The organism is Providencia sp. PROV189 (genome assembly GCF_028480065.1).
Lineage (GTDB): Bacteria > Pseudomonadota > Gammaproteobacteria > Enterobacterales > Enterobacteriaceae > Providencia > Providencia stuartii.
Window position 1 is genome coordinate 1 of the sequence record NZ_JAMPOG010000036.1, and the last position, 57,671, is coordinate 57,671.

52 protein-coding genes and 1 other RNA gene (1 of these 53 running past the window's edge) are annotated in these 57,671 nt (G+C 40.5%); 36 read left to right on the plus strand and 17 right to left on the minus strand.

The annotated features are described in order from the left end of the window. Positions 1–92: 92 nt before the first annotated feature. The 4 genes from PR833_RS17150 to PR833_RS17165 all read left to right on the plus strand — a co-directional run bounded on the left by PR833_RS17150 (position 93) and on the right by PR833_RS17165 (position 2,892). A complete protein-coding gene (locus PR833_RS17150) occupies positions 93–731 on the plus strand; it encodes a fimbrial protein (protein ID WP_053110424.1) in 639 nt (212 codons plus the stop codon). Positions 732–788: 57 nt separating this feature from the next. Beyond that, positions 789–1,418, plus strand: coding sequence for a fimbrial protein (locus tag PR833_RS17155; RefSeq protein ID WP_053110425.1), 630 nt, complete (start codon positions 789–791; stop codon positions 1,416–1,418). A 60-nt stretch (positions 1,419–1,478) separates the two neighbouring features. After that, a complete protein-coding gene (locus PR833_RS17160; protein ID WP_004921789.1) occupies positions 1,479–2,114 on the plus strand; it encodes a hypothetical protein in 636 nt (211 codons plus the stop codon). Between the two features lie 70 nt (positions 2,115–2,184). Continuing rightward, on the plus strand, positions 2,185–2,892 hold the full coding sequence (locus tag PR833_RS17165) for a type 1 fimbrial protein (RefSeq protein WP_040133342.1): 708 nt from the start codon (positions 2,185–2,187) through the stop codon (positions 2,890–2,892). A gap of 306 nt (positions 2,893–3,198) precedes the next feature. On the opposite strand, the gene PR833_RS17170 is transcribed toward PR833_RS17165, so the two are convergent. Beyond that, entirely contained in the window at positions 3,199–3,576 is a 378-nt protein-coding gene (locus PR833_RS17170; RefSeq protein ID WP_014656393.1) for a VOC family protein, read from the minus strand. Between the two features lie 208 nt (positions 3,577–3,784). On the opposite strand from PR833_RS17170, the gene PR833_RS17175 reads away from it, so the two are divergent. From PR833_RS17175 to PR833_RS17190, 4 genes are all read left to right on the plus strand, one after another. Continuing rightward, positions 3,785–4,156: a YacL family protein gene (locus PR833_RS17175; RefSeq protein ID WP_014656392.1), complete on the plus strand. Its 372-nt coding sequence runs from the start codon at positions 3,785–3,787 to the stop codon at positions 4,154–4,156. A 150-nt stretch (positions 4,157–4,306) separates the two neighbouring features. Next, positions 4,307–5,182: a small-conductance mechanosensitive channel MscS gene (gene mscS, locus PR833_RS17180; RefSeq protein ID WP_004921773.1), complete on the plus strand. Its 876-nt coding sequence runs from the start codon at positions 4,307–4,309 to the stop codon at positions 5,180–5,182. A 204-nt stretch (positions 5,183–5,386) separates the two neighbouring features. Further along, the gene (gene argO / locus PR833_RS17185) at positions 5,387–6,004 is read left to right on the plus strand and encodes an arginine exporter ArgO (protein ID WP_004921770.1); all 618 of its coding nucleotides are present in this window, start codon (positions 5,387–5,389) and stop codon (positions 6,002–6,004) included. Positions 6,005–6,122: 118 nt separating this feature from the next. Further along, positions 6,123–6,857, plus strand: a complete 735-nt coding sequence (locus PR833_RS17190) for an oxidative stress defense protein (RefSeq protein ID WP_004921765.1) — start codon at positions 6,123–6,125, stop codon at positions 6,855–6,857. On the opposite strand, the gene PR833_RS17195 is transcribed toward PR833_RS17190, so the two are convergent. Then, the gene (locus tag PR833_RS17195) at positions 6,854–7,756 is read right to left on the minus strand and encodes a LysR family transcriptional regulator ArgP (protein WP_004921761.1); all 903 of its coding nucleotides are present in this window, start codon (positions 7,754–7,756) and stop codon (positions 6,854–6,856) included. The two genes, PR833_RS17190 and PR833_RS17195, sit on opposite strands and share 4 nt — an antisense overlap. 191 nt (positions 7,757–7,947) lie before the next feature. Between PR833_RS17195 and rpiA the strand changes: the two genes are divergently transcribed. From rpiA to serA, 3 genes are all read left to right on the plus strand, one after another. Beyond that, on the plus strand, positions 7,948–8,604 hold the full coding sequence (rpiA, locus tag PR833_RS17200; protein WP_004921758.1) for a ribose-5-phosphate isomerase RpiA: 657 nt from the start codon (positions 7,948–7,950) through the stop codon (positions 8,602–8,604). Between the two features lie 170 nt (positions 8,605–8,774). Continuing rightward, entirely contained in the window at positions 8,775–9,296 is a 522-nt protein-coding gene (locus tag PR833_RS17205; protein ID WP_004921753.1) for a YcxB family protein, read from the plus strand. Positions 9,297–9,625: 329 nt separating this feature from the next. After that, on the plus strand, positions 9,626–10,876 hold the full coding sequence (gene serA, locus PR833_RS17210) for a phosphoglycerate dehydrogenase (protein WP_004921747.1): 1,251 nt from the start codon (positions 9,626–9,628) through the stop codon (positions 10,874–10,876). A 41-nt stretch (positions 10,877–10,917) separates the two neighbouring features. Here the strand turns inward: serA and PR833_RS17215 are convergent, their stop codons facing one another. The 3 genes from PR833_RS17215 to zapA all read right to left on the minus strand — a co-directional run bounded on the left by PR833_RS17215 (position 10,918) and on the right by zapA (position 12,266). Beyond that, positions 10,918–11,508 carry a 5-formyltetrahydrofolate cyclo-ligase gene (locus PR833_RS17215; protein WP_036941161.1) on the minus strand — a complete coding sequence of 197 codons (591 nt, stop codon included), beginning with the start codon at positions 11,506–11,508 and terminating at the stop codon, positions 10,918–10,920. Between the two features lie 134 nt (positions 11,509–11,642). Further along, positions 11,643–11,824, minus strand: a non-coding RNA gene (ssrS, locus tag PR833_RS17220) — 6S RNA. Positions 11,825–11,936: 112 nt separating this feature from the next. After that, positions 11,937–12,266, minus strand: coding sequence for a cell division protein ZapA (gene zapA, locus PR833_RS17225; RefSeq protein ID WP_004921740.1), 330 nt, complete (start codon positions 12,264–12,266; stop codon positions 11,937–11,939). Positions 12,267–12,441: 175 nt separating this feature from the next. Here zapA and PR833_RS17230 point away from each other — a divergent pair, with 175 nt between their 5' ends. From PR833_RS17230 to ubiI, 4 genes are all read left to right on the plus strand, one after another. Further along, positions 12,442–13,020, plus strand: a complete 579-nt coding sequence (locus tag PR833_RS17230) for a YecA/YgfB family protein (protein WP_004921737.1) — start codon at positions 12,442–12,444, stop codon at positions 13,018–13,020. A 280-nt stretch (positions 13,021–13,300) separates the two neighbouring features. Next, positions 13,301–14,617: a Xaa-Pro aminopeptidase gene (pepP, locus tag PR833_RS17235; RefSeq protein ID WP_004921736.1), complete on the plus strand. Its 1,317-nt coding sequence runs from the start codon at positions 13,301–13,303 to the stop codon at positions 14,615–14,617. A gap of 29 nt (positions 14,618–14,646) precedes the next feature. Further along, positions 14,647–15,825 carry a 2-octaprenyl-6-methoxyphenyl hydroxylase gene (gene ubiH / locus PR833_RS17240; protein ID WP_272526371.1) on the plus strand — a complete coding sequence of 393 codons (1,179 nt, stop codon included), beginning with the start codon at positions 14,647–14,649 and terminating at the stop codon, positions 15,823–15,825. Positions 15,826–15,850: 25 nt separating this feature from the next. Beyond that, positions 15,851–17,080, plus strand: a complete 1,230-nt coding sequence (ubiI, locus tag PR833_RS17245; RefSeq protein ID WP_036941151.1) for an FAD-dependent 2-octaprenylphenol hydroxylase — start codon at positions 15,851–15,853, stop codon at positions 17,078–17,080. A gap of 2 nt (positions 17,081–17,082) precedes the next feature. Here the strand turns inward: ubiI and PR833_RS17250 are convergent, their stop codons facing one another. Next, positions 17,083–17,208: a hypothetical protein gene (locus tag PR833_RS17250; protein WP_268243936.1), complete on the minus strand. Its 126-nt coding sequence runs from the start codon at positions 17,206–17,208 to the stop codon at positions 17,083–17,085. Positions 17,209–17,580: 372 nt separating this feature from the next. On the opposite strand from PR833_RS17250, the gene gcvT reads away from it, so the two are divergent. From gcvT to gcvP, 3 genes are all read left to right on the plus strand, one after another. Further along, positions 17,581–18,675 carry a glycine cleavage system aminomethyltransferase GcvT gene (gene gcvT / locus PR833_RS17255; RefSeq protein WP_272526372.1) on the plus strand — a complete coding sequence of 365 codons (1,095 nt, stop codon included), beginning with the start codon at positions 17,581–17,583 and terminating at the stop codon, positions 18,673–18,675. A gap of 53 nt (positions 18,676–18,728) precedes the next feature. Further along, positions 18,729–19,121, plus strand: a complete 393-nt coding sequence (gcvH, locus tag PR833_RS17260) for a glycine cleavage system protein GcvH (RefSeq protein WP_014656389.1) — start codon at positions 18,729–18,731, stop codon at positions 19,119–19,121. Positions 19,122–19,217: 96 nt separating this feature from the next. Beyond that, positions 19,218–22,094, plus strand: a complete 2,877-nt coding sequence (gene gcvP / locus PR833_RS17265; protein WP_272526373.1) for an aminomethyl-transferring glycine dehydrogenase — start codon at positions 19,218–19,220, stop codon at positions 22,092–22,094. Positions 22,095–22,312: 218 nt separating this feature from the next. Here gcvP and PR833_RS17270 read toward each other — a convergent pair whose 3' ends face one another. Then, positions 22,313–22,933: an HD domain-containing protein gene (locus PR833_RS17270; RefSeq protein ID WP_004921714.1), complete on the minus strand. Its 621-nt coding sequence runs from the start codon at positions 22,931–22,933 to the stop codon at positions 22,313–22,315. A gap of 11 nt (positions 22,934–22,944) precedes the next feature. Continuing rightward, entirely contained in the window at positions 22,945–23,934 is a 990-nt protein-coding gene (gene ygfZ, locus PR833_RS17275) for a tRNA-modifying protein YgfZ (RefSeq protein WP_004921711.1), read from the minus strand. Positions 23,935–24,186: 252 nt separating this feature from the next. Here ygfZ and sdhE point away from each other — a divergent pair, with 252 nt between their 5' ends. Continuing rightward, on the plus strand, positions 24,187–24,453 hold the full coding sequence (sdhE, locus tag PR833_RS17280; RefSeq protein ID WP_004921708.1) for an FAD assembly factor SdhE: 267 nt from the start codon (positions 24,187–24,189) through the stop codon (positions 24,451–24,453). Then, positions 24,434–24,844, plus strand: coding sequence for a protein YgfX (locus PR833_RS17285; protein WP_036941148.1), 411 nt, complete (start codon positions 24,434–24,436; stop codon positions 24,842–24,844). Before sdhE ends, PR833_RS17285 begins: the two co-directional genes overlap by 20 nt. 45 nt (positions 24,845–24,889) lie before the next feature. Here PR833_RS17285 and fldB read toward each other — a convergent pair whose 3' ends face one another. After that, on the minus strand, positions 24,890–25,408 hold the full coding sequence (gene fldB / locus PR833_RS17290) for a flavodoxin FldB (RefSeq protein WP_014656387.1): 519 nt from the start codon (positions 25,406–25,408) through the stop codon (positions 24,890–24,892). Positions 25,409–25,570: 162 nt separating this feature from the next. On the opposite strand from fldB, the gene xerD reads away from it, so the two are divergent. From xerD to PR833_RS17325, 7 genes are all read left to right on the plus strand, one after another. Next, the gene (gene xerD, locus PR833_RS17295; protein WP_004921697.1) at positions 25,571–26,494 is read left to right on the plus strand and encodes a site-specific tyrosine recombinase XerD; all 924 of its coding nucleotides are present in this window, start codon (positions 25,571–25,573) and stop codon (positions 26,492–26,494) included. A 19-nt stretch (positions 26,495–26,513) separates the two neighbouring features. Continuing rightward, positions 26,514–27,218, plus strand: a complete 705-nt coding sequence (gene dsbC / locus PR833_RS17300; protein WP_004921696.1) for a bifunctional protein-disulfide isomerase/oxidoreductase DsbC — start codon at positions 26,514–26,516, stop codon at positions 27,216–27,218. Between the two features lie 5 nt (positions 27,219–27,223). Continuing rightward, complete coding sequence (gene recJ, locus PR833_RS17305; RefSeq protein WP_004921693.1) at positions 27,224–28,957, plus strand: single-stranded-DNA-specific exonuclease RecJ; 1,734 nt, start codon at positions 27,224–27,226, stop codon at positions 28,955–28,957. 138 nt (positions 28,958–29,095) lie between these two features. Further along, a protein-coding gene (gene prfB / locus PR833_RS17310; protein WP_101495230.1) for a peptide chain release factor 2 occupies positions 29,096–30,197 on the plus strand; the annotation gives its coding sequence in 2 pieces (ribosomal slippage) (positions 29,096–29,173 and positions 29,175–30,197; 1,101 coding nt in all). A 7-nt stretch (positions 30,198–30,204) separates the two neighbouring features. Then, positions 30,205–31,725 carry a lysine--tRNA ligase gene (gene lysS / locus PR833_RS17315; RefSeq protein ID WP_004921686.1) on the plus strand — a complete coding sequence of 507 codons (1,521 nt, stop codon included), beginning with the start codon at positions 30,205–30,207 and terminating at the stop codon, positions 31,723–31,725. Positions 31,726–32,353: 628 nt separating this feature from the next. Beyond that, positions 32,354–32,881 (plus strand): hypothetical protein, encoded by a 528-nt coding sequence (locus PR833_RS17320; protein ID WP_272526374.1) that lies wholly within the window; start codon positions 32,354–32,356, stop codon positions 32,879–32,881. A 26-nt stretch (positions 32,882–32,907) separates the two neighbouring features. Next, the gene (locus tag PR833_RS17325; protein ID WP_272526375.1) at positions 32,908–37,011 is read left to right on the plus strand and encodes a hypothetical protein; all 4,104 of its coding nucleotides are present in this window, start codon (positions 32,908–32,910) and stop codon (positions 37,009–37,011) included. A 276-nt stretch (positions 37,012–37,287) separates the two neighbouring features. Here PR833_RS17325 and PR833_RS17330 read toward each other — a convergent pair whose 3' ends face one another. From PR833_RS17330 to PR833_RS17340, 3 genes are all read right to left on the minus strand, one after another. Then, a complete protein-coding gene (locus tag PR833_RS17330; protein ID WP_004921678.1) occupies positions 37,288–38,112 on the minus strand; it encodes a helix-turn-helix transcriptional regulator in 825 nt (274 codons plus the stop codon). Positions 38,113–39,043: 931 nt separating this feature from the next. After that, positions 39,044–39,403 (minus strand): nitrous oxide-stimulated promoter family protein, encoded by a 360-nt coding sequence (locus PR833_RS17335; protein WP_004921676.1) that lies wholly within the window; start codon positions 39,401–39,403, stop codon positions 39,044–39,046. A gap of 233 nt (positions 39,404–39,636) precedes the next feature. Beyond that, the gene (locus tag PR833_RS17340; RefSeq protein WP_004921673.1) at positions 39,637–39,855 is read right to left on the minus strand and encodes a DUF465 domain-containing protein; all 219 of its coding nucleotides are present in this window, start codon (positions 39,853–39,855) and stop codon (positions 39,637–39,639) included. A gap of 271 nt (positions 39,856–40,126) precedes the next feature. Here PR833_RS17340 and eco point away from each other — a divergent pair, with 271 nt between their 5' ends. Continuing rightward, the gene (eco, locus tag PR833_RS17345) at positions 40,127–40,603 is read left to right on the plus strand and encodes a serine protease inhibitor ecotin (RefSeq protein ID WP_004921671.1); all 477 of its coding nucleotides are present in this window, start codon (positions 40,127–40,129) and stop codon (positions 40,601–40,603) included. A 48-nt stretch (positions 40,604–40,651) separates the two neighbouring features. Here the strand turns inward: eco and PR833_RS17350 are convergent, their stop codons facing one another. After that, on the minus strand, positions 40,652–41,089 hold the full coding sequence (locus tag PR833_RS17350) for a universal stress protein (protein WP_014656379.1): 438 nt from the start codon (positions 41,087–41,089) through the stop codon (positions 40,652–40,654). Positions 41,090–41,385: 296 nt separating this feature from the next. Here PR833_RS17350 and PR833_RS17355 point away from each other — a divergent pair, with 296 nt between their 5' ends. From PR833_RS17355 to PR833_RS17390, 8 genes are all read left to right on the plus strand, one after another. Then, positions 41,386–42,315, plus strand: a complete 930-nt coding sequence (locus tag PR833_RS17355; protein ID WP_014656378.1) for a cation diffusion facilitator family transporter — start codon at positions 41,386–41,388, stop codon at positions 42,313–42,315. Positions 42,316–42,617: 302 nt separating this feature from the next. Next, positions 42,618–43,643 carry a UDP-glucose 4-epimerase GalE gene (galE, locus tag PR833_RS17360; protein WP_272526376.1) on the plus strand — a complete coding sequence of 342 codons (1,026 nt, stop codon included), beginning with the start codon at positions 42,618–42,620 and terminating at the stop codon, positions 43,641–43,643. A gap of 24 nt (positions 43,644–43,667) precedes the next feature. Then, on the plus strand, positions 43,668–44,720 hold the full coding sequence (locus PR833_RS17365) for a UDP-glucose--hexose-1-phosphate uridylyltransferase (RefSeq protein WP_004921656.1): 1,053 nt from the start codon (positions 43,668–43,670) through the stop codon (positions 44,718–44,720). 78 nt (positions 44,721–44,798) lie between these two features. Continuing rightward, positions 44,799–45,959, plus strand: coding sequence for a galactokinase (galK, locus tag PR833_RS17370; RefSeq protein ID WP_392504923.1), 1,161 nt, complete (start codon positions 44,799–44,801; stop codon positions 45,957–45,959). A gap of 19 nt (positions 45,960–45,978) precedes the next feature. Then, positions 45,979–47,019: a galactose-1-epimerase gene (gene galM / locus PR833_RS17375; RefSeq protein WP_040133337.1), complete on the plus strand. Its 1,041-nt coding sequence runs from the start codon at positions 45,979–45,981 to the stop codon at positions 47,017–47,019. Between the two features lie 132 nt (positions 47,020–47,151). Beyond that, the gene (locus PR833_RS17380) at positions 47,152–48,159 is read left to right on the plus strand and encodes a substrate-binding domain-containing protein (RefSeq protein WP_004921645.1); all 1,008 of its coding nucleotides are present in this window, start codon (positions 47,152–47,154) and stop codon (positions 48,157–48,159) included. 253 nt (positions 48,160–48,412) lie between these two features. Further along, positions 48,413–50,044, plus strand: a complete 1,632-nt coding sequence (locus PR833_RS17385) for a sodium/sugar symporter (protein ID WP_040133336.1) — start codon at positions 48,413–48,415, stop codon at positions 50,042–50,044. 230 nt (positions 50,045–50,274) lie between these two features. Then, on the plus strand, positions 50,275–51,234 hold the full coding sequence (locus PR833_RS17390; protein ID WP_272526377.1) for a hypothetical protein: 960 nt from the start codon (positions 50,275–50,277) through the stop codon (positions 51,232–51,234). Positions 51,235–51,739: 505 nt separating this feature from the next. Here the strand turns inward: PR833_RS17390 and PR833_RS17395 are convergent. The 4 genes from PR833_RS17395 to prpC form a co-directional block, all read right to left on the minus strand. Next, complete coding sequence (locus tag PR833_RS17395; protein WP_272526378.1) at positions 51,740–52,690, minus strand: AEC family transporter; 951 nt, start codon at positions 52,688–52,690, stop codon at positions 51,740–51,742. Between the two features lie 64 nt (positions 52,691–52,754). After that, positions 52,755–54,386 (minus strand): benzoylformate decarboxylase, encoded by a 1,632-nt coding sequence (gene mdlC / locus PR833_RS17400; protein ID WP_014656373.1) that lies wholly within the window; start codon positions 54,384–54,386, stop codon positions 52,755–52,757. Positions 54,387–55,307: 921 nt separating this feature from the next. Continuing rightward, positions 55,308–56,756 carry a bifunctional 2-methylcitrate dehydratase/aconitate hydratase gene (locus PR833_RS17405; protein WP_004921626.1) on the minus strand — a complete coding sequence of 483 codons (1,449 nt, stop codon included), beginning with the start codon at positions 56,754–56,756 and terminating at the stop codon, positions 55,308–55,310. A 14-nt stretch (positions 56,757–56,770) separates the two neighbouring features. After that, positions 56,771–57,671: the 3' portion of a bifunctional 2-methylcitrate synthase/citrate synthase gene (gene prpC, locus PR833_RS17410; protein WP_272526379.1), read on the minus strand. Its footprint extends 263 nt past the window's final position; the window shows 901 of its 1,164 coding nt (coding positions 264–1,164); its start codon lies beyond the right edge, outside the window; it ends in the stop codon at positions 56,771–56,773.

Here is a 57,671-nt window from a genome sequence, read left to right on the forward strand (position 1 = left end):
TCACGCGGTATTATCATTTGGTTTTGGTATCTAACGTGATTTTAAGATAGGCCATCTATTTGGCCTATCCTAATTTTCGAGGTTGTTAATTCATGATGAAAAACACAATAACATGTTTGGGCTTATTGCCGTTATTGGTAGCAGGTTTAAGTTATGCAGATACAAATGCTAATTTGAAAGTATCTGGTGATATTAAGCCACCAACATGTTCTATCAATAATCAGAATGAAGTAGATATTGTATATAATTACACGATATCGCCAGAAATGCTTAACCGTTCAGAAAAAACACCTTTAGATAAACAAAAGAAAAGAATCGAAATAGTGTGTGATGCTACAACTTACTTAAGCTTTGAAGCCAAAGATAACCGTATTGATAGCGTTTCTTCAGAACAAGGTCATATTTTATTTGGATTAGGTACATATGGTACTGATAATAAAGAAAATATTGGTGCTTATACCATTACAATGTTAAATGCGACTGTTAAAGCGAATAGTGAAGAAGCCGACAAAAACGTTTTAATATCGACAGGAAATACCGTTAAGTCAGAAATTTCGGTAGAGCAATCGAAAAAAATAGCTTGGGCTGAAACATCGACAAAATTAGCACCAGGAAAAATTTTTGCTGCTGATTTTGAGGTTTATGCGGTATTAAATATAATCAGAACAGATGATATTGAGGATATATCTCTAGATGGTAGTGCGACATTATCATTTGGTTTTGGTATTTAATTTTATTTTAAATAGGTTAGGTAATTGACCTATTTAACTTATTGAGATTGTTAATTCATGATGAAAAACACAATAACATGTTTGGGCTTATTGCCGTTATTGGTAGCAGGTTTAAGTTATGCAGATACAAATGCTAATTTGAAAGTATCTGGTGATATTAAGCCACCAACATGCTTTATCAATAATCAGAATGAAGTAGATATTGTATATAATTACACGATATCGCCAGAAATGCTTAATCGTTCAGGAAGAACATCTTTAGATAAACAAAAGAAAAGAATCGAAATCGTATGTGATGCAACGACTTACTTAAGTTTTGTGGCTCATGATAATCGCATTAGTCCTAGCGACGCAGCATTATTATTTGGATTAGGTACATATGGTGCTGATAATAATGAAATTGGTGTTTATAGCATTACAATGTCAAATGCGACTGTTAAAGCGAATAGTGAAGAAGATGCTAAACGTGTTTTAGTGTTACCAGAAGGAAGCAAAGCTGTAGCAGAAACCTCGATAGCGAAAATGAAAAAAACAGCTTGGGCTGAAACATCGAAAAAATTAGCACCAGGAAAAATTTTTGCTGCTGATTTTGAGGTTTATGCGGTATTAAATATAATCAGAACAAATAATATTGAGGATATATCTCTAGATGGCAGTGCGACATTATCATTTGGTTTTGGTATTTAATTTTATTTTAAATAGGTTAGATAATTGACCTATTTAACCTATTGAGATTGTTAATTTACGATGAAAAGCACAATAACATGTTTGGGCTTATTGCCGTTATTGGTAGCAGGTTTAAGTTATGCAGATATCAGTGCTAATTTGAAAGTATCTGGCGATATTAAACCACCAACATGCTCTATCAATAATCAGAATGAAGTGGATATTGAATATCGATTTGATATCGCTCCAGAAATGTTTCCTAGTTCAGATATCTTATATTTAGATGGTGAAACGAAAAGAATTGAAATAGTGTGTGATGCTGCCACTTATTTAAATTTTATAGCCAAAGATAATCGTAGTGATAGTGTCATAAATCCAGGCGATATCTTCTTTGGTTTAGGTAAATATGGTGCTGATAATAGCCAAAATATTGGTGTTTACACTATTACAATGTCAAATGCGACTGTTAAAGGAAATAGTGATGAAGGCGCTAAAAAAGTCTCTGTGTTGGCTGCGGGAGGGAGCGCTGTGCCAGAACTTTTAATAAGCCAATCGAAAAAAACAGCTTGGGCTGAAACATCGACAAAGTTAGTATCAGGACAAATTTTCGCGGCTGATTTTGAAGTTAAGCCAATGTTTTATGGTGAGGTAAAAGAGAGTGCTGGTGATGTATCCCTAGATGGCAGTGCGACATTATCATTTGGTTTTGGTATTTAATTTTATTTTATTTTATTCTAATCGGGTTAGGTTGTTGACCTATTTAAATTATTAGGGGCGTTAATTTAATATGAAAAATACAGTAAAATGTTTAGGTGTATTACCATTATTAGCCGCTGGTTTAAGCTATGCAGATACAAATGCTAATTTAAAAATATCTGGTGATATTAAGCCACCAACCTGTATGGTTAATGGAGAAGAGCAAACCAATATCATATATGACATGGGAAAACTCTCTGTTGATGTTATACCTATGTCGAATAGATATATTTTCCCGGAAAACTCAAAAATAAAAAATACGGTTACAGTGACATGTGACGCAGAGACTTATTTACTATTCATGGCGACGGATCTTTATGAAAGCTTAAATTTACCTTCGACGCCAGTAAGTCCTGATATTGCACATAAATATTTTCATATTAATGGGGGTAAACCGGCCGCACTTGGTGGTGTCTCATTTTTAGTAAAAGATGCTAAGGTCGATAATAATTCTGGATATGTTCGCCGTTTATATAACTCAATACATTCAACAGCGGGTCTTGGGCAATATGTGTTAACTAAGGGGGAATATTATGGATGGTCTAAGGCAAATGGTGAATCAATAAGTAAGAATGAATTTATGAGGTCATTAATACCAGGGAAAGTATTTTCAGCAAATTTTGAACAAGAGAGTATGTTTATTAACTCACGAAATGATTTGGCTAAAGCAAATATTGAGCTTAATGATGAAGTTAATTATAATGCAGAAGCTATAATTACTTTTAATTTTAGTATTTAATAATAAAAAATGGGATTTGTATTTTATGCGGGGAATCTAATGTTAACTTATGCCTGTATAAATTTTTGATTATCTAAATGATTTTGTACAGATAAAATATAATCAAAATATTGTGAAATCATTTTTCCAAGCAGTATAATTTATCAAAATTCACAGTTACATATCCATTGTTATTAAGTAATATAAATAAAAATCAGGCACTCGATATCTCATGGCATAGTGTATTGGGGACAGCTTAATTTTTGATTAGGTAGCCAGTCTGTACGACTTGTGCTACCTTTGTACGAATTTAGCAGTAGTATATGGCTATATATAATTTGCTATCTCAATAAGATTTAAATCAGGATCTCGAATATAAATAGATAATATCTCTCCCATTGCGCCTGTACGTTTGACAGGGCCTTCTATAATCTCGACACCTTGCTGTTGAATAAACGTCATAATTTGGTTTATTGGTGTATTACTGATAAAACATAAATCGAGTGAGCCAGGTACGGGTAAATGAGCTTTTGGCTCAAATTCTTTACCATATTGGTGGATATTTATTTTTTGCTGCCCAAATTGCAACGCATAGCGCTGCTCACCGAAGGTTATCAACTTCATTTTGAGTACATGGGTGTAGAAATCAATGCACGCGTTTTGATCGGTTGTGGTTAACACCAGATGGTCTAAATGGTTAATCATCAGACACTCCTATCCTTCTTCTTTATGTCGTGTTATGCGATGACGCTTACTTTGTTCTGCTATTAGCCGTTTGTCGTTTTTGCAGAACAAAAGTTCATCAATGCTCCCCATATCATAGTGAGCTTTCTTTTTATCTCATGTTTTAGCGAACAATAATACTGAACTAGAGGTATAATTATAACGAATGACGTCTGGTGTGAGGTGGATTATGGAATACCAATTTTTTCAGGATATAACTGGAGAGATATCGGCAAAATTTTCGATGGATCATGAAGCGGTTGGTTATTGGCTTAATGAGGAAATTAAAGGCGATTTTAGTCTGTTAGATGAAATAGAAGCCGGATACGAATCGATTAAAGGTAGCGAGAAGCAATGGGAATTAATCGGTCATGAATACACATTGGTATTAGACGATGAAGAAGTGATGATCCGAGCGAATCAACTTGCTTTCGAGACGGAGGGTTTAGAAGAGGGAATGAGTTACTATGATAATGAAAGTGTCGCATTTTGCGGCATTGATGATTTTATGAGTATGCTTAACGATTACAGACAATTCGTTTTAGAAAATAAAGTAAAATAAATTTTTGTTTTAAAATGTTGTCAGATTTTAGATATTGTAGTTATTATTTAATTGCAATATCACATGGTTAGTTTGAATAAGAACTAAATTGTTGGGAGCATGTGATAATTTCATTTACCGAGTAATTCCATTTAAAAATTAGAGGACTGTATGAATACTGATGATGTTACCGGAGCGTTGAATGACGCAACGAATTGGTTTGCGGCAAATCAGGATCTGTTAGTTCAGTATGCGGTGAATATCGTTTCTGCTATCGTCATTCTTATTGTCGGTATGATGATTGCTAAGTGGGTTGGACGTGGCTTACATCGTGTGATGACAGCACGCGGCATCGACCCTACCGTGAGTGAATTTTTATCCGCGATTGTCCGTTATACTGTTGTTGCGTTTACGTTTATTGCTGTACTTGGCAAAATTGGTGTTCAAACAGCATCTGTGATTGCTGTATTGGGTGCTGCGGGCTTAGCTGTTGGTTTAGCATTACAAAACTCATTAGGCAACTTTGCCGCTGGTGTATTATTAGTCGTGTTTAGACCTCTGCGAGCTGGTGAGTATGTCCAAATTGGGGCTGTAGAAGGAACGGTTCAAAACGTTCAAATTTTCTCTACCACACTTAGAACAGCAGATGATCGCATTATCGTCATTCCGAATGGTAAAATTATTGCAGATAACATTATCAATATCACTCGTGAACCTGATCGCCGAACTGATATTATTGTTGGAGTGGCGTATGATTCAGATATTGATTTAGTCAAAAAAGTATTAGGTGACATTGTTGCTGCTGATGAGCGTATTTTACACGATAAAGGTGTGACTATCCGTTTACACGAAATGGCGCCATCTTCATTAAATTATTTAGTCCGTTTTTGGGCTAAAAATGGTGACACATGGCCTGTATATTGGGATTTAATGGAAAATTTCAAACGTGCACTCGATAAGCACGATATTGGTATACCATTCCCTCAAATGGATGTCCATTTACATCAACAGGCTGCTGTTGCAGTGAAAAAAGATATGACAGAATAAGCGTATTTATTGAATGATAAAACTGGGTCAGTTTATTGTACTGTACCCAGTTTTTTTATTTGCTGATTTTCCTTTCCTATCGTTTAGATAGCGAATGTCACAATAAGTTATTCTAATCTTCTATAAGAAATAATAATTTTCCCTAATAATTTTTTCTAATTAGAATCTCATTGAATAAAATGAATAATTATTAGGAATTTATGCATGTTTACGATTTATATTCAGGGTGCTTTACTTGGTGCTGCAATGATACTTCCATTAGGCCCGCAAAATGCATTTATTTTGCAGCAGGGAAGTCGAAAGCAATATCATGTGATGAGTGCATTTTTATGCTCCTTAAGTGATACCGTATTAATTATTGCTGGTGTTTTTGGAGGAAGTGCATTACTAAGCCAGTCTGAAATTCTGTTGCAATTGATTACATGGGCTGGGGTAGCGTTTCTAGCTTGGTATGGTTACGGCGCATGTCGTAGCGCTTTTAGTCGCGATGAAGTTAGGGTGCAAGCAGAGAATAAGGTTGCCAATCGTTGGCGAGTGATCGTGACTCTATTTGCGGTAACGTGGCTAAACCCTCATGTGTATTTAGATACTTTTGTGGTATTAGGCAGTGTGGGAGGGCAGTTAGAAAGCTCATTACGGCCGTGGTTTACGGCAGGGGCACTGACCGCATCTTTTGCTTGGTTTTTTGCTTTAGCGATATTAGCGGCTTGGTTTTCCCCCATACTAAATAAGCCACGTTCACAACGCGTAATTAATCTCTTTGTTGGAATGGTGATGTGGTTTATTGCCTTTCAATTAGCGAAGCAAGGGTTAGGGTATTGATAATTTCTTATTAATCCGAAACGAATTTCACATAGGATGTGTTAATGTTTAAGTAAGGTTGTGGGATAAATAAGTTATGTCACCACAACTTTCTTATTATTGATTATTAGGAGGTCCTGTGAAGTTAAAGTCTCTTGTTCTTGCTGCCATGATGGCTGGTGTTGCGGTTCCTGCTATTGCACAAGCTAATCCGCTTCCTGAAGGGCCACATATTACAACGTCAGGTAATGCAATAATTAAAGCATCACCGGATATGGCGACATTAAATATCAATGTTGAAGTGACTGAAAAAGATGCAGCAGCGGCTAAAACAGGCGTTGATAAACGTGTTGCTGAATATTTTGAGTTCTTGAAACAAAATGGTATCGAAAAGAAAGATATCAATGCTGCTAATGTGCGTACTCAACCAAAATATGAGTATGATAAAGAATCTCAGAAATCATCCATTGTAGGTTATACAGCAATTCGTTCTGTTGAAGTTAAAGTCACTAAATTAGATCAACTCAATACCTTGCTTGATGGTGCATTAAAAGCAGGGCTTAATGAAATTAATTCAGTTCAGTTCGGTGTGAATAACCCTCAACAATATCGCGATGAGGCTCGAGAAAAAGCGATTAAAAATGCGATTGAACAAGCGAATGCCTTGGCAAAAGGGTTTAATGTTCAGTTAGGGCCTGTGTACAGTGTAAATTATCGTGCACCAGATGCGACCCCATACCCTGCGCCAGTCATGAATTACAGAGCGAAAATGGCACTCTCTGCTGCCCCTGAGCGCGATGTCAACGAAACTTATGAGCAGCAGAGTATTGATTTTAACGACCAAGTTGATGTGGTTTTTGAATTAAAACGTTAAGTTTCATCTTCTTGTTTTAACATCTGGCGCCCTGTTTTGAGTAGGGCGTCAGTGACTTTCTTCATCGTACGGCTTTCCGGGGCAAAACGGTGCCAATATAGCATCCGACGTTGGCATAGCCCTGGCGTCAAATCAATTAATTCACCTGTACTAAGCTCATTAGCAATTTGTAAATGTGGGATCATACAGCAAGTTGACCCCTGTTTTGCCAGTTGTACAAATGCCTCTGATGAATTAACGATGTGACATGGCACACTACCGGGCGATAGACCAAAATTCTGTTGTACAAAAGCTTGGTGCATATCATCAAGGTGGTCAAAGGCTACTGCTGGCGCTTTAAGAAGCGATGAACGTGTGACGCCTTCAGGGAAATATTTTGCTGCAAAATCGGGTGATGCAACAAAAATATAATCCAATGCTCCGAGTTTATCGACTAAACACCCCGGCAATGCTTGAGGTTGAATACTGATTGCGCCAACCACTTCGCCACGTCTTAACCGTTCTTGTGTTCGTGTTTCATCTTCCACTTGGATATTCAAACGAATTGGGCTATTGCCTAAAACAGGATTAAGTGCAGGTAATAACCAAGTTGCTAGACTGTCGGCGTTGACTGCAAGTGAAAGTAGTAATGGCGTTGACCCCCCGTTTTCATCACCGAGCCATTGTTCTTCGAGTAATTCTACTTGATGAAGAAGTGCTAATAGCTTCTGCCCTTGCTCTGTGGGGTGTGGCGGTACTGTCCGAACGAGTAGCGGCTGACCAAATAGGTTCTCTAATTGTTTGATCCGCTGTGAGACGGCAGATTGTGTAATACATAATTTTTGAGCTGCCCGCTCAAATCCTCTTTCACGAATGACAGCATCCAGTGCTTGCAACGCGCGGTAATCAGGGCGCTTCATTGGGGGTATTCTCCTTGTTGTTATTCTACGACTCACTATGCCATATTTTGCCTCAGAACACCTGCAATATTGATGACAATGTGTGAATCACAGAATATTACGAACAAAGCTGAACTTGTTAGGTGTCCGTTATATAATATTATTAGCAGATAAAAACCTCATTCACTCTTAAAAATAGTAGAAGGCATCGCATGACTCAGGATGAATTAAAAAAAGCAGTAGGTTGGGCAGCATTAGATTACGTGAAACCGGGCACGATTGTTGGTGTCGGCACTGGCTCTACCGCCTCTCATTTTATTGATGCTTTGGCAACAATGAAGGGACAGATAGAGGGGGCAGTTTCAAGTTCAGAAGCATCGACAGCGAAACTTAAATCACTGGGCATTCCTGTGTTAGATTGTAATGATGTTGATTCGCTGGATGTTTATGTTGATGGTGCAGATGAAATTGATCACCATAAAAACATGATCAAAGGTGGCGGGGCAGCCTTAACACGTGAAAAAATTGTGGCAGCGATTGCCAAAACATTTGTTTGCATCGTAGATGAGTCTAAACAAGTGGATGTATTGGGTAAATTCCCTCTCCCTGTTGAAGTGATCCCAATGGCACGCAGCTATGTCGCGCGTGAACTTGTTAAATTAGGTGGTGTACCAGAGTACCGCCAAAATGTCGTTACTGATAACGGTAATGTGATTCTTGATGTGCATAATTTAAGCATTGTGGATCCTGTTGCTCTCGAAAACAAAATTAACGCCATTGCAGGCGTTGTTACGGTTGGTTTGTTTGCAAATCGTGGCGCTGACATTGTTTTAATGGGGACTTCTGAAGGCGTAAAAACGATTAAATAGTTTGTTCTGAATATCGATTTAATACTGCTGTTTGTTAGAAATCGGTTATTATTTGAATATCCCCCTTAGCCAGTTAGATTGACTTAGCTATGCTGATAACAGCATAGCTAGGAACGACTGACTTTAGCCTTTCTCAAATGATCATTTCATGATACTAGGGATGTATTGACATGGTAGATCACATCAAAGTCAAACTCGAACGCAACGAATATGTCCGTTTCAATAATTACTGTTATAAAAATGACTATTTTTCCGAGAATAGTGCATGGGATAAATCGTTGATTGTGATGGCGGTTGTTTTTTTCATCGCATTTATTGTGGCCTTTCAGCTTTTAAATATCACCCTTTTTCAGTTAACCATTGCGTTTATTATCGCCTCATTTTTATTTTTGTTTATTGCCGTTCGATTATTGAAAACGTTTAATCGAGCAATTCCTGATGAAGGCGGCTACCTGTTTTGTGAAAAGGAATATCGTTTTGATGAGATTGGGCTTCATGAGGTAAGTAAATATGGCAACGCATTGATTAAATGGGAGTCATTTAAATTTGTACGGACGGATGGTGATTTATTGTATCTTTTTATAGACCGTGTTTTCGCCATTATCATTCCAGCGCGCTGTTTTGCGTCGACAGAAGAGAGCCAACAATTTGTGCGAATGGTAAAAGAAAAAGCGATTAATTTAGTTAAGTAAATTTTTGCTGTAAAAACAATTGGTCTATTGGTTTGGAAGATAGATGCCTGTCTAAGTCATCTATTTTACTAATATCATCTAGCAATAAAAAAAATAGCAATTTTTATTTCCCCCTTATTTTGGTGATATATCTCACACTAATGCTTATTGCACAGGCAAAATCCTTATTTTGTGTTACCGCCCCTGATTTTCTGCCACATAACTTCTTTTTCTTCGCACTTAACCAGATAAATGAGGCAAACGATTGTATTGATACTGCGCTGTTTTTTGCTATGTTGGTACACGGAAAGTTCATCTGTTATGAATCTTAAGCTGATAGGGTAGGGTAAATGGTTAAGGTATCTTTGGAAAAAGACAAAATTAAATTTTTACTATTGGAAGGAGTTCACCAAAGCGCGGTTGATAATTTAAAAGCAGCAGGCTATACCAACATTGAATATCACAAAAGTGCGTTGTCGGACGAAGAGTTAAAAGAAGCAATTAAAGATGCGCGTTTTGTCGGTATTCGCTCCCGTACTCATCTGACTGAAGAGATCTTTGCGGCAGCAGAAAAATTAGTGGCTGTCGGCTGTTTCTGTATTGGTACAAACCAAGTGGATTTAGATGCTGCGGCGAAACGCGGTATCCCTGTTTTTAATGCGCCTTTCTCAAATACCCGTTCCGTTGCTGAGATGGTTTTAGGTCAATTGTTACTGCTGTTACGTCGTATTCCGGAAGCGAATATGAAAGCGCATCGCGGCATCTGGGAAAAACAGGCGAAAGGTTGCTTTGAAGCTCGCGGTAAACGCTTAGGGATTGTTGGTTACGGTCATATCGGTACTCAGCTAGGTATTTTGGCTGAAGGGATTGGTATGGATGTTTATTTTTATGATATTGAAAATAAATTACCGCTGGGTAATGCGACACAAGTTCGCTCAATGGCTGAATTATTAAACATGAGCGACGTTGTGAGCTTGCATGTGCCAGAAACAGCAAGCACCAAAAATATGTTTGCAAAAGAGCAGTTTGAACTGATGAAACCGGGGGCCATTTTCATCAATGCGTCACGCGGTACAGTTGTTGATATCCCTGCTTTGGCTGATGCACTGGAAAGCAAACATCTGTCAGGTGCGGCAGTTGACGTATTCCCGACAGAGCCTGCGGCGAACAATGACCCTAATGACCCATTCATTAGTGAGCTAATCAAGTTCGACAACGTGATTTTGACGCCTCATATTGGTGGCTCAACAGAAGAAGCACAAGAAAATATCGGGTTAGAGGTTGCAAGTAAATTAGCGAAATATTCAGATAATGGTTCGACGCTTTCCGCGGTTAACTTCCCTGAAGTTTCTCTGCCAGTACATACTGAAGATACTAACCGTCTATTGCATATTCATGAAAACCGCCCTGGAATGATGAATAGCATTAACCAAGTGTTTACTGAAAATAATATCAACGTTGTTGGCCAGTATTTACGTACTGCTGGAAATGTTGGTTACGTTGTAATTGATATTATCACGCAACAGCCCGATCACGCTGATGATATTCTGGTTAAATTGAAACAATTGCCGGGCACTATCCGCGCTCGACTACTGTATTAATCATTAAACCAAGCGTATCGAATGGATATTATGGCACTGGGTTACCAGTGCCATATTTTTTGTGGGGTAATAATTTCAGGAAGAGGAATATCCCAATGTGCCACGGGGAGAGCAGTGACCCGTTGGCAATCATGGGCAAGCCCTATTGGGTAAAATCCTTTCTGCTGCCAATTAGCTAAAGTCCTATCATAAAAACCGCCTCCCATACCCAAACGTTGACCCTGTTCATCAAAGGCAACCAGTGGGATCATCATGACATCTAACTGATTTATGGGTCGCACTTGGGTTACGTCTAATGGGGGTTCATCGATGTTAAATCGATTTTTAACTAACTGAGTTGTCGGCGCATAGTTTAAAAACAGCAGATGATGAGGGCTAAAGGGATGTAATACGGGCAGGTAAACTTTTTTCCCTTGCTGCCATAGTGCATCAATTAATGGTTGAGTGTGGATCTCGCCATCAAAAGAAAGAAACAACGCAATGTGTTGTGCTTGAGCAATCTTAGGGTGAGATAAGGTATGTTGTACGATTTTTTTTGCAGCCAGTTGTTGTTGCTCTGGACTCAGCTGCTGGCGTAACTGACGAACCGATTGGCGAATTTGCTGACGCATGACTGATAAGTTATCTTCCATAAGATCCGCAACCTTAGAGGCTATTATTAACTCTATTATTATTAGTGGTTTGATAAATATGCAAGTAATGGTTGGAAGTATAGCCTAATGAGCGTGAGATAATAGTATTAGAAGCAAGCTTATGGGAAAAATTGAGGGTCTCCAAGATGCCGTTGTAGGCTGTAACCCTTGAACCCTTGGTTCAAGGTGAACGTAGTTTAGCAACCTTTAGGCTTCCTGAGCGAATCAGGCGTGCTCACCAGCGCAATAACCACATTCTGTTTTTTTGAAATATCGGCTCAGGGGACTGACCCACTCACGAGCATCTCAGAGAAATTTGGTTTGAGTGCGTAACGTCACTCTATGTACTTCATTGTATGAAATTGGATTTAAAAAGCAACCCTATTTTCGTTTATTTTTTTATACTAGTGTATGATTATTAAGCAAATTTAGCCGATAGGCATAACCTGCCTCTCAGTGATTTTTACCTGATCGTGTAATGCTTGCTCGATTGTTTGTTGCAGCATTTTTATCTTCTCTTCCATATTATATGCATAATCGCGTGTTTTTGTCTTTTCTTGTGTTAATTCGTGACACACGTTCAATGCAACGATAAAAATAAGCTGTTCTGTATTAGTAACACCACTTCTATCTTTGAGATCTTGAAGGCGTTGCTCAAGTTCTTGGGCGGATGCCAGTAGGGCTTCTTTTTGTTCGACAGGGCAGTTGACTCTCATTGAGCGCCCGAATATTTGAATGTCAACAGGTTGTGCGGACATGATACCTCCATACGAATAGGACTCGCCGCAAATACAATGTTCGGCGTAAAATAATAGATGGTTTATTCACTAATTTTAGCTGCTTTATTAAAAATACAGATCAAAAGCTTACTGGTATAGCGACCATCCTTGATGGTAGCATATCATGAATCATTAGCTAACATGACGAATTCAGATGTCTATACAAAAATCTTTACCAAATTATGAAACGTTGGACAACCTTCTCCAACAGCATTCTATCGCACTAACTGCCGCAGAAATTCACGGTTTAATTACAGGACTGATTTGTGGAGGAAGTCGCGATAGTGGCTGGCAGACATTAGTCCACGATCTGGCTAATGATGGTTTAGCGTTCCCTCAAGCTATTGCTCAACCACTACGTGAATTATATGACACGACTTTCCAAGTGTTGGACGACAGTGAATTTGCGTTCTCAATGCTATTTCCCGATGAAAATGCGTCCGTCTTTGATCACGCAGATGCACTGGCAGGATGGGTAAACCACTTCTTATTAGGTATTGGCGTGGCTCAACCTAAACTTGCAGATAAAAAAGAAGTCAGTGAAGTGATTAACGACTTACGTAATATTGGCATGCTTGGTTATGATGAAGATGAAGACCAAGAAGAGCTTGAGCAGGCGTTAGAAGAAGTCGTCGAATATGTCAGAGTCGCTGTTCAGCTTTGTTATATTACTTTCACCGAAGGGAAAAAAGAGCAGTCGACAACTGGCAATAATAAACCCATTCTTCATTAAAACAGTTTGTGCCTGTTCACCATCTTTGCTTATTTGAGCTAAATAGCCATTTGTAAAGTGAAACAGGTACAGATTAACTGCTTGCCGTTGTACTCTACCTAATTCGAGTTGCATCTAGGCGGCAAGCAAAGATATCCCCTCGAAAGAGTAAAGAATTGATGTTACTTGGGTGATTGAGCCTGTGCAAATAACAAGGTAATTTGAAGTGTGGTAAGTATATTCGCTTAATAAATAAGCGTAACCCTCTACTCAACAATCTAGATAATAAGGCAGAAACGGTATGAATAAACAGGAATTTATTTCTCGTCGTAACGCATTATTGGCTCAGATGAAGCCAGCAAGCGCCGCTATTATTTTTTCAGCGCCTGTGGCTCAACGCAATGCAGATTGCGAATACCCGTATCGTCAGCACAGCGACTTTCTTTACCTGACAGGGTTTAGTGAGCCTGAAGCCGTTTTACTGCTAATCAAAAGTGATGAAAAACATAGCCATACGGTGCTTTTTAACCGTGTTCGTGATTTAACGGCTGAAATCTGGTTTGGTCGCCGATTAGGGCAAGAAGCAGCGCCTGAAAAACTGGGCGTTAGTAAAGCATTACCATTTGATGAAATTGAAGAACAACTCTATCAACTCCTTAATGGACTTGATGTGATTTATCACGCGCAAGGCGAATTCGAATATGCAGACAAACTAGTTTTCGGTGCGCTAGATATACTTCGTAAAGGTAGTCGCCGCAATTTGCGCGCACCAAATACTATGATTGATTGGCGTCCTTTAGTGCATGAGATGCGTTTATTTAAATCGGAAGCTGAAATTGCGGTGATGCGCAAAGCAGGTGAGATCTCTGCATTAGCGCATATCAGAGCAATGAAGACCTGTAAACCAGGCATGTATGAATATCAGCTTTGTGGGGAGTTGGAGCACGAATTCACTCGCCATGGGGCACGCTACCCCTCGTATAACTCGATCGTTGGCAGCGGCGAAAATGCCTGCATTCTGCATTACACTGAAAATGAAAGTGAAATGAAAGATGGTGAGTTGGTGTTAATTGATGCGGGGGCTGAATTTGATGGCTACGCTGGTGATATCACACGTACTTTCCCCGTCAATGGTAAGTTTACGCAGCCGCAACGCGCTATTTACGATATCGTACTGAAAGCATTGAATACGGCTTTAGAATTATATCGTCCGGGCACCAGCATTCATGAAGTGACGCAAAAAATCATTCGAATCAAAGTTGAAGGACTTGTGGAACTGGGTATTTTGCATGGCGATGTCGATCAATTGATCGAAAACAAAGCACATTTCCCATTCTTTATGCATGGTTTAAGCCATTGGCTGGGGTTAGATGTTCATGATGTCGGATGCTATGGGGTGGAGCGTGATAGGATCTTAGAGCCGGGTATGGTTCTGACTGTAGAGCCGGGGCTGTATATTGCGCCTGATGCAGATGTGCCACCAGAGTATCGCGGGATCGGTATCCGCATAGAAGATGACATTGTGATTACCGAAAATGGTAATGAAAACTTGACCGATTTAGTGGTGAAGGACCCTGATGAAATCGAGGCATTAATGGCTGAAGCTAAAAATGCTTAAAATAAGTAGTAAAAGGTAATTAATACAACATGAACGTGATTATTGTTGGTGGTGGAATGGCAGGGGCAACATTGGCTCTGGCTATTTCATCATTAAGCCAAGGAAAATTGTCAGTATCACTGATAGAAGCTTCCTTACCGGAAGGCACACATCCAGGGTTTGATGCTCGAGCGATAGCGCTTGCCCATGGAACATGTCAGCGATTGTCTAAAATTGGTATTTGGGAAGCACTGGCGGATTGTGTCACACCAATAACTCATGTTCATGTTTCCGATAGAGGGCATGCCGGGTTTGTCAATATCAACGCGCAGGATTATCACATCCTTGAGCTTGGTAATGTGATTGAACTCCATGATGCAGGGGAGCGCTTATTTGCCTTATTGCGTAAAGCTCCCGGCGTTACTCTGTATTGCCCTGCGAAAGTTGAAAATATCCAGCGGCACAGTGAATGTGTGTCAGTCACGTTAGATAACGGCGAAACTCTTTCAGGCTCCTTATTGGTGGCCGCAGATGGTAGCCATTCTGCCGTGGGCCATGCCTGTCATATGCAGTGGCAGCAGGACGATTATGGGCAAGTTGCAATAATTGCCAATGTAAAAACGGCGATAAACCCACACGGGCAAGCATTCGAGCGTTTTACTGAGTTTGGCCCTTTAGCCTTGTTGCCGATGTCGCAAGGGCGCAGCTCATTAGTTTGGTGCCATCATCAAGAGCAAGCCGAAACGATTAAAATGTGGGATGATGAAACATTCATTCAGCAACTTCAGCAAGCTTTTGGCTGGCGGCTTGGTAAAATCACTCAAGTGGGAACACGGTTTTGTTACCCGTTATCCCTTCGAAAAGCGTTAAATCCAATTAGCCATCGAACTGTGTTAGTGGGAAATGCAGCGCAAACGCTACACCCTATTGCAGGGCAAGGTTTTAATCTTGGGATCCGTGATGTCATGCAGTTAGCGGAATTGGTGGTTGCCGCACATCAACAAGGTCAGGATATTGGCGCTTATGCACTGTTAAATACGTATCAGCAAGCACGTGCTATTGATAGAGAACGAACGGTCACCATGACAGATGGTTTGGTTCGTATTTTTGCAAATCGCTGTTTGCCGTTAGTGGTTGGACGTAATTTAGGTTTAATGGCAATGGAAATGTTACCGTCAGTACGTGATGTATTAGCTCGTCAAACACTTGGCTGGGTGGCGGAACAATAACCACAGAACTAAGAGGAATAAAAATATGCAATCGTTTGATGTGGTTATCGCCGGTGGTGGTATGGTTGGCCTAGCACTTGCCTGTGGTTTAGAAGGCACAGGGCTACGTGTTGCCGTAATTGAAAGTCATCCAGCGAAAAAGCCTTTTTCGGACAGTGACCCTTATGCACTGCGAGTGTCTGCGATTAATGCAGCGAGCGAAAAATTACTAAGCTATTTAGATGTTTGGTCAACAATAAAATCAATGAGGGCTTCAGCCTACAACGGCATGGAAGTTTGGGATAATGACAGCTTTGGTCGTATCCAGTTTTCTGCAAAAGAGCAGAACCTCTCCCATTTAGGGCATATTGTTGAAAATAACGTGATTCGTGATGCGTTATGGCAAAAAGCATCCACCTTGCGAGAGGTGACTATACTGGCACCGGCGACTATTCAAAAAGTCGTTTGGGGGGAAAATGATGTTTTTATTACCCTCACTGATGATTCGATGTTAACCGCAAGGCTTATTGTCGGGGCGGATGGTGCCAATTCTTGGTTACGTGGTCATGCCGATATCCCCCTGACATTTTGGGATTATGAGCACACGGCCTTAGTTGCGACGATCCGCACAGAGCAGCCCCATGAGGCGGTAGCACGCCAATCCTTTGATGGTAAAGGGATATTGGCATTTCTGCCGTTGAGTGACCCTCATCTATGTTCAATTGTATGGTCTCAACCTGCCACAGAAGCAGCAAGACGTCAGCAAATGGATAAAGCAGATTTTGAAAAAGAGTTAGCGGTCGCATTTGATACGCGTTTAGGGCTATGTCAACTGGAGAGTGAACGACTGACTATCCCTTTAACGGGGCGTTACGCACGACAGTTTGCGGCGCAACGTTTAGCACTTCTTGGCGATGCCGCTCACACTATTCACCCATTGGCAGGGCAGGGAGTTAACTTAGGCTTTATGGATGTTGCCATGCTGTTAGGGGAAATTAAACGTCTACATCGTGAAGGTAAAGATTTCGGGCAATATTTCTACTTGCGTACTTTCGAGCGCCATCGTAAACACAGTGCGGCTTTGATGCTTGCTGGTATGCAAGGGTTCCGTGAATTATTTGATGGCAACAATCCGGCTAAGAAATTATTCCGTGATATAGGATTGGTGCTGGCAGATAGCTTACCCGGCGTGAAACCTCAACTACTTAATCATGCTATGGGCCTGTTTGATATGCCTGAATGGCTAGAAAAAGTTCAGTTAGCCCCCTCTAAATAATATTACCTATCAATTGGCAGTGGTAAACGCTGCCAATCCCTCTCTTTTTTGTTCGTGGAACACTCATTTTTTTCAATGATGGCAAGGCGATTATTGACGTAATTGCCATCGTTATTTTTTGTATTCATGATTGAGAAATTCTAATTATAGCCAAATTTCGCATTAGTTTTACTAATTTTGCTGTGGGGTGCTAACATTGGTTTTTCACTAACATCTCTAGAGATACGATGATTAACTCTACGCTTTTAGGTTAAATATAGTGGGATTGAGTGATCATTCTCAATTTTTTAACAAAATTAGCTGGATTATGTCGCTTGTAATCAGTAATACAGAGTGTTGGTAGCCCTATTTTTTTTAATGGTTTCTTACTAAAAACAGTGGTAGTTTTTAATAAGATGTTATCGTTTGCGTAGCGTTATTGGCTGTGGCGTGATAAATCATTTTCCTGCACAGCAACAGTGGCGCTCACCCTATCATATTCAAATGTAAAGAGGGTATTCATGGCAAAGCAAACCCCGCTATATGATGAACATATAGCCTGCGGTGCGAAAATGGTGGATTTTCATGGTTGGATGATGCCATTGCACTACGGGTCACAAATCAATGAACATAATTTAGTGAGAATCGATGCTGGGATGTTTGATGTCTCCCACATGACTATTGTTGATCTACATGGTGAAGGTTGCCGCGATTTCCTTCGCTATCTTCTCGCAAATGATATTGCCAAGCTGACCGACAAAGGGAAGGCACTTTATACGGGGATGTTAAATGCTTCTGGCGGAGTCATTGACGATTTAATTGTTTATTACCTTAATGATGATTTCTACCGCTTGGTTGTCAACTCCGCGACCCGTGATAAGGATATCGCATGGATTGAACAGCATATGAAATCGTATCCTGTCTCTATTGAAGTGCGTGATGATCTTGCCCTATTAGCGGTTCAAGGCCCTACAGCGCAACAAAAAGTCCATTCGCTATTGACGCCATCACAATGTGCCCTGTTGGCAGATATGAAGCCATTCTATGGGGTGCAAGCCGATGAACTCTTTATTGCAACTACGGGCTATACTGGCGAAAAAGGCTATGAAATAGCATTGCCGAAAGCGCAAGTGGTCGAGTTTTGGCATCAATTGCTGAAAGCCGGTGTTCATCCCGCAGGGTTAGGTGCGCGTGATACTTTGCGCCTTGAGGCTGGCATGAATTTATATGGGCAAGACATGGATGAGACTATCTCACCACTGGCTGCCAATATGGGATGGACGATCGCTTGGAAGCCTGAAGACCGCCAATTCATCGGTCGTGAAGCATTAGAGAAATTAAAAGAGCAAGGCACCGAAAAATTAGTCGGTATTGTTATGCGTGAAAAAGGCATATTACGAGCAGGCCAAACGGTACGTTTCACCGACGATTTAGGTAAATTACAAGAAGGGGTTATTACCAGCGGCTCTTTCTCGCCAACACTCGGTTTCAGTATTGCCTTGGCACGTGTGCCAAAAGAAATACAAGATAAAGCCATTGTTGAAATACGTAACCGAGAAATGCCTGTTGAGGTGGTAAAACCTGGGTTTGTGCGGGAAGGAAAAGCCCTCGTTTAAGAGTGGCTAATCCCCCATAATGAAAAAATTCGTAAATAAGAGTGAGGTTGATGATGAGTAATGTTCCTGCAGAGCTGAAATATACCCGTGAGCATGAGTGGGTCCGTCATGAAGGTGATGGCGTTTACACCGTAGGTATTACCGAGCATGCCCAAGAGTTATTAGGTGATATGGTGTTTGTCGATCTCCCCGAAGTGGGCAGCTCTGTTGATATTGGAAGTGAATGTGCGGTTGTCGAATCTGTTAAAGCTGCATCCGATATTTATGTTCCACTAAGTGGTGAAATCATTGAAGTTAACGAAGCGCTAGTTGATGCGCCTGAACTGGTCAATGAGCAACCTTATCAAGAAGGTTGGATTTTCCGTATTAAAATTACCGACGAATCAGAACTGGCTGATTTGTTAGATGCTGACGCTTACTCAGCATTGCTCGAAGAAGACGAATAATACCGTAAAACGCCCCGTAATGCTGTCATTACGGGGCGTTTTGCTTTGAAGCCTACCCTTTAGCAGCAGATTAGATATAGGAATGGGAACACAGCTATGACGATGCCTCTGAGTCAATTAGAAAACCGTTCGGAATTTATTCAACGCCATATTGGTCCATCAGAACAACAAGTAAAAACGATGTTGGACACTGTGGGTGCCACCTCTCTTGATGCACTGACAGACAATATTGTCCCTAAAGCCATTTTATTGGCAGAGCCACCAAGAGTCGGTGGTGGGGCGACAGAACAAGAAGCGTTAGCAGAATTGAAAGCAATAGCGAGTTTAAATAAGCGCTACAAGAGTTATATTGGGATGGGGTACGCCCCGGCTATTTTACCGTCCGTTATTTTACGTAACTTACTCGAAAACCCAGGTTGGTATACGGCTTATACGCCTTATCAGCCAGAAGTGTCTCAAGGACGCTTGGAATCGTTATTAAACTTTCAGCAATTAACGATTGATTTAACAGGGCTTGAATTAGCTTCCGCTTCCCTTTTAGATGAAGCGACAGCAGCGGCGGAAGCCATGGCGATGGCGAAACGTATTAGTAAATTAAAAAATGCTGAACGTTTTTTTGTTGCTGACGATATTCATCCACAAACATTAGATGTTGTTCGCACCCGTGCAGGCACATTTGGCTTTGAAGTGATAGTCGATAAAGCTGAGAAAGTCCTTGAACACGAAGGTGTGTTTGGGGCGTTATTGCAGCAAGTAGGCTCGACTGGTGAAGTCCATGACTACAGTGAACTGTATGCGCAACTCAAAGAGCGTAAAATTATAAGTTGTGTGGCCGCTGAAATGATGGCTCTGGTGATGTTAACCGCACCGGGTAAACAAGGCGCTGATATTGTCTTTGGCTCAGCACAGCGCTTTGGTGTGCCTATGGGGTATGGTGGTCCACATGCCGCATTTTTTGCTTGCCGAGATGAATACAAGCGCGCAATGCCTGGCCGTATTATTGGTGTATCTCGCGATGCGTCCGGTAATACTGCACTGCGTATGGCGATGCAAACCCGAGAACAACATATTCGCCGCGAAAAAGCAAACTCAAATATCTGTACGTCACAGGTGTTGCTAGCAAATATTGCCGCAATGTATGCCGTTTACCATGGCCCAAAAGGGTTAAAATTGATTGCTGAGCGTATTCATCGCTTGACATCTATTTTCGCTAAGGCGCTACAAAATGCGGGTATCACACTACGTCATAAGAGCTGGTTTGACACACTCTCAATTGAGGTAGCAGATAAAGCTGCCGTTCTGGCGCGGGCGGAAAGTGCGAAGGTCAACTTACGTACTGATATTCATGGTGCAGTTGGTATCACATTCAGTGAAACAACAACACGCCAAGACTTGAATGAGCTATTCACTATCATCACAGGAAATGAGCAAAAATTGGATTTCGAACAACTTGATAAACAAGTTTCGGCCCAAGAGAGTGCTATTTGCCCTTCAATGCAACGTGATGATGCCATTTTGTCGCATCCGAATTTCAACCGTTATCATAGTGAAACGGAAATGATGCGCTATATGCACAGCCTAGAGCGTAAAGATCTCGCATTGAACCAAGCGATGATCCCGCTTGGCTCTTGTACGATGAAACTAAATGCTGCGGCTGAAATGTTGCCGATCACATGGCCTGAATTTGGCGAAATGCATCCATTCTGCCCACCGGAGCAAGCTCAGGGCTATCATCAAATGATTGAGCAGCTATCACATTGGTTAGTTCAGTTAACAGGGTATGATGCAGTCTGTATGCAGCCTAACTCAGGTGCCCAAGGTGAATATGCAGGGTTATTGGCAATTCGCCGCTACCATGAAAGCCGCCATGAAGGACACCGTAATATTTGCCTTATCCCTGCATCGGCACACGGCACCAACCCTGCATCAGCACATATGGCTGGTATGGAAGTGGTGGTGGTACGCTGTGATGATGAAGGGAATATCGATCTGGTGGATTTACGTCAGCAGGCAGAAAAACATAGCGATAATCTTTCGTGTGTGATGGTGACTTACCCGTCAACTCATGGCGTGTATGAAGAGAGCATCAAAGAGGTTTGTGAGATCATTCATCAGTTTGGTGGGCAAGTGTACCTCGATGGTGCCAATATGAACGCACAAGTAGGCCTAACAACGCCAGGTTATATTGGTGCCGATGTTTCTCACCTCAATTTACACAAAACCTTCTGTATCCCACACGGTGGTGGCGGCCCAGGTATGGGGCCAATTGGCGTGAAAAAACATTTAGCGCCATTTGTTCCGGGGCATTCAGTTGTTGAACAAGAGATGATCACTGAGCAAGGCGCAGTTTCGGCAGCACCTTTTGGTAGTGCGTCCATTCTGCCAATCAGTTGGATGTACATTCGTATGATGGGATCTTATGGTCTGAGAAAAGCAAGTCAGGTAGCGATTTTAAACGCGAACTACATTGCTAAACGTCTACAAGGCCGCTATGACATTCTGTATACAGGTCGTGATGGCTACGTTGCTCACGAATGTATTGTTGACTTGCGCCCAATTAAGAAAGATACAGGGATCAGCGAATTAGATATCGCAAAACGCCTCATCGATTATGGTTTCCATGCACCAACCATGTCATTCCCTGTTGCGGGTACATTGATGATTGAACCAACAGAATCAGAAAGTCTGGTGGAAATTGATCGGTTTGTTGATGCGATGTTAGCCATCCGCAATGAAATTGACAAAGTGGCTAATGGGGAATGGACACTGGAAGATAACCCACTGGTTAATGCTCCACATGTTCAAACAGAGCTAGTGGCGCAGTGGGAGCATGCCTATAGCCGCGAGTTAGCTGTATTCCCAACAGCGGCCACAAAAGCAAACAAATATTGGCCTGCCGTGAAGCGCTTGGATGATGTTTATGGTGATCGCCATTTACATTGTTCCTGTGTGCCGATTGAAGAGTATATGTGATTAGCGTGTTGTAAATAATAGGTAGCCCTCAATAGTTGTATTATCAATTATTGGGGGTTTTTAGTTATAGTGGGGAAAGGATAAAACGCATCTTTTTCATCAATCGATAGCCGTTGGTATTTTCCGCGTGATAACACGATTGAGTTAAATACCCGATATTATTACCGGGTATTTGATTCACTGATTCACACCAAGAGCAAACTCTATTGGTGAATAAATTACAACAACCAACCTTTTTGCTGGGCGAGTTTCAATTGTGGTAAGAGTTGCTCCCAAAATTCAGGAAACACTTCTTCTATAAACTCATTTCGAGCGATCACTTGCTCTAGGCGAATATTATTCTCGACCCAACTTTGCCCTTGATTATGTAAATTTAAGAGCATAGGAATGGTTCTATCGATAACATTGGCAAATTTCGCATCCAATGTTTCTGCCGCATCATACTCTTTCCATAAAGCCAAAAATTGCTCATTTTGTGGGGAAGGGAGTAAGCCAAAAATACGAACAGCAGCTTTGACCTCTTCTTCGCGAATAGCATCACGTGCCGCAACATCGTAAACCAAAACATCACCTGCATCGATTTCGACGATATCATGTACTAAGGCCAACTTAATGGCGTGATCAACATTCACTCCTTTGACATAAGGCGCGAAACTCATTGCAGCCATAGCAAATTGCCAACTATGCTCCGCTGTATTTTCCTGCCTCTCATTGTTGAGTAATTTATTTTTGCGATAAACACTTTTTAGTTTATCCAACTCCATTAAAAATTGGATAACTTCGGTAAAGCCGCCAAAATCTAAAACGTCAACGGACTTATTACCTTTTGCAGATGACATAAAAACCTCAATTATTTTTCTTCTTCCAACGAGTAAGGGAGTGGCTGAATAGTTAGGTGGCTTTGCTCATCCCCTGTAACACGAAATACACTATCCGCTTCCATATCATTATTCATAATGATTTGAATATTCACTTCACCATTTGCTAATTTCACCGCAGCAAGAACAGTACCGGTACGGCGCCATTTATCACCTAATTGCCATTCTACACCTTCACCGACTGCCGGAACGGATGTTGCTGTGCCTTTCAGCCAATACATCGCCCGCTTATTGGCGCCACGGAATTTTGCCCGTGCGACCATTTCTTGTCCGGTATAGCAACCTTTTTTAAAGCTAATACCATAAGGTAAGGCTTGCAGGTTGGTGGCTTGAGGCAAATGTTGCGCGCTGCTGGCTTGTTCGATGACGGCGTATCCCGCTTCTATTTCTAGTGATAACCATTGCTCATCATTAACCACTTCCGCATTAAGCGAGTCGGTAATTTTTTGTGCGGTTGCTTGATCTGTGACGATAAGAAAACGTTCGTTAGGCAATGCGTAATGTAAAATTGTTGAGACGCCATCAACGGTGACTTGGTTTTCTGCATCAGGTAGCGTAGTGAATATAGTGGCTAATGCTTCGCGAGCGCCTTTCCCCGCGACACCGAGTAATTTTAGCTCTTGCTTATGTTCAAAGGTGACTTTCGAGAACACCGCGTATTTTTTTAGCTCGGCTAATTGGCTATCAAGTACGCTGGCTCTTTCAATATAAGAGAAACCATCAAGGTGGTGGAATAGACGCAAGTCACTCCACATTTTCCCTTTAGGATCACAGTGAGCGGTTAAGGTGTGTTGTGCTGGTGTCATTGCGCTAACATCAGCCGTAACTTGCCCTTGAAGGTACTTTTCAGCATCAAGGCCATGCAAATGAATTAATCCCCAGTTTTCCAGTGAAATCAATATAAGTGGTAAAGACTGAGAATCGAGAGGGAATTGTTTTGAGTGAGCAACTTCAGTAGTCATGATTTCACCTGTTTTTCTTTCGTATCAGAAGGGGGTTAATGGTAAAAGAGCTGGATTACATTGCAAGTAGTTATTATGATGCGCTATCAATTATTCAATATTTTTAATCGGCATTCTTGGATAAAAGCGCGATAGAGTGATGAAAATTATCGACATTGTACGATAGGTCATGTTTTCCCAATCAATTATCTGTTAGAGTATTGAAAATAATTAATCTTATCAGTTAACTGCAACAAATAAGGTCGTAGTGGAATGGATATAGAGAATAAAGCAAGAATTCATTGGGCTTGCCGTCGTGGTATGCGTGAGTTGGATATTTCCATCATGCCATTCTTTGAATATGAATATGAAGGACTCTCTGACAAGGACAAACGTACTTTTGTTCGTTTACTTGAGTGTGCAGACCCTGATCTGTTTAACTGGTTAATGAATCATGGGCGCCCAGACGACGATGAGTTGTTTGGTATGGTTAAATTGATTCAGGAAAGAAATAAAAATCGTGGTCCTGTGGAAATCTAATCTCTCCATTTCATGGAAAACTCAGCTTTTTTCAACCTGTGCTCATGGGGTAGTCGGCTTTATTCTATTGGTCGCACCATGGGCGCCAGGGAATTCAATGGTGTGGTTGCCGCTGTTAGTGATTGTGATTGCTAGCTGGGCAAAAAGCCAAAAAAGCATCAGCAAAATCAAAGGGACTGCGGTGCTGGTTAATGGCAATAAAGTCCAATGGAAAAAGAATGAGTGGAGTATCGTTAAGCAACCTTGGTGTAGCCGTGTGGGGGTATTATTGACACTCAGTGCCTTACAAGGTAAGCCACAGAAGATCCGTTTATGGGTTGCAAAAGATGCCTTATCAGAAGAGAGTTGGCGTAATTTAAACCAACTATTACTGCAATATCCTGATATTTAATCATTAGGGGTTATTGCAGTAATGGGGAAAGTCAGCATAGTCAACTTACAGTAATTCTTCAATCTCGGTTAAGATTTGCATACACCACTGTGCGATACGCTCATCGGTCTCTTCAAATTGATTCACATCATCTAAAGCCAAACCAACGAACTGTGTACCATCTTCTGTCAGTGCTTTCGGGCTTTCGAATTGGTAACCATCGAGTGGCCAAAAGCCTACAAATTGAACTCCTGTTGGCTTTAGTTGATGATATAGCATGCCTAGTGCATCAAGAAACCATTCACTATAATCAATCTGATCGCCCATCCCATACATAGCAACAATTTTGTTGTTAAGCTTAAGATTGGGAAGCGCATCCCAAATTGCCAGCCAGTCTTCTTGTATTTCACCAAAATCCCACGTAGGGATACCCAAAATGAGAACGTCATACTGCTCCATCAGTTCAGGCGGTGTATCGTTGACATTATGTAATGTAACCAAATCTTCACCGAGGATATCGCGTATTTTTTCCGCGACAATTTCGGTATAACAAGTACTAGAACCGTAAAAGAGACCTATTTTCATGTTAATGTAACTAGTTTTCATTGCAGTAGAGAGGTATTGTAACAGAATGAACGGTATCGGGCACACACTCTCAATATTTTAGGGGGATGAGAAGACGAACCGAACATCACCAATAGCGCTGTAACTTGAGATAGGATAGGTATAATAGCTTACGTGGCGGTTATGAAGAGGAATATAAGCAGCGTGGAAACCAAACAGCTTAATCCATTAATTGAGCAATTTCTTGATACCATTTGGTTAGAGCAAGATCTCGCTGAAAATACATTGGCATCTTATCGTTTAGATTTGCAATTATTAGATAAGTGGCTGGAAGCGAATCAATTGGATTTGGAAAGTGTTCAATCAATCGATTTACAATCGTTTTTGGCAGAACGGATTGAAGGGGGATACAAAGCGGCTAGCTCTGCGCGTCTATTAAGCGCTATGCGGCGTTTATTCCAATATTTTTATCGTGAAAAAATACGGCTTGATGATCCTTCAGCGGTGATTGCCGCACCTAAAATACCACAACGGCTACCAAAAGATTTGAGTGAACAGCAGGTTGAAGATCTACTGAATGCCCCTGCAACCGAGGATCCTCTTGAGCTTCGCGATAAAGCGATGTTGGAAGTCCTGTATGCTTGTGGGTTACGAGTCTCAGAGCTGGTGGGGTTAACTTTCTCCGATATTAGCCTACGGCAAGGTGTCATACGTGTTGTGGGGAAAGGGAATAAAGAAAGATTGATTCCTCTGGGAGAAGAGGCTATTTATTGGGTAGAAAAATACCTTGAAGAAGGTAGGCCTGACTTACTCAATGGTAAAGCCAGTGATGTTTTATTTCCTAGCAAACGTGGCACAAAAATGACGCGCCAAACATTTTGGCATCGTATTAAACATTATGCGGTGATTGCGAATATCGATTCTGAAGCGTTATCACCACACGTTCTACGCCATGCATTTGCGACACATTTACTGAATCACGGCGCCGACTTACGAGTTGTGCAAATGCTATTAGGGCATAGTGATCTCTCTACGACACAGATTTATACACATGTCGCAACCGAGCGTTTGCGCATGTTACATGAGCAGCATCATCCAAGGGGGTGATGTGCGTTAAAGGATAATTATGAAACATAAACTACTCTTATGGGCGGCTTGCATTGCAACATTTTCCGCCTCAGTGTCTGCGGCAACAGATGATAAAGTGATTGAAGAGAAGCTTGCCAGATATAATATCTCTGTAGAATCAATCAAACCATCGCCTATTGTAGGGCTTAATACTATTGATACTTCAGATGGTATTATTTATGTAACTGATGATGGGAAATATTTATTACAAGGCCCTATTTATGATTTAAGCGGCAAAATGCCAGTCAACATTTCTAATCAACCACTCATGAAAAAGGTTGAAGCGCTAAAAGATGAAATGATCGTCTTTAAAGCGCCGAAAGAGAAGTATGTGGTTACAGTATTTACCGATATTACCTGTAGCTACTGCAAAAAATTCCATGAATCGGTTGGTGAATTAAATAGCAAAGGTATCACAGTCCGTTACCTCGCTTACCCACGCCAAGGTTTGGAGCATGAGTCCGCAAAACAAATGGCATCTATATGGTGTAATGCGCTCCCTCAAAGTGCATTAACTAAAGCGTTTAAAGGTGACGAAGTTGCCATGATTGATGAATGTAAAATTGATCTCAGTAAACACGTTAAGTTAGGTAGCCAATTTAAAATGACAGGAACGCCAGCGATCGTGTTACCTGATGGGCAATTATTGTCGGGTTATTTATCCCCCGATAAACTGTTAAAGATACTCGAACAAAATAGTTAACCATTGTGAATGTAGAAACTTTTTTACGCCAGCGTACACTCGCTGAGGATATTAAAACACTGGATGGTTTTCCTGAAATCCTTCAGCGAGTTTATGCCCATCGAGGCGTGACGGATATTTCACAGCTAGAGCGTAAAGCCGCTAACTTATTAGATTACCGCACGTTATCAGGGATAGATAACGCATTAACGCTACTTTATAGTGCATTGGAGAACCATAGCGTAATTACCATCGTAGGGGATTTCGATGCTGATGGCGCTACGAGTACGGCTTTAGCTATTCGCGCATTAAAATCAATGGGATATGTGAACTTAAATTACATTGTTCCAAATCGGTTTGAAAATGGTTATGGGCTGACGCCTCTTGTCGTTGAGGAAGCCTACAAACGCGGCGCGGATCTTATTATCACCGTTGATAATGGTATTTCGTCACACGAAGGTGTCGAAGCGGCTAGGCAGCATGATATTAAGGTCATTGTGACGGATCACCATCTTCCGGGAGATGTATTACCGAAGGCCGATGCCATTATTAACCCTAATCTAGAAGGGTGCCAATTTGCTTCTAAATCATTAGCAGGCGTTGGCGTGACTTTCTACTTAATGTCCGCGTTACGCGCCAAATTGCGCCAAGAAGGCTGGTTTGTTAAGCAGGGAATGAGCGAACCTAATTTAGCCGAATTCTTAGATTTAGTTGCGCTCGGAACAGTGGCAGATGTTGTTCCACTTGATACTAATAATCGTATTTTAGTGCATCAAGGTCTGCATCGTGTTAGGGCGGGGCGTTGTTGTGCGGGGATCAAAGCATTAATCGAGGTCTCAAAGCGGGAATGCTCTCGTTTGGTCGCCAACGACTTTGGTTTTGCTTTAGGGCCTCGTTTGAATGCCGCAGGGCGTTTAGATGATATGTCTGTGAGTATTGAATTACTCCTGACCGATGATATGGCCTATGCGCGAGAACTGGCTAATGAGCTGGATGGATTAAACCAAGCACGGCGGGAAATTGAAGCGGGGATGCAACAAGAAGCTTCCGTGTTATTTAATAAAATTGAGTATAGTGATAGCCAATTACCCAATGGGCTAGCTATCTATCATCCTGAGTGGCACCAAGGGGTTGTGGGAATATTGGCGTCAAGGATTAAAGAACAATATCACCGCCCTGTGATTGCTTTTGCACCCGCGGGTGACGGCACATTAAAAGGCTCAGGGCGCTCAGTACCAGGGGTACATATGCGCGATGCATTAGAGCGCCTAAATACCCTACAACCGGGGCTAATGCAAAAATTTGGTGGTCATGCTATGGCGGCTGGCTTGAGCCTAGAAGAGAGTAAATTTGGCTTATTTAAGCAGCATTTTGAATCATTGATGGGGGAACTTATTCAACCCGATCAGCTATCAGGTGTTGTTTGGAGTGATGGTGAACTCAAACAGGATGAGTTCACATTAGAAATTGCTGAGTTACTACGTGAAAGCGGCCCTTGGGGGCAATCATTCCCTGAGCCTGTTTTTGACGGCTATTTTCGGTTGCTGCAACAGCGCTTAGTGGGTGAACGCCATCTTAAAATGATGTTAGAGCCAGTGAAGGGTGGGCCAATGCTGGATGCGATTATGTTTAATATCGATGTGCGGCGGTGGCCCGATAATAGTGTGAAACGTGCAAAAATTGCGTTTAAACTAGATGTTAACGAGTTTCGAGGTCAAAAGAGTGTTCAACTGATGGTTGAGCACATTTGGCCTGAATAAGGGAACTTTCTCAGTTTACGTCGATGAGAGGTAAGATTCGCTTTTGCAGTGCTATAAATTTTAGTGAAATTCCGTTATCATTGACGGTTTGTGAAGAATTTATTCTATTTATAACGACCAAACATAAGACATTGAAAAATGACGTTTGAAATTAACCCAGTAAAAAGTAAGATTCAGGACCTATCTGAGCGAACAGCGGTCCTTAGGGGGTATCTTTGACTATGATGCCAAGAAAGAACGCTTAGAAGAAGTTAATGCGGAACTTGAGCAACCAGATGTCTGGAACGAACCTGAAAGAGCACAGGCGTTAGGTAAAGAGCGATCTTCTCTTGAGGCGATTGTTGACACCATAGATCAAATGACCCAAGGCCTTGAAGACGTTGAAGGCTTACTCGAACTTGCTATTGAAGCTGATGATGAAGACACCTTTAATGAAGCAGGTGAAGAGTTAACTCAGCTCCAAGCAAAACTAGAGCAGCTTGAGTTTCGCCGGATGTTTTCTGGTGAATATGATAGCGCTGATTGCTACATTGATTTACAAGCCGGTTCTGGTGGTACTGAAGCCCAAGATTGGGCCAGTATGTTAATGCGTATGTACTTACGTTGGGCAGAATCGAAAGGCTTCAAAACAGAAATTATTGAAGAATCAGATGGCGATGTGGCGGGTTTAAAATCGGCAACCATTAAAGTTATTGGTGATTATGCTTACGGTTGGCTAAGAACAGAATCCGGCGTACACCGTCTCGTGCGTAAAAGCCCATTTGATTCAGGGGGCCGCCGCCATACGTCGTTTAGCTCCGCCTTTATTTACCCTGAAGTTGATGACGATATTGATATCGAAATTAACCCAGCAGATTTACGCATTGATGTTTACCGCGCTTCTGGTGCGGGTGGGCAGCACGTAAACAAAACTGAGTCAGCAGTACGTATTACGCACATACCTACAAATATTGTGACTCAATGTCAGAATGACCGTTCGCAACATAAAAACAAAGATCAAGCCATGCGCCAGTTAAAAGCGAAGCTTTATGAACTGGAGATGCAGAAAAAGAATGCTGATAAGCAAGCGATGGAAGAGAATAAATCGGATATTGGCTGGGGTAGCCAAATTCGTTCTTATGTCCTTGATGATGCACGTATTAAAGATTTACGTACTGGTGTGGAAACGCGTAATACGCAAGCCGTACTGGATGGTGATTTGGATAAATTCATTGAAGCTAGCTTGAAAGCTGGCCTGTGAGGAAAAAATGTCTCAGCAGCAACAACAGGGTGCAGAACAAGCACCCGATTTGAATAACGAATTGAAAGCACGTAAAGAAAAACTCGTTGCTTTACGTGAAAAAGGGATCCCATTCCCGAATGATTTCCGTCGTGATATCACATCGGAAAAGATCCACGCACAATATGATGAAAAATCAGCGGAAGAGCTAGAAGACTTAAATATTGAAGTCGCCATTGCTGGTCGTATGATGACTCGTCGTATTATGGGTAAAGCATCTTTTGCAACCCTGCAAGATGTGGGTGGTCGTATTCAAATCTATGTTTCTCGCGATGACTTAGCGGAAGGCGTTTATAACGAGCAATTTAAAAAGTGGGATTTAGGCGATATTTTAGGCGCTAAAGGCCGCTTATTTAAAACCAAAACAGGTGAATTGACTGTCCATTGTCACGAAGTGCGTCTACTGACAAAAGCACTGCGCCCATTACCGGACAAATTCCACGGTTTAGCAGACCAAGAAACACGTTATCGTCAACGTTACCTTGATCTGATTGCCAACGATGAATCTCGCCACACCTTTATGGTTCGTTCGAAGATCTTAGCTGAGCTACGTAACTTTATGGTCGGCAAAGGCTTTATGGAAGTGGAAACACCAATGATGCAAGTTATCCCTGGTGGTGCTTCTGCTCGTCCATTTGTGACTCACCACAATGCGCTGGATATCGATATGTATCTGCGTATCGCTCCTGAACTGTACCTAAAACGTTTAGTGGTTGGTGGTTTCGAACGTGTGTTTGAAATTAACCGCAACTTCCGTAACGAAGGCCTGTCTCCACGTCATAACCCTGAGTTCACTATGATGGAACTCTATATGGCGTATGCTGATTACCGTGACCTAATCGATCTGACTGAAGAGTTATTCCGCACGTTAGCGCAGAATGTTTTAGGAAACACTGTCGTTAAATACGGTGAGCAAGAGTTTGATTTTGGTAAACCATTTGCCAAATTGACCATGAAGGAAGCCATTTGTAAATATCGTCCTGAAACTAACGTTGCTGATTTGGATGATATGGATAAAGCGGTTGCAATTGCCCAGTCTATCGGCATCAAGGTAGAAAATAGCTGGGGCTTAGGTCGTGTTCAATGTGAAATTTTTGAAGAGGTTGCAGAAAGCCACCTGATCCAACCAACTTTCATTATTGAATATCCAGCGGAAGTTTCACCATTAGCTCGTCGCAATGATGAAAATCCATTTATCACCGACCGTTTTGAGTTTTTCATCGGTGGACGTGAAATCGGTAACGGTTTCTCTGAGTTAAATGACGCTGAAGACCAAGCAGAGCGTTTCGCTGAGCAAGTTCGTCAGAAAGATGAAGGTGATGACGAAGCGATGTTCTATGACGAAGACTATGTCACCGCATTAGAGCATGGTTTACCACCAACGGCTGGCCTCGGGATTGGTATTGACCGTATGGTCATGCTATTTACTGACAGTCATACGATCCGTGACGTGATCTTATTCCCTGCATTACGCCCATCTAAAGCTTAGTGCTATCAATAACAATGCCCAGCTGAGTCTGGGCATTGTTTTATCCAATCCTAAATCGTTAAATAATACGTTAGTACAGTTAGCGATTATTAAATTATTACTTAAGTTAAATTATTTTTGTTAATGTATTTCCTTTATCAATAGGGCTTAATTATTTTTTATTGTTGCGCTTAAGTGGAAATACTCAGACATCATTTTTATGTTTATAACATAATAAGTGTAATGTACTTAACAAAATGTTAATAGATAAAAGATTCGAATTTGTTTTTTTGTTAGAAAATATTTCATATATTGAAATATTGTACTTTTCAGAAAAATCAAATAGTCACCGCCGTCCTGCAGTGGAATTGTTTATTAACCGGATAAAGGTTTCGCTTGAGATCGTTAGATGATAATTTTTTACAGTTATTATTTATAAAACTCAAAATAAGTGTTCTTAGTAATTTTATTGCATTAAAAATGATGGGGTCGATACCGATTTAGTGCTAAGATTAAAATAATTAACCAAAATTTATGAGATGACTCTATTTCTAGATTAGGGCTTATAGAAAATAGATAAATTTTAGCTTACACTAGGTTTCTTGAATGTCATTATAATAGCGAAGAAAAGTGCTGGTAAGGTAACTATATGTTTTCAAACAATAAAATTTTTGTTGCGTCTTTGCTTTTGGCTGGGACAGCAATTCTCTCTGGCTGTTCTTGGGGCTCTAACACGAATTATTCAGAAAAAACTGATGCCACAGCTTCATCAACGGCTAATTCAGCGACGGGGCAGCAGTACATGGATTATTCCCATGCTGATTCTCAGACTGTTTTAAACACGGCAATTAATCATAAGCCCGCTGGGCAAAATCCTACGATGCTAAATCAATCTGAAAGCGAAGGTGAGTCATTCCAGAGTTTAAGCACCTGTATTAAAGAACTTAATGCACTGAAAACACTGTCACCAGCAGATTACAATCGCTTAGTCGGTTCCTTTAAAGAAGTGAGCGAAATTAATCAGCTTTATAAACAAGTCGCATCGACAGCAAGTCCAGACACGATTGAACTGTTACAAATGGCAATAGAAGCTAAAACAAAAGTTCTTTGCGCGAAAGTTCGTTATAACTCAGTCCTGTCTACCGAATCAACATTGGAAAAAATTAGTGGATTATGAGAATTAACCTAAGACTTTGTATATCTTTGGCCATTTTTTCGGCTGCTTTTAGTCAATTTGCAAAATCGGATAGCTTCAATAATGTCATTGATGACTTTGACACTTACCTGCAATTAGAGCAGGAAGGTAAAGTGCCGGAAAAGCCATTGAATATTCAAGGTCAGGGATATGACTCATTTTCATCTTTACCGCTCGCTCCTGAGCCAAAAGAAAAATCTAAATCTGCTGCGGGTAAAAATGCAGGCCAAAGTAAAACGCCTGCACGTACCCAACCTAAAGCTAAAGGGGCGGTCACTCAGCAGACCCAGACTAAAGTTACGACGACAAAAGTAGCTACACAAGCTAAAGGTCAGATGACAGAACAACCTAAAGTTGCTTTGTCTGAATGCCCATTACCAGAAGAAAGCATTGTGGATCAACAAACTGGTTCAGCACACCAGTCTTTGTTATTGTCATCCTACCCTTATTTCTTTAATTCAAACCAATGGCATCCACAGTATTTATCGAAAGATTTTGCTAAATACCAAATTGTTCTAGATCCATTAGGACTTTACTCTGCTAAGTACTCAATGGGGGTATTGCGTGATAATACGGCTTACCTAGAACAGCTTGCCGATCTGCTCGCGCAACAACAATCGACTCACCTATTTAGATTTGGTGCTGCTCAAGGCGCTGGTCAGTTAATTGCTTATCATCAACTTTTAACCGATAGGCAATTAGTCGAAAAATTAATTGCACATAATAAAAGTGTAGCGGAACTCAGTCATGATATCGCCGAGAAACAATTTGAAATAGAGCGTATCAATAACGAACTTGCCGAAAATAAAAATCAAGTTGCTTTGTTACGTGAAAAACTAAGTGCAACAGATGATAAAGAAACCATTGTATTACTGACGGATGAATTGAACTCCGTTAAAAATATACTGGCAGATAAAGAAAATAATTTAGAACAACTCACTGCACAGAATCAACAAGCGCAGAAATCAATTGCGGCACTTGAGAAAAAACTTAGCGAAAGTATTCAAGCTCAAGCATTAGCAGAAAAACAACTTGCTGAGAAAGATAAACAAATAGAGCAAGCAAAATTACAATTTGAAAATGCTCAGAAGCAAGTTGAACAATTAACCGCCCAGCTAACTCAATTAGAAACGGATGCAAAAGAGCAGGCGGAACGATTAAATAAAAATAGTGACGAGCAAGTTAAGCTCGTGACTGCTTCACTTGAAAAACAGAAGGAATTACTGAAGCAGAAAGAGTCAGAACTTCAGTTAACTCAAAAACAAAATAGCGATATTCAAGCTGAACTGTTGAAACAGCAAGCAGCTTCTAAAGCTTTTGAGGCTGAGCTAAAAGCGGCACAACAACTGTTAAAAACGAATAAAACAGAGCAAGATTCGCTGGCGAAACAGTATGCAGAAAGTCTGAAAATTCAGCAGCAGCTACAAGAAAAATTAGCGAAACAAGAGCAAGAGTTTGCAACAGCACAAACTCAGCTGAAAAAAGCCAATACGGATGTTGTTGAGCTGCAAAAAGAGATTGAGAAGCAGAAGCAGCTAATGACGCAAGCGTCCGATCAGCAAGTAAAAGCATTGACGGCTGATCTTAACCAACAAATTGCGTTATTGAAGAAACAAGAAGTGGTGTTGCAAAAAGCGGAGTCAGATAGCCAAGCGACACGCGAAGCGCTGGCGAAGCAACAGGCCACAGCGCAACAGTTAGTAGAGCAGAAAAAAGCGTTAGAAGCTGAGTTGAAGACAGCTCAAGCACAGTTACAAGCACAGAAAACTGAGCAAGCAACATTAGCGAAGCAATATGAAGCAGGTCAGAAAGCCCAGCAGCAGCTACAAGAAAAATTAGCGAAACAAGAGCAGGAGTTTGCAACAGCGCAAACTCAGCTGAAAAAAGCCAATACGGATGTTGTTGAGCTGCAAAAAGAGATTGAGAAGCAGAAGCAGCTAATGACGCAAGCGTCGGATCAGCAAGTAAAAGCATTAACGGCTGATCTTAACCAACAAATCGCGTTATTGAAGAAACAAGAAGCAGTGTTGCAAAAAGCAGAGTCGGATAGCCAAGCGACACGCGAAGCGCTGGCGAAGCAACAGGCCGCAGCGAAACAGTTAGCTGAGCAGAATAAGCAGCTACAAGCGCAGTTAAAAGATAACGAGCAGCAGGCCGCAAAACTGCAAGCCTCGTTAACGGCTCAAACGGCACAAGCGGAGCAGAAAAAAGCGTTAGAAGCTGAATTGAAGGCGGCTCAAGCACAGTTACAAGCACAGAAAACGGAGCAAGCGACATTAGCGAAGCAATATGAAGCAGGTCAAAAAGCCCAGCAGCAGCTACAAGAAAAATTAGCGAAACAAGAGCAGGAGTTTGCAACAGCGCAAGCTCAGCTGAAAAAAGCCAATACGGATGTTGTTGAGCTGCAAAAAGAGATAGAGAAGCAGAAGCAGCTAATGACGCAAGCGTCGGATCAGCAAGTAAAAGCATTAACGGCTGATCTTAACCAACAAATCGCGTTATTGAAGAAACAAGAAGCAGTGTTGCAAAAAGCGGAATCGGATAGCCAAGCGACACGCGAAGCGCTGACGAAGCAACAGGCTACAGCGAAACAGTTAGCCGAGCAGAATAAGCAGCTCCAAGCGCAGTTAAAAGATAACGAGCAGCAGGCCGCGAAACTGCAAGCCTCGTTAACGGCTCAAACGGCACAAGCGGAGCAGAAAAAAGCGTTAGAAGCTGAATTGAAGGCGGCTCAAGCACAGTTACAAGCACAGAAAACGGAGCAAACGGCATTAGCGAAGCAATATGAAGCAAGTCAGAAAGCCCAGCAGCAGCTACAAGCGAAATTAACGCAGCAAGAAGAAGGCTTCACTACCGCTCAGGCTCAACTGAAAAAAGCGAATACTGATATCGCTCAGTTACAAAAAGAGATTGAGAAGCAGAAGCAGCTAATGACGCAAGCGTCGGATCAGCAAGTGAAATCATTAACGGTTGAGCTTACTCAGCAAGTATCGCTATTAAAATTGCAAGAAGCGGTACTGAAGAAAGCGGAAGAAGATAGTCGAGCGACACGCGAAGCGCTGGCGAAGCAACAGGCCGTAGCGAAACAGTTAGCCGAGCAGAATAAGCAGCTACAAGCGCAGTTAAAAGATAACGAGCAGCAGGCCGCGAAACTGCAAACCGTGTTGACGGCACAAACCGCGCAGACGGAGCAACATAAAGCATTAGAAGCTGAATTGAAAGCTGCTCAAAAACAGTTACAAGCACAAAAAGCGGAAGTTGAAAAACAAGCTAAAGAGCGTGAGCAACAAATTAAACGCCTTGAAACTGATATTACGACTAAAGAGAAAAAAGCGGCTGAAATTGATAAACAGTTAGTCGAGGCTAACAAACAAATCAGTGCATTAAAACTGGATGCTGAGAAGCTAAAAGGAATTGATAATAAATATCAATCTCAGAATACTGAGTTAGAAAAACTGAAAAAACAGTTAGCTGACAGTGCTAATTTGCAAAAAGAGTTAGCAACAGCTAAAGATCAATTGAAGAAACTAGAAGCTGAATTGAAGCAGCAAATGTCATTAACTTCGAATGAAGCGCTTAAAGCTCAGATCATGGAGTTAAATAAAAAAGTCATGCAGCTTCAAGATGAAAATGACAAGTTAAAAGCGAAAATAGCGCCGAGTGGCTCTACATCGATTATGGGAGCACCTAAAAAGCAACTGTCTCAAAAAGAGCTAAAGGCAATTGCTCAAGCGAATGCAAAGCGTAATCAACGTATAATTGAGGAAATCACTAAGCAGAAATACAGTAAGCTTGATAGCTTTACGTATTATAAAATCCTGCAAAAAGGTAAGCCAATTACCAATGTGCAGAAGAAAAATATCACATTTATTATGCGAGAACAGCTTACTGATGGAACTCTGACGGTACTGTATAAGGATCAAGAGCCTGTCACATTGCCTTATAGTGAACTACCCGCACCGTTGAACTCCTTTGTTGAGAAAGCGGGTGAAGGGGGTATGGTTAAGGTTTATATTAAGCCAGAAGGTGGTTATGGCGTCGATGGAATACCTGGGGTCATTCCGCCAAACTCAATGTCGATTATTGATTTAAAAATTATCAGCGCTAAATAACCATAATCAAAAAGTTAAAAAAGGCCGTTTTACTAATTTAGTAAACGGCCTTTTTTGTTATCGTCCCTGCATAAGTACTGAAATTTTTTCCGTTATCCATTATTGAAAAACCACTGAAATAGAGATTAGAACCATCGAATTGAGAGCAATTCGGTTAGGGAAGGGCAGGCGTTTAGCTAATTATTATCTGCCTTTCTGTCAGTATATAGGGCAATGCACACATATCTATAACTGACAGGGCAAATGTATTTTTTAGAAATAATCTAAATCATCACATCAGTGAGTCGGTGATCTTGATTTACTTGGCGTATACCCAAAACGCTTACGATAGCTTTGTGTAAAATAAGATTGACTTGAAAAGCCTGCTTCCATTGATATTTCAACGATACTCATTTGAGTATTTACAAGCAATTGATGTGCATACATAATTCTTTTTTCGCTGATCCATGAACGTGGTGAGGTTGAATAAACCGCATTAAATAGTTCTTTAAAAGTTGTTAAGCCCATACCGAATGTTTTCGCAAAATCAGCCAGCTTCCACTCTTTTAAAAAGTTATTTTCCATGAAATTCTGTAATCGTTCTGCTTGTCGATTACTCAGTTGTCTTAAATTAGCCAGCAGCTTTGAGCCTTGTTCACTATAAGAAAGCAATAAAAGAAACTCAGATATACGTAATGTCACCAGTAATCTAGGGTATTGTTGGTCAACGATGGCTTTAAAGCTATTTTTTAATTCATCAATGAGTGTTGATGTAGTAAACCTAATCACATCATAGCTATTGGTTTCTGTACGTTCAATTTCACTCAATTGGCTGCCATAAAGATTAATGAACTCTCGTAAAAATTGATCTTCTAAGGATATCCAAAGAAATTCACAATCTGACTCATCATCCGTGCTTTTTAAAGCATATGAACCTTGTTTGTGATAAAGAATATCACCACAGTGTAATGTTTCTATTGATGTAGGGCTTTCCCATATCAAGCTGCCCTTTTCAATAATAATTAATCCTTTTGTAGGTTGGTCGATGATAGAATACGGGTTCTCTTTATTAACCAAGACTCTTTTTATACGACGGTTAGTTACATTGCTATCATTTTGCATAACGCATCCTGAGTGTTAATTTTTTAATTAAATGTTGAATTTGTTAATGTAAAGTTAAGGCTGAATTCCTTTATCTATTTATTAGATGAACAATAAATTCATCTTTATCTGATTGATCAAAATTATATAAATCAGCCTTTTTTGTGTCACAGATTAATTCTAAATATTAATAAATGTTTCCAAATGCTGATTTTCCGAATTAATATCTTTTTTTGATCGAAAAAAGTATTGTTAAAGATGTTTTTTGGTTATTTATAACTAGTTAGTTGTTTTTGTGTAGTGATTAATACTGATAAATGGTTTTTAGTAGCATAAAAAGTAATCTAATGGTTTTATTCAATTCTGGTGTTTTTTGATCTAGATGGGGTAAGCCACCTTTTTCTACATATTAGGAGGAAAATATAGTGATAGCTTTTATTGTTATTAATATCGGAAAATATAGTACTGATAAATAAATTTTATGTTTTTATCTGTTAGCCATGTTATCAATTAATTTTATTACATGTAACGATAATAAATATTTGTCGTAATAACATAAATCACACAATATTTGAGATAGAAATCTCATTTATTAAACATATTTTCTAAAAGTATGGTTTTTGATAGTTCTATAAACATAGATTTTGATTATTAGTTATCATGGGGTACTAATTTTTAGAGAAACGTCACTCAAATGAAATGGATATAAGCTCTGTCGAGGAAGCAACCTATTGACGAGTTAAAAAAGATTTACAAGTGTTTAGGGGGCTAAGCGATAAATGACAATTAGTATGCCATAAATTGATAGGGCAACAGTTGGCGTTAAGAAAGGGGGCTTTTAAGATTATTTAATGATTGTTTCTTTTATTATCATCACACTCATTATCAATATATTTTAGCAAACTAATAAACCCAGCGAATATCACAATGTAAATAAAAAGTTATCTAGCGGTTAATTATCTGTGGATGAATTTCTATTACGTTTTCTTTCAGGGAGTTCAGGAACTGGCTTTCGGTCATCAAGTAAATGTCTGATGGCTAAGATGGGGTGATGGAGTAACATTTTTGGCCCAGCCCAGCGCATTACTATTTTCATTTGTTCTCGCATTTTTGGCTGGTAACAATGTATTGGGCATTGTTTACAAGCAGGCTTTTGCTCTCCATAACGGCATTTTTCGAGCCGATTAATTGCATAGGCATAGAGCTTTTTATATTGTTCTGGCGAATCAGCCGGTGCAGGATGTGCCTTTTCGTAGAGTTGGATCATTTTTTCGATAGTTTTTATTTCCCGCTGGATACGTTTCCCAACCATCTGTGCACCTCAATCTATCTACAATAAATTGCATTTAATATACATGTTATTGAAGGGAATAGAAAGTCGGCATGATAAGAAGATAAACCGAAAATGGCATAAGTAACGACTTATGCCATAATAAACAATAAGATAAAATTAACTAGAAAATGAGTAATATAAATTGTTAATTAAGGTTTAACTAAACCAAAAACAAGATAAAAACTTACTTATTTAGCCTAGTAAATTGAATACTAACCTTTATTTGCCGATTGCATTATTTTTTGCATTTCGTCTTTTATATGCAATTTTTCTTTTTTAAGCTTAGCAACATGCTCATTATAACCAGCACCGGAAGGGCCTTCTAATTTGCTGATCTCTTTATCGAGCTGATGATGTTTTTCATAAAGATTTTGGAAGCGGGGATGAGTAGATATTAACTTTGAAACTAAATCTTGCTCTGTAGATAACATAGTACCTCCTCAGAATGTATTTAAGCCTCATCTCCAGTATAAGCACTGTCTATTATTTATGCATTAAAACAGAGAAGAATTTACATAGTTTTTATCAAATTTATGATCATTCTACTAAAATTAGCTATGATGGGATTGAATTAGATAGTTATATTTTCTTATTTTTGAAATTAAGAATTATCCATGGTGTAAATTGTAGTATTTTTCACTTACTCTAGGTAAAAAGATTTCTATTTTTTATTAATATGATTGCATTTGATGGGATTTTATCATGAAAAAAGCGATTTTATCTGTAATGGCAGTAGCCTTAGTATCGTCTTGCGCAATGGCGACAGGGGAGTTAGAAAAGATCGCACCTTATCCTAAAGCAGAAAATGGCATGACACGTCATGTGATCCAGTTGGCAGCAAAACCGAATGAAGATAATTATCAGGTTGAGCTTGTGATCGGTAAAACCATTAAAGCAGATTGTAACCGTCAATGGTTTATGGGCGATCTAGAAGAAAAAACACTGGAAGGTTGGGGCTATAGTTATTATCAGTTAGAAGATGTTAAAGGGCCCGCTTCAACGATGATGGCATGTTCAGAGCCTGCAAAAGAACGTTTTGTGACTACGCAACTTGGTGATGATGCTTTTGTTCGTTATAACAGCAAATTGCCTATTGTAGTTTACGCTCCGAAAGATATGGATGTGAAATATCGTATTTGGTCAACGGATGATCAACTGCTCGATTCGGTCAAGAAATAACATATCCTATAAGTGCCACGGTTAATGCTGTGGCACTTTCCTTTATGGCTATCTAATAACTAAGACAGATGTTTTTGCATGGCGTACGATAGTTGATGCCGTAGAGCCTAATAAATAGGTGGAGGCACTTGGACGATGAGAGCCGAGTACAATTAAGCTCGCACCGATATCATCGGCATAACTGAGTATTTCGTCTTTGGCGGAGCCAATGCCAATTTTGCAGGTAATTCTTTCACCGGCGATATTAATATCTTTGATCACGTCTTCTAATGCTTTCAGAGCAAGCACGGAGCGTTCTGCCGAGTTTTTATGACTTTCAGGTAAGATAGTCACTTCAATACCAAAAAATAGCTCAGCGCTTGGGATCACAGATAAAAAATGAATTTCTGGTGAGCCTAATTTTGCTAGTTCTTCGATATGTTTAATGATCTGTGGATTAAGTGAGTCTTCTAATAGGTCGATAGGAACTAAAATTTTATTATACATAACCACCTCATTCATATGTTTATTCAAGCCATTATAGCAGTTAAGATTTAATATAGTATAAAGGATTTAACTTTTGTTAAATCAATGTAATTTAAACAAAAAAACTATCATTTTCTGCTATTCAATTTAATACAAAAATAATAAAAATAACGATTATTATTCAATTCGATAGACTACAATTAAATAACAAGACTTTTCTTTAATTATATGTCATTATTTACAGTGGATTTCATAACTAATTGATTTAAAAAGTTTAATTAAATGATAATTATTTTGCTTTTCATTAAGAATATATTATGGACAAAGAGAAAATATTAAATACGACAGGTGATGAGCTTACTCTTCAGCAGAAAAAGTTTCATGCAGCTAAAAAAAGCACCTTAGTCAGTGTCATTGTGAATATGGTGCTTTCTATATGGCAGATTATCATTGGTTTTATTTCTCATTCTCAAGGGTTAATTGCCGACGGTATTCATACATTATCAGATCTCGTTGCTGACTTTGTTGTATTAATTGCCAATAAAAAGAGTCATAAAAAGCCTGATGAAGACCATCCTTATGGCCATTTTCGATATGAAAATGGTGCTTCATTGATCTTAGGGATTATTTTATTGATTGTTGGCGTTGGCATGATTTGGTCGGCTGTACAAAAAATGCTTGACCCTGATTTAATCCAAGAAGTTCACACGATTGCTCTCGTCGCAGCATTGGTCTCGTTGGTGGCGAAAGAAGGGCTTTTCCGCTATATGTTAAAAGTTGCCAATCAGGTCAACTCCAGCATGTTGGTTGCGAATGCTTGGCACGCTCGTTCAGATGCGGCATCTTCACTGGTTGTCGCGATTGGGATTATTGGTAGCTTATGTGGTTTGAAAATTTTTGACCCTATCGCGGCATTAATTGTGGGTACTTTTGTTTTCCGCATGGGCTATAAATTTACTTATCAATCAATGCAAGATCTGATGGATAAAGGTGCTGATGAAGAAACATTGCAAGAAATTCGTACTGTGCTTGAAAACATTGAGGGGATCAAAGGGTTTCACGATTTGAAAACACGTAAATCGGGCGATTTCTATTTAGTTGATGTTCATTTAGAGGTCGATGGTGATATGTCGATTGTGGCAGGCCATGAAATTGCGGTAAATGTACGTGATAAATTAATGGAAAACCCGCAAATCCTCAATGTCATGACTCACTTAGATCCTTACGATAAAGAATGTATTCATTAGCTGAAAACCGCCAATAGAAAAATAACCGAAAGGGCCTCGCTTTCGGTTTTTTCTTCAAACTATCTTCCTGATTAAGCCTCTTTATATCTCAATCGTGCTTTATTTCACAAACTGTTTCACTATGTGGCCGGTGTTGAACATATTGAAAATGCATTGCTCTTCGCCTCTGAAAAGCCCCTTATTGAGGTTATTTGTGTAAACGTTTACACTATCGCGAGATAGATCACAGAATAAGGTATTAGCCCGTTGCTATACTTTGCAAAGTGAATTTTCATATCCTTAATAGAATCAAGGGGTAAACGATGCAGCCAACAAAAGTGCTTGTCACAGGGGGGATGGGGTATATTGGTAGCCATACGTGTGTGCAGATGATCCAAGCTGGGTTTGCTCCAATCATTATTGATAATTTGTGCAATGCGAAAGAGGAAGTGCTCAATCGTATTGAAAAGCTAACCGCAGTGCGCCCGCTTTTTTATCAAGGTGATATTCGTGACGAATCTCTGTTAAACCGTCTTTTCTCTGAACATAAAATCAGCGCAGTGATCCATTTTGCGGGGTTAAAAGCCGTTGGTGAGTCGGTAGAAAAACCACTCGAATATTATGATGTGAATGTTAATGGCACCTTGGTGCTAGCCAAATGTATGCAGCGTGCTGGCGTACATCGTATCATCTTTAGCTCCTCCGCGACTGTTTACGGTGAACCGGATACGGTGCCTATTACAGAAAACTTTCCAACTGGCAATACACAAAGCCCGTATGGCACAAGTAAATACATGGTTGAACGCTGTTTATCCGATTTGGTGATCGCCGAACCAAATTGGTCTGTGACCTTATTACGCTATTTCAATCCAGTTGGTGCCCATCCTTCAGGTTTGATGGGGGAAGATCCGCAAGGTATACCGAATAATCTAACGCCTTATATTACTCAAGTCGCCGTTGGCAGACGAGAAAAATTGTCTATTTATGGAAACGATTACCCTACTGTTGATGGAACAGGTGTGCGTGATTATATCCATGTTATGGATTTAGCGGATGGGCATGTGGCTGCACTGAAAGTGGTTAGTCAGCAGGTAGGATTACATATTTACAACCTCGGTACGGGGAGAGGAACGAGTGTATTGGAAGTCCTACACGCATTTGAAAAAGCTGTCGGCAGGGAAATCCCATACGTTGTTGTGCCAAGAAGGGCCGGTGATATCGCCGAGTATTGGTCGACATCAGAAAAAGCACAGCGCGAACTTGGTTGGAAGGCAACTCGTACCATTGATGACATGGCTATGGATTCATGGCGCTGGCAGTCTCAAAACCCTAATGGCTATGAATCGTAATAGATACAGGAGAAATAGAACATCATGGATAAAATAGCGTTCAACCCATCAGATTGCCCGCATCGGCGTTATAACCCATTAACAGGACAATGGGTTTTGGTCTCACCTCATCGTGCTAAACGACCTTGGAGTGGGCAAGATGAGAAGGTGGAAGTGAAACAACTGCCTAAATACGATGGAAACTGTTTTTTATGCCCAACCAACCATCGCGTTTCTGGTGATATCAATCCTGATTATCAAGATACATATGTGTTTCAAAACGATTATTCTGCACTATTACCTAGGTCTTGTGCGCAGCCAAAAGAACAATCGCCTTTATTTAAAACACAAGCGGTCAGTGGCTTGAGCCGAGTGATCTGCTTTTCACCTGATCACAGTAAGACTTTACCTGAACTATCGACAGCTCAAATCGGCCGTGTAATTGAAACTTGGCAGCAGCAAATTGATGAACTCAGCCAACGGTTTTTATGGGTACAAGTTTTTGAAAATAAAGGTGAGGTGATGGGGTGCTCTCAGCCACACCCTCATGGGCAGATTTGGGCGAGTGATTTCTTGCCTAATGAAATTGCTCGTAAAGATGAGCACTTAAAACAGTATTACCAGCAGCAAGGAAGCAATTTACTGTTGGATTATGCACAGGCAGAGCTGAAAGATGGCTCTAGAACGGTAGTGGAAACAGCACATTGGCTTGCTGTTGTGCCTTATTGGGCGGCTTGGCCGTTTGAAACCATGCTAATGCCTAAAATACATATTCGGCGTATGAATGAAATGAGTGTAGAGATACGCGATGACCTTAGTGTTGCACTGAAAAAGCTCACCTGTCGTTATGACAATCTCTTTCATTGTGCATTCCCTTACTCGATGGGATGGCATTTCGCTCCATTTTTTAGTGATAACCGAGAGATTGAACACTGGCAGCTTCATGCTCTTTTTTATCCACCTTTGTTGCGCTCAGCGACAATCAAAAAATTTATGGTTGGCTATGAAATGTTAGCTGAAACTCAACGTGATTTAACCCCTGAACAAGCAGCGGAAAGGTTACGGGGTGTCAGTGATATTCACTACAAGCAGCAGTAAATATTTAGAGCATACAACCAGCATGGCCGAGCCATTCCATTATTACCCAGATATTATCGAGAGGTTGCTATGAATAGCATCGAAATACTCCAACAAAAAGTGACAGAAGCCTTTATTAAGGGCTTTGATGCTCAGCCCGAGGTCTATGCGCAAGCGCCAGGACGTGTGAATATTATTGGTGAACACACTGATTATAATGATGGGTTTGTTTTACCTTGTGCAATTGATTATCAAACAATGACGGCAGCCAGAAAGCGCCCTGACCGTTTAATTCGCGTGATTGCAGCCGATTATGGCTATGATATTGATGAGTTTAGCCTTGATGAAGAGATCCTATTTTTGCCTGAAAAAATGTGGGCAAACTATATTCGAGGCGTCGTTAAATATCTATTAGCCAGAGGGTATCAATTTGGCGGATGTGAAATTGCGGTAAGTGGCAATGTACCACAAGGGGCAGGACTTAGCTCGTCGGCTTCACTGGAAGTGGTGATTGGACAGACATTAAAGATATTGTATCAATTGGAGATTAGCCAACAAGACATCGCTTTGAATGGTCAGCAAGCTGAAAACCAATTTGTCGGTTGTAATTGTGGCATTATGGATCAGTTAATTTCTGCTTGCGGTGATGAGGGGCATGCACTATTAATCGATTGCCGTAGCCTAGAGTTAGCACCAATTCCAATTCCTGATGATCTTGTCGTCATGATCATCAATTCAAATAAAAAACGCGGATTAGTGGATAGTGAGTATAATATTCGACGTCAGCAATGTGAAACTGCGGCGAAACAATTCGGCGTGAAAGCTTTGCGGGATGTTACATTGGCACAATTCGCCCAAAAGCAGGGGGAATTGACACCTCTAGTGGCTAAACGCGCTAAGCATGTTATTAGCGAAAACGACAGAACACTTGCCGCCGCAAAAGCCTTAACTGAAAATAATCTTCCCCTATTGAGTATGCTGATGGAGCAGTCACATATTTCTATGCGGGATGATTTTGAAATTACCGTAAAAGAGATTGATACCTTAGTAGAGATTGTGAAAGCGGTTCTAGGGGATCAAGGCGGCGTGAGAATGACAGGCGGCGGTTTTGGTGGCTGCGTGGTGGCATTGATGAAACAGCAACTCGTTACTCCTGTCATTGATGCGGTTGAGCAAAAGTATCAAGCGTTGACAGGGCTGAAGGCCGATATTTATGTTTGCCAGCCTAGTGATGGTGCTGGGATCATGGCGAATGCATGAAAATTGTAGGGAGAAAAGAATGCAGTTATCGAAAGACCAAGGGTATGTGGCACGTGCATCTAAAGTGATTGCATTGACCAACAGACATGGCATGAAAATTTTATTGTCAACCTTGGGAGCAAGTTGGATAAGCTGCATATTACCCATGTCGGCAGGTAAACGTGATGTTTTACTCGGTTCACCGAATATGGCGGCCCAAATGGATCAAGGCGTTTATCTAGGTGCAACCGTTGGGCGAGTTGCGAACCGGATTGCACATGGCCGTTTTAATTTAGCGGGTCGTGAGTATCAGGTGACAAGTAATCAAGGTGAACACTGTTTACATGGCGGTCGGGATAATTTTAGTTATCGTGTTTGGAAGGTGACTCAAATTAACCCATATGAGGCAATTTTTTCGTTGGTTTCAGAAGATGGCGATCAGGGATTTCCTGGGGAGTTACAAGCTGAAGTCCGCTATGTATTAACGGATGAAAATAAAGTCATTATCGACTATCGTACACAAGTGAGTGAGTTGTGCCCTGTAAATTTAACCAATCATGCTTATTTTAATTTAGCAGGGGAAGATTCGGCGAGAACGGCCTTAGAGCACGATTTACAACTAGCGGCCACCCATTATCTGCCTACCGATAAGGGGGGGATCCCAACAGGCGAATGGCGTGATGTTTCTGAGACGTTTTTCGATTTTCGTCGTAAAAAGCGTATAGGCTATGATTTTTTGCAAGACGATGATCAAAAAGCAGTTGGTGGTTATGATCATGCGATGATCTTGGCTCCAGAGCTTACGGATGGTGAGCAAACGGTCGCTTCACTCTTTTCACCAGAAGGTGATGTTCGAATGGATATCGCAACAACTTTGCCAGCAATGCAAGTTTATACAGGGAATTATTTGATTTCGGTTCCGGGAAAATCACGTCATTATACCCCGTTTTCAGGTGTGGCCTTTGAAACTCAGTTTCCACCGGATGCCGTTAACCACCCTGAATGGGGGGAGCAATACAGCGGTATTTCACAGCCAAATCAAATATATCACCAGAAAACGAGCTATCACTTTATTTTCTGAGAGTAACGCCGCCTCATGCGGCGTTTTTCATATTACTATATTAAAAGTAGGGTCATCGTATCTATAATATACCCCATTGTTTTTTATACTAATGCATTGTTTAATGGCATCGACTGAACTTAGAGGTAAAAAATGGCAACGATCAAAGATGTAGCGAGAGAAGCGGGAGTGTCGGTGGCGACAGTTTCTCGAGTGATTAATCAATCACCGAAGGCAAGCAAAATGTCGATTGCTGCGGTTAAAAGTGCCATGAATAAACTCGGTTATCGTCCAAATGCAGCCGCTCGCGCATTGGTAAATCAAAGTTCTAACACTATTGGGGTATTGGTGAATGATGTCTCAGACCCTTTTTTTGGTACGATGGTCAAAGCGGTTGATGCGGTTGCCCACAAAAATGGTAAACACATTTTAATTTGTAATGGTTATCACACGGCGCAGGAAGAGCGCCAATCTATCGAATTGCTGATCAATAATCGCTGTGATGCCCTCGTTATTCACTCTAAAGCGTTGTCAGACGAAGAGCTGATAGAATTTGCCGAAGAAGTTCCTAGCATGGTATTGATTAATCGACGTATTGAGGCGATTGCTGATCGCTGTATTTCGTTGAATAACTACAAGGGTGCCTATCTTGCCACTGAGCACTTGATCCGCCAAGGCCATACTAAAATTGCTTATATTTCATCGGATCATAAAATAGAAGACGCTGAACAGCGGTTACTTGGCTATCGTGATGCATTGAAAAAACATGCAATTTCATTACCTGAAAGCTATATCGAATATGGCAAGCCTTATGGTGAGGGTGGTGAGCAGGCGATGACTAATCTATTGACTAAGTCCTTAGAGATCACCGCGGTTGTCGGGTATAACGATTTTATGGCCGCGGGGGCAATTGCAGTACTTGATGAAAATGACATTCATTCCCCAGAGCAGGTATCCGTGATTGGTTTTGATGATGTACTGATTGCCCGTTATATTCACCCACGTTTAACAACCATTCGTTATCCTATCCAAATGATGGCTGAACGTGCCACTGAATTAGCGCTTGCTTTAGCACGTAATGAAAATATAGAGGCTGGTGGTTTAATCTATTCCCCTACACTGGTACAGCGTAACTCTGTACGTCCATTGAAAACCTCATGACTTCAACAATGTAAACGTTATCATATCTTTTGATGACGTTGACCCACCAGAGACATTTTTTCTCAAAAAATCCAAAATCGGACATTTTATGTACGTAAAATCGCCTTTAATGTGTTAAATAACATACAATTATTTGACATTTCGTTGATAAAATTAATCTATTATAAAAATCTGTGATTAATCTAACAGTGATATGCAATGGTAACGTTTACACTAATGGTGAATCATTTGGTGAAGGTGAAGGAACTTGATCATGCATACAGAAGGCGTTGGATTGAGCACATTAGACTACGGGATATTTATCCTGTATGTGCTTATTATCATATCAGTCGGTTTATGGGTTTCTCGTAATAAAAAAGGCGAGAAAAAAGGCACGAAAGACTATTTCTTAGCAGGAAAAACATTACCGTGGTGGGCAATTGGCTCTTCATTAATAGCTGCAAACATCTCTGCCGAGCAGTTTATCGGTATGTCAGGTTCAGGGTTTTCTATCGGATTAGCGATTGCCTCTTATGAGTGGATGGCTGCGTTAACACTAATTATCGTTGCTAAATATTTCATGCCTATTTTTATCGATAAGGGTATTTTTACTATCCCTGAATTCGTTGAAAAACGGTTTAATCGTACGTTAAAAACGATTTTAGCAGTATTTTGGCTAGCTTTATTTGTCTTTGTTAACTTAACATCTGTTCTTTATTTAGGTGCGTTGGCTCTACAGACTATCCTTGGCATTCCAATGTCTTATGCAATATTGGGTTTGGCGCTGTTTGCTATTGCCTACTCTCTTTATGGTGGTCTATCGGCAGTGGCGTGGACCGATGTTGTTCAAGTCTTCTTCCTTATTTTGGGTGGCTTACTGACGGCTATCATGGCGGTGAGTTACATCGGTGGTGATGCAGGGATCATGGCAGGTATGAGCCGTATGGTTAGTGAAGCTCCCCAGCATTTTGAAATGATTTTAAGCCAAGATAACCCTCAGTTTAGCAATTTACCGGGTATTGCGGTGTTGATTGGTGGTTTGTGGATCGCTAACTTGTATTATTGGGGTTTCAACCAATATATTATCCAACGCGCTTTAGCGGCTAAATCTATCAATGAAGCACAAAAAGGTCTGGTTTTTGCTGCCTTCTTGAAATTAATTGTTCCTATCCTTGTTGTTGTTCCAGGGATTGCAGCGTATGTGATTGTCACTGATCCACAATTACTTGCGGGACTTGGTACAATGGCCCAAGAGCATATTCCAACGCTCGCACAGGCCGATAAAGCCTATCCATGGTTAACGCAATTCTTACCTGTCGGAGCGAAAGGGGTTGTATTTGCGGCATTGGCTGCTGCAATTGTTTCATCATTAGCGTCAATGTTGAACTCGGTCGCAACCATTTTCACGATGGATATCTATAAAGAGTATATTGCGCCTTCGACCAGCGATCATAAATTAGTTAATGTAGGTCGAGTCAGTGCGGTCGTGGCATTAATTATTGCCTGCTTTATCGCTCCATTACTGGGGAATATTGGCCAAGCTTTCCAATATATTCAGGAATATACAGGTTTAGTTAGCCCAGGTATTTTAGCCGTCTTCTTATTAGGGTTGTTCTGGAAAAAAACGAATGCAAAAGGGGCAATTATTGGTGTGCTTCTTTCTATTCCGTTTGCATTATTCTTGAAGTTAATGCCTTTAGGTATGCCATTCCTTGACCAGATGATGTATACCTTCTTCTTTACTGCGGTAGTGATTGGGCTGATCAGCTTAACAACATCAAAAGAAGATGATAGCCAAGGTGCAATTATCCTGACATCAGAAACTTTTAAAACATCAACAGGCTTCAACGTTGCTTCTTATGCAATCATGATTATCTTGTGTGTACTGTATGCACTGTTTTGGTAAGACATGGGCTTGATCAATAACGGGGACAGATGTCCCCGTTTTAGATCGAATAAATAAAGTTTTAGGTGTTGATTTCTTATTTTATTGGGAAAGTAAAAGAATAATACACTAATAATTTGTCAATCATTGGAGGATATTTCTGAATATTTTGTTTTAAGATGTCATGAGTAAACGCGTTATATTGGCCAGTTTAATGAACATGTTATTACTCAGGGTAACAAGGAATGTATATGCGCCATTTATTAAAAATTGCAGTTTTGCTGACTACAACTCTACATTCGATATCAGTCAGTGCAAATGAATATGCCCAATATGATGAAAGTTACCTTCAATTTCTGAATGAAGAGGTGTCATATTATTGTTATTCCGAGCTAGAAAATCTTATTCTTAGTTCAAATTATCCACCCGCCGTAAAATATAAAAAGTCTTCCGATAGAGTCTCTATGGATGCCAGTTATCAAGACGAAAATATATTAGAAATAGGCATAATCGACAGTTGTAGCGATTATCTTCCGGGAGAGCAATTACAAAGGCCAATAGGCACTTTAAGTTATTTACTGAGATCAAATACGTTATGGACGACAGATAGTGATGGTCGGAAATTAAAGCAATTGGCGTTTGATAAAAAGTTAGGGGAGCAATATCAAAACTGCATTAAAAGAGAACAGTTTTGCTCTCAACGGCGCGAGCAGATCGGCTCTGAATTTTTTTCACCTAAATCAGATACATGGGTGGTCGTTGGCGAAAAAAAAGCATATTTCCACTCCGCTCCAACACCAGAATGCAAGAGTAATATTAATTTTGTAATACCTAATGATAAGGTGAAGGTTTTTAATCAACTAGCTAACTCTATGATTGATGATGAGGAAAATGAATATGTCTTTGTAAGTTATGGTAGAGCGAGAGGTTGGTTAAATGTGGAATCCGTATCCAAGCCTGAGGATATCTATTATAAGCTTGAGGAGCCATCAAAAGGGAATTATAGAGTTAAAGAAAAACGCCTCTACTTTTATGAAGACCCAGCCTTAGCTTGCGAAAAACCTGGACAGCCTTATGTCATTGAAGGGGATTCAGTATGGCTATTTAGTGCGCAAGAGTTTCCCGGTTTTGCTTACGCAAGTTACACTAACCCTAATACTGGAACGTTTACAACAGGGTGGCTACGGATTAATGGGCTAGAGAAAGAATAGAGTCAGCCTATAGAAATTGAAATAATAAATGAATAGAGCCATGGTAAATAGCGTTATATCTATTTAGCCACGGGTTAATATCTTAATGGGCATTTACTTTTTATCAGTATAAATCTGGCAGGGATAGTATTGGTAGAAAGAGTATTCACAACTTTTGTGAGTTTGACTTGTGCTAAATAATAATTCGCTTTTTCTTTATCCATAACAACGTCATATCCGTGATCATACATATAGGCTATATTTTTAAAGGCGGTGTTTTCGAGAGTATTTTACCAATGAAATAACGTATGGCTCCTTTTTGACTGTTGGATGAGCTTTATGCCGATGTAGGGAGTCACTTGAAAACGGTATTCGAAAATTTGCAGTGCCAGAGATGACGAGTAGAAACCGCAAAGCAGATGCAAATAACGACCATGGAAAGACTTTTAAGAGTATTGTCTGTAAGAGGAAAAATTGACATTCTGCCATGGTCGTTTAATTTCAATCGGTTTAGCGTTGAATTAACTTAACTTCCTGTAAACCAAATAAAGCCACCCATTGTTATAACTGATAAAATGGTACTCCAAAATAGTGTTGATGCCATTTCTTGTTCCCTTGTTTTATATTCCACCGCAAAAATAACCGCTATTGATGCTGTAGGGATAGCCAGTGTTACAGACACTAAGCCTCGCTCGACATGAGGTATATGTAACGCCATCATAATTACCAGTATAATTAAAGGTAATAGAATATTTTTACTCGGAACATTTATGATAACAGATAGAGAAAAACTCACTTTTTGTGCATAGAGAACAGCGCCTACAGCAAATAATGCCACTCCACCAGTTGCTTGACCTAATAAAATAAATGAACCTTTTAAAAACTTAGGCATATCCAATCCAATCAGTAATAAAATAAAAGCTAGGATAGGTGCCCATACGACAGGTTGCATTAACGCATTTTTTATACTGTTAGCAACAATTGAAAATACACTTTTCTTATTTGTTGATGTGTTGTCAGAATCGCCACCAACTAAAAAGACTAATGCTAATGGAACCTGAATTAAATTCATTAATAAGCTACCGACGGCAATTGCAATATCAGCATCTGTAGTAAACAGAACGCCTAATACAGGGGTTCCAACAAAAGGTACAGCAGGACCGGCAATAGCAATGGAACGTAATGCGGCTAAACGAGCGCTAGATTTGAAGATGAAGCGGGAAATAAGGAAAACAGCAAGAAACCCCACCACCATGCCCACGAATATCCACAAGAAAACATCAACGTTATTGATTACTTCTGTTAATGGAGTACTTAATATTCCTGCAAATAGCAATAATGGTAAGGCATACAACATAACCATTTTATTTAATATAGTGGCTTGATCCTTATTGAAGTCATGTCGATACCCTGCAAAATATCCGAGTAAAAGAGTAACCACAATAGGCAGTAACGCTGTAATAATAGTATCTAACATTAGATAACCTCTTTTATACGCAAAAAAGGCGCAATAACACGCATTGCGCCTCAAGTTTATTTAATTACAACAAAGGAGGTGTCGTAGGAATAATAGGAACTTCAATCACGGTAGGAACTGAACGTGAAAATGCCACCTTACATATTTGGCTTATCTCATCTATTGTTTCAGCACGTACGCCAACACAACCATAACCTTTAGCTAAAGAAGTGATATCTATATCAGGCAAGTCAAGGCCCGGAACGCCTGGGGAATCTTCTAATTCAGCAAAGGATTTCAAGATCGCATATTCATAGTTTCGTGGTACAACAAACAATATAGGTAGCTTAAGTTGAGCAGCTGTCCATAGGCCTTGAATTGAATATTGCAAAGAACCATCACCGATAATGGCTAGAACAGGACGATTTCTACCGCTATCTCTTTCTGCTAATGCGATACCAATACTTGCGGGTAAATTCCAGCCAAGGCTTCCGCTTGCAAAAGTGTAGAAAGAGTCTGGCTTATCAATAGGCCATGCGGTATGCAATTCACCAAGATTAGAGGGTGATTCTTCGATTAATACAGTATTTTCGGGAGTAAACTCACGTAACCCTTGAAATAATTCTAATGCAGAAAGCTGTTGACCTTTATGTGGTAATGGCGGTGCTGCTGGGTGAGGTGACATTCTGTGATGTTGTTGCGGAACTTTAGGCGGTGTTATTGAGCGTTTTGGCACTAGATTGAGTAATGCTTCCAGTGCTAACACCGGGCTAGATAACAAACTATCACCAACAGGAGCTCTTCCAGATTCATTAGGGTCATCAGTAATATGCAGTAATTTTAACCCCTCGGGAATATATTCGCCTTCCACATAAGGATAATAGCGAAATATCGGTGCGCCAATAACAATAGCGACATCATAGCCTTTCAATTTTTCTGATAACGGTTGAATAGCAAAAGGCAATCCGCCAGCATAAAGAGGATGGTTCTCAGGGAATGAGGGCACCTCTGACGCGGGGGCACTGAATACATGGCAATTCAATTTTTCTGCTAATTGAATCCCAATATCCCAGCCTTTCCCTCGAGCAATACCAGAACCATATATAAGTGCTGGATTTTTAGCCGTTGATAGCTTATCGGCAAATTGAGAAATCCGGATAGGGTCTGGCGCAAATTGTGATGCAACAGTGCGTACTACAGCATCACCTAATGCAGGTTTATCCCAATCATCTAGCGGAATGGATAAAAAAACAGGACCAGCAGGTGGTTGTAATGCCATTGCATAAGCGCGCATAAATGCAGCGGGTACATCTTCTGCTCTGACAGGTTCATAGCTCCATTTTATCCAAGGTTTAGGCAGTTCTGTTGGTGAAACGTTGGTTAACCAAGGTTCCATTAACAACATTTCACGAGTTTGGTTACCCGCAGTAATAATTAATGGTGTTTTATTCTGTGCCGCAGTCATAATATTACTCATTGAGTTACTTAGGCCTGCGGAGGTATGGACGTTGACGATAGCTGGTTTTCGAGTCGCCTGAGCATAGCCGTCGGCAGCACCAACCGCTGATGATTCGTGTAATGTTTGAATGTAACGAAAATCTTTAGGGAAATTTTTTAAAAAAGTCTCCTCTGTTGAGCCTGGGTTACCAAATAAAGTCGTTAGTTCAAGCTGACGTAATAAATCAAAGGTGACGTCACGGATAGTTTTTGTCTTCATATCGTACTAATTCCTTAAATCAATAAAAGTTAATATTGGTCATGCAGGTTCTAGCTAAATGAAAAACAACAATGGCATTTTGAAGAGTGTTAACTATCTAATTTCGTTTAGTTGCTTGATTATTTATCATAACACCAGTTATTTAAGATGTAATGAAGTTATAATATTTTAATATTAACTCTATTGATATTTATAAACATTAACGCAATCATTAATAGATTTGTTTTAGATTTAATAACTATTCACTTTTGATTATTATTTATTGAGTGGTTTTGTTTGATAAGGTGTAAAGATTAATTCAAATAAACATAATGTTGCGTTTATTTTTTCTATTTATGATTGCTTTTCTTATAGGCTAATTTTATTTTTTTATATCTTATAAGGTGTTTTATCAGTTGGTTTTTTATTTAAGTAAACATTATCCATAAAATCAATCATATTCATTTAACTGTGCTATTTATGAATTTTAACTGTTTTTATCGGTGCTGCATCACTGATTGCTGTATATTGGGAATAATTAATTCTTTTTCCATCTAATGCATTAAGATAACGTAAATTAACATTAACTTTTAACAGATGAACCGATAATTGCTTTTGATGGATTAAAATAAAAATGGAGGTCAGCTTCGCTGATTTTGAGAAGTAATATTGGGCTCACTGTTAAATGTGTACATATTGAATCAAAGGTAATTCATATGATAAAACCAGTATCAACCACAAAACTATCACAAGTATCTGCATAGGCAGTTGCAGAAGCTACGAGTATTAAAGTAACCATAGGAAATCGGTGCATAATATCCTTTTAGGTTTATTCAATAGAATTAAAACTAAAATCTATCGCTATTAAAGGGATATTTCATTTAAGAAAATTGGGGATGAGTCGATTATGGGGACAGGGGTCCCCATATTTGGTCATAATGATTAAATAACAAACAAGTCCATAAACGCATTGACCGGCATCGCTTCAAGCAATGGTTTATCAAGTGATGCAGCAAGAATTCGTCTTTGTTGCGTTTCAGGGAACTGACGTGCCAGATTGGTTCTGTATTTCTTTAATAGTAGAGGGATCCCTTCTTTACGGCGACGTTTGTGGCCAACTGGGTATTCGATTAATACTTCATCAAGGCATTGACCATCTTTAAGCTTAATCGTTAACCCATTGGCGATAGAGCGCTTCTCTGGATCATGGTAATCCTGTGTGAAGCTAGGCTCTTCACGGCAAACTATTTTGCTACGTAAGTTATCAATACGTGGGTCATTAGCAATATTATCTTCATAGTCAGCAGCGGTTAAACGCCCAAAAATCAGTGGGATCGCAACCATATATTGAATACAGTGGTCTCGGTCAGCTGGGTTATTAAGTGGCCCTTGTTTATCAATAATCCGTACACAAGCTTCATGGGTGCGTATCGATACGCTCTCAATATCATCAGCACTTTTACCAAGTGATTTTAATTGCTCATGCAGTTGTAATGCAGCTTCCACCGCAGTTTGTGCATGGAATTCAGCAGGGAACGAAATTTTAAACAGCACATTCTCCATAACATAAGAGCCATAGGGGCGTTGGAAACGGAAAGCTTGCCCATTAAACAGCGCATCATAGAAGCCCCATGTTTTTGCGGTTAGTGCGCTGGGATAGCCCATTTCACCTTTTTGTGCCATAAGAGCTAGCCGAACTGCTCGAGAGGTTGCATCCCCCGCAGCCCATGATTTACGTGAACCTGTATTTGGTGCATGTCGATAAGTACGTAAACTGTGGCCGTCAATCCAAGCGAGGGATACCGCATTTAATATCTCTTCGCGATTGAGTCCTAACATCTGTGCTACGACGGCGGTAGAGGCTACTTTGACTAAAATAACATGGTCAAGCCCTACCTTATTAAAGGCATTTTCTAAGGCGATACATCCTTGAATTTCATGTGCTTTGATCATAGCGGTGAGCACATGCCGAATTGTTAAAGGTGGTTTACCTTTTGCGAGCGCTTCTCGCGATAACCAATCCGCGACCGCGAGAATACCGCCTAAGTTATCAGAGGGATGGCCCCACTCAGCGGCAAGCCAAGTATCATTAAAATCTAACCAGCGGATCATGGTGCCAATATTGAAAGCGGCCTGTACAGGGTCGAGTTGAAATTGCGTGCCAGGTACTTTTGCGCCATTAGGCACGACCGTACCTGGAACGATAGGACCGAGCAATTTTTTACATGCAGGATACTCGAGCGACTCCATACCGCAACCAAGTGTGTCTAGAAAGCAATAATAGGCGGTGTCATAAGCTAAGTCAGAGACGATGGGATATTCGGTGACATAATCGACGATATCACTGATCACTTTATCGAATTCTTGCTGATTTAAGGTAGCTGTTGTCATTGATATGATCCTTATTAACGCTGTTCCATGCGAGTAAATAGTTTGTTTTCTGGGCCAATATAGTTAGCAGAAGGGCGAATAATTTTATTATCTTGGCGCTGCTCGATGATGTGTGCAGACCAACCTGCGGTTCGTGCCATAACAAACAGTGGGGTAAACATGACGGTCGGAATTCCCATCAAATGATAAGTGACTGCGGAGAACCAATCTAAATTCGGGAACATATTTTTTTCACGCTTCATCACCGACTCTAAATGGTGCGCGATATCATAAAGTTGACGGTTTAAACTTTGCTCAGACAGTTGCAGTGCTACCGATTTAATAATGGGGTGACGGGGATCTGCAAGGGTATAAACGGGATGACCGAAGCCGATGATCACCTCTGATTTAGCGAGGCGTGCCATAATATCGCGTTCGGCTTCCTCAATAGAGGCATAGCGTTGTTGTATCTCTAAAGAAACCTCATTTGCTCCACCATGCTTAGGCCCACGTAATGCTGCGATTGCTCCTGTTATTGCAGAGTAAAAATCGGTGCCTGTTCCGGCAATGACACGAGCAGCAAAAGTGGAGGCATTAAATTCATGTTCAGCGTAGAGAATAGAGGCTATGTGCATGAAACGTTCCCACTGCGCTGGTGGCTTCTTACCGTGTAAAAGATGCAGAAAATGTGCGCCAATCGACTCATCATCGGTTTCTGTTTCAATTCGGCGTCCATGATGGCTAAAGTGATACCAATACAGCAGCATGGAGCCGAGAGAGGCAAGTAACCTGTCAGCAATCTCTTTGGCTCCGGCTAATGTGTGCGCCTCTTTTTCAGGTAAAACACAACCCATGACAGAAACGCCTGTACGCATCACATCCATGGGATGGGCATTTGCAGGGATTGATTCTAAGGTTTGTTTTACACTGGCGGGT

Excerpts from the sequence above, each read along its gene's own strand:
- PR833_RS17150 (WP_053110424.1), top strand. The coding sequence starts at position 93 with ATGATGAAAAACACAATAACATGTTTGGGCTTATTGCCGTTATTGGTA.
- PR833_RS17155 (WP_053110425.1), top strand. The coding sequence starts at position 789 with ATGATGAAAAACACAATAACATGTTTGGGCTTATTGCCGTTATTGGTA.
- PR833_RS17160 (WP_004921789.1), top strand. The coding sequence starts at position 1,479 with ATGAAAAGCACAATAACATGTTTGGGCTTATTGCCGTTATTGGTAGCA.
- PR833_RS17165 (WP_040133342.1), top strand. The coding sequence starts at position 2,185 with ATGAAAAATACAGTAAAATGTTTAGGTGTATTACCATTATTAGCCGCT.
- PR833_RS17170 (WP_014656393.1), bottom strand. The coding sequence starts at position 3,576 with ATGATTAACCATTTAGACCATCTGGTGTTAACCACAACCGATCAAAAC.
- PR833_RS17175 (WP_014656392.1), top strand. The coding sequence starts at position 3,785 with ATGGAATACCAATTTTTTCAGGATATAACTGGAGAGATATCGGCAAAA.
- mscS (WP_004921773.1), top strand. The coding sequence starts at position 4,307 with ATGAATACTGATGATGTTACCGGAGCGTTGAATGACGCAACGAATTGG.
- argO (WP_004921770.1), top strand. The coding sequence starts at position 5,387 with ATGTTTACGATTTATATTCAGGGTGCTTTACTTGGTGCTGCAATGATA.
- PR833_RS17195 (WP_004921761.1), bottom strand. The coding sequence starts at position 7,756 with ATGAAGCGCCCTGATTACCGCGCGTTGCAAGCACTGGATGCTGTCATT.
- rpiA (WP_004921758.1), top strand. The coding sequence starts at position 7,948 with ATGACTCAGGATGAATTAAAAAAAGCAGTAGGTTGGGCAGCATTAGAT.
- PR833_RS17205 (WP_004921753.1), top strand. The coding sequence starts at position 8,775 with ATGGTAGATCACATCAAAGTCAAACTCGAACGCAACGAATATGTCCGT.
- serA (WP_004921747.1), top strand. The coding sequence starts at position 9,626 with ATGGTTAAGGTATCTTTGGAAAAAGACAAAATTAAATTTTTACTATTG.
- PR833_RS17215 (WP_036941161.1), bottom strand. The coding sequence starts at position 11,508 with ATGGAAGATAACTTATCAGTCATGCGTCAGCAAATTCGCCAATCGGTT.
- zapA (WP_004921740.1), bottom strand. The coding sequence starts at position 12,266 with ATGTCCGCACAACCTGTTGACATTCAAATATTCGGGCGCTCAATGAGA.
- PR833_RS17230 (WP_004921737.1), top strand. The coding sequence starts at position 12,442 with ATGTCTATACAAAAATCTTTACCAAATTATGAAACGTTGGACAACCTT.
- pepP (WP_004921736.1), top strand. The coding sequence starts at position 13,301 with ATGAATAAACAGGAATTTATTTCTCGTCGTAACGCATTATTGGCTCAG.
- ubiH (WP_272526371.1), top strand. The coding sequence starts at position 14,647 with ATGAACGTGATTATTGTTGGTGGTGGAATGGCAGGGGCAACATTGGCT.
- ubiI (WP_036941151.1), top strand. The coding sequence starts at position 15,851 with ATGCAATCGTTTGATGTGGTTATCGCCGGTGGTGGTATGGTTGGCCTA.
- PR833_RS17250 (WP_268243936.1), bottom strand. The coding sequence starts at position 17,208 with ATGAATACAAAAAATAACGATGGCAATTACGTCAATAATCGCCTTGCC.
- gcvT (WP_272526372.1), top strand. The coding sequence starts at position 17,581 with ATGGCAAAGCAAACCCCGCTATATGATGAACATATAGCCTGCGGTGCG.
- gcvH (WP_014656389.1), top strand. The coding sequence starts at position 18,729 with ATGAGTAATGTTCCTGCAGAGCTGAAATATACCCGTGAGCATGAGTGG.
- gcvP (WP_272526373.1), top strand. The coding sequence starts at position 19,218 with ATGACGATGCCTCTGAGTCAATTAGAAAACCGTTCGGAATTTATTCAA.
- PR833_RS17270 (WP_004921714.1), bottom strand. The coding sequence starts at position 22,933 with ATGTCATCTGCAAAAGGTAATAAGTCCGTTGACGTTTTAGATTTTGGC.
- ygfZ (WP_004921711.1), bottom strand. The coding sequence starts at position 23,934 with ATGACTACTGAAGTTGCTCACTCAAAACAATTCCCTCTCGATTCTCAG.
- sdhE (WP_004921708.1), top strand. The coding sequence starts at position 24,187 with ATGGATATAGAGAATAAAGCAAGAATTCATTGGGCTTGCCGTCGTGGT.
- fldB (WP_014656387.1), bottom strand. The coding sequence starts at position 25,408 with ATGAAAATAGGTCTCTTTTACGGTTCTAGTACTTGTTATACCGAAATT.
- xerD (WP_004921697.1), top strand. The coding sequence starts at position 25,571 with ATGAAGAGGAATATAAGCAGCGTGGAAACCAAACAGCTTAATCCATTA.
- dsbC (WP_004921696.1), top strand. The coding sequence starts at position 26,514 with ATGAAACATAAACTACTCTTATGGGCGGCTTGCATTGCAACATTTTCC.
- lysS (WP_004921686.1), top strand. The coding sequence starts at position 30,205 with ATGTCTCAGCAGCAACAACAGGGTGCAGAACAAGCACCCGATTTGAAT.
- PR833_RS17320 (WP_272526374.1), top strand. The coding sequence starts at position 32,354 with ATGTTTTCAAACAATAAAATTTTTGTTGCGTCTTTGCTTTTGGCTGGG.
- PR833_RS17330 (WP_004921678.1), bottom strand. The coding sequence starts at position 38,112 with ATGCAAAATGATAGCAATGTAACTAACCGTCGTATAAAAAGAGTCTTG.
- PR833_RS17335 (WP_004921676.1), bottom strand. The coding sequence starts at position 39,403 with ATGGTTGGGAAACGTATCCAGCGGGAAATAAAAACTATCGAAAAAATG.
- PR833_RS17340 (WP_004921673.1), bottom strand. The coding sequence starts at position 39,855 with ATGTTATCTACAGAGCAAGATTTAGTTTCAAAGTTAATATCTACTCAT.
- eco (WP_004921671.1), top strand. The coding sequence starts at position 40,127 with ATGAAAAAAGCGATTTTATCTGTAATGGCAGTAGCCTTAGTATCGTCT.
- PR833_RS17350 (WP_014656379.1), bottom strand. The coding sequence starts at position 41,089 with ATGTATAATAAAATTTTAGTTCCTATCGACCTATTAGAAGACTCACTT.
- PR833_RS17355 (WP_014656378.1), top strand. The coding sequence starts at position 41,386 with ATGGACAAAGAGAAAATATTAAATACGACAGGTGATGAGCTTACTCTT.
- galE (WP_272526376.1), top strand. The coding sequence starts at position 42,618 with ATGCAGCCAACAAAAGTGCTTGTCACAGGGGGGATGGGGTATATTGGT.
- PR833_RS17365 (WP_004921656.1), top strand. The coding sequence starts at position 43,668 with ATGGATAAAATAGCGTTCAACCCATCAGATTGCCCGCATCGGCGTTAT.
- galM (WP_040133337.1), top strand. The coding sequence starts at position 45,979 with ATGCAGTTATCGAAAGACCAAGGGTATGTGGCACGTGCATCTAAAGTG.
- PR833_RS17380 (WP_004921645.1), top strand. The coding sequence starts at position 47,152 with ATGGCAACGATCAAAGATGTAGCGAGAGAAGCGGGAGTGTCGGTGGCG.
- PR833_RS17385 (WP_040133336.1), top strand. The coding sequence starts at position 48,413 with ATGCATACAGAAGGCGTTGGATTGAGCACATTAGACTACGGGATATTT.
- PR833_RS17390 (WP_272526377.1), top strand. The coding sequence starts at position 50,275 with ATGCGCCATTTATTAAAAATTGCAGTTTTGCTGACTACAACTCTACAT.
- PR833_RS17395 (WP_272526378.1), bottom strand. The coding sequence starts at position 52,690 with ATGTTAGATACTATTATTACAGCGTTACTGCCTATTGTGGTTACTCTT.
- mdlC (WP_014656373.1), bottom strand. The coding sequence starts at position 54,386 with ATGAAGACAAAAACTATCCGTGACGTCACCTTTGATTTATTACGTCAG.
- PR833_RS17405 (WP_004921626.1), bottom strand. The coding sequence starts at position 56,756 with ATGACAACAGCTACCTTAAATCAGCAAGAATTCGATAAAGTGATCAGT.